Source organism: Streptomyces apocyni, assembly GCF_009739465.1.
GTDB classification, from domain to species: Bacteria; Actinomycetota; Actinomycetes; order Streptomycetales; family Streptomycetaceae; genus Streptomyces; species Streptomyces apocyni.
Genome location: NZ_WHOM01000033.1, coordinates 342,400 through 400,070, shown reverse-complemented (window position 1 = coordinate 400,070; position 57,671 = coordinate 342,400). Strand labels below are relative to the sequence as shown.

Sequence of the window (57,671 nt, the reverse complement as noted above, 5' to 3'; positions counted from 1 at the left end):
GCCTGTGTCGTCACCGGATGTCGGGTAGCGCAGGATGAATCCGTCGGAGGTGGACAGCTCCCGCTGAATCGCCTCGATGGTGCCGACCACCCGCTTGTCGTCCGGGGGCAGGAAGCCCACCTGCGGGATCACCAGCAGGGACGCGTCGAGTTCCTTGGAGCCGTAGGACTGGGTGAAGGTGTTGCGCTCCGGGTCGTAGCCCTTCTCGCATACGTCGCGGTGGATGTCGTCGCGTAGTTCGCGCCATTTCTCCAGCGGTCCGTCGGCGTCGCCCGACTCGAGCAGCCTGATGGTGCGGTCGACGGCGACCCAGGTCATCACCTTGGAGTGCACGAAGTGCCGACGCGGTCCGCGTACCTCCCAGATGCCTTCGTCCGGTTGGTCCCAGTGGGTCTCCAGGAAGCGGATCAGTTTCAGCTGGAGCAGCGAGGCGTAGTCGTTGCGCGACAGGCCGGTCATATGGGCCAGATGCAGCGCCTCGGTGACCTCGCCGTAGACGTCGAGCTGGAGTTGGTGTGCGGCGCCGTTGCCCGCCCGGACCGGTGTCGAGCCCTCGTATCCGGGCAGCCAGTCCAGTTCGGTCTCGCCGAGTTCTCGTTCCCCCGCGATGCCGTACATGATCTGCAGGTTCTCCGGGTCGCCCGCGACCGCCCGCAGCAGCCACTCGCGCCAGGCGCGGGCCTCTTCGCGGTAGCCGGTGCGCAGCAGCGAGGAGAGGGTGATCGCCGCGTCCCGCAGCCAGGTGAAGCGGTAGTCCCAGTTCCGGCAGCCGCCGATGTCCTCCGGCAGCGAGGTGGTCGGCGCGGCCACGATCCCGCCCGTCGGCGCGTAGGTGAGTGCCTTCAGCGTGATCAGCGAGCGGATCACGGCCTCGCGGTAGGGGCCGTGGTACGTGCAGTGCTCGACCCACTCGCGCCAGAAGTCCTCGGTCGCCTCCAGCGCGGCCTCGGGCTCGGGCAGCGCGGGCGGTTCGCGGTGCGAGGGCTGCCAGCTGATGGTGAACGCGAACCGGTCGCCGGGCGCGACGGTGAAGTCGGAGTACGTGGTGAGGTTCTCCCCGTACGTCTCGGCAGGGGTGTCGAGCCACACGGAGTCCGGGCCCGCGACCGCGACCGTACGGCCGTCGACCTTGTGGACCCAGGGCACGATCCGCCCGTAACTGAAGCGCATCCGCAGCGCGGAGCGCATCGGTACCCGACCGCTGACGCCCTCCACGATCCGGATGAGCTGGGGGGCACCGTCGCGCGGCGGCATGAAGTCGGTCACCCGGACCGTGCCGCGCGGAGTGTCCCACTCCGATTCCAGTACGAGGGAGTCGCCGCGATACGTACGGCGGTCGGCGGGGGGCGGCCCGTGTGCGGCGGAGTAGGCAGGGCCCAGTCGCCAGAAGCCGTGTTCCTCGGTGCCGAGCAGTCCGGCGAACACGGCGTGTGAGTCAAAGCGGGGCAGGCACAGCCAGTCGACCGTGCCGTCCCGGCAGACCAAGGCGGCGGTCTGCATATCGCCGATGAGTGCGTAGTCCTCGATGCGCCCGGCCACGTGCATCTCCAGTCGAACGGCCACGTCCGCCCCGCGGGGCGCTTGCGTTGCAGTCAAGGGTCGTTGACGAGCTTGGGTGATCCGGTTTCGGGCGGGGATGGTGCCTGGGCCGGCCTGGCTCGGCAGCGAGTGTCCGAGCAGGATACGACGCACCCTAGTGATCCGCGCGGGGGTCGCGGCAAGAGATGTCCGCCGAACGAGTGAGCGCTGGGTGAGAGGTAGACGAGGGGTGATGCGTCGCGTACAGGCCGTATGCGCGCGGTGAACCGTGCCCTGTTGCGCGCGGTGATCCGTGCCCTGTGCGTACCCTGTGCCTGCCGGGCCCGGAGCCCGCGTTGGCGGCGCGCGGCCTGTGCGGTGGTGGCTGGAAGCGGGTCCCGTCACTCGCTGATACCCTGGTAGCCCGTGGACCGGTGGGTGTCAGACCCCCGAACCGCAGCGACGACGCCACCCCTCGATAGCCGATATCGGGGTCCGGATGTCGGTACGCACCACCACTCGCGACCACGGGAGCCCCCTCTTGGCCATGCCGCCCAAAGCCACGACGACCAAGCACATCTTCGTCACCGGGGGTGTCGCCTCCTCCCTCGGCAAGGGCCTGACCGCCTCCAGTCTGGGTGCGCTGCTCAAGGCGCGGGGCCTGCGGGTCACCATGCAGAAGCTGGACCCGTACCTGAACGTCGACCCCGGCACCATGAACCCGTTCCAGCACGGCGAGGTGTTCGTCACCAACGACGGCGCTGAGACCGACCTGGACATCGGCCACTACGAGCGCTTCCTCGACGTCGACCTGGACGGCTCGGCCAACGTCACCACTGGCCAGGTCTACTCGCAGGTCATCGCCAAGGAGCGGCGCGGCGAGTACCTCGGTGACACCGTGCAGGTCATCCCGCACATCACCAACGAGATCAAGCACCGCATCCGGCGGATGGCCACCGACGACGTCGATGTGGTCATCACCGAGGTCGGCGGCACCGTCGGCGACATCGAGTCGCTGCCGTTCCTGGAGACCGTCCGCCAGGTCCGCCACGAGGTCGGCCGGGACAACGTCTTCGTCGTGCACATCTCGCTGCTGCCCTACATCGGCCCGTCCGGTGAGCTGAAGACCAAGCCCACCCAGCACAGCGTGGCCGCCCTGCGGAACATCGGTATCCAGCCGGACGCCATCGTGCTGCGCGCCGACCGGGACGTACCGCTGTCCATCAAGCGCAAGATCTCGCTGATGTGTGACGTCGACGAGGCCGCCGTGGTCGCCGCGATCGACGCCAAGTCGATCTACGACATCCCCAAGGTGCTGCACACCGAGGGCCTGGACGCCTATGTCGTCCGCAAGCTGGACCTCCCGTTCCGCGATGTGAACTGGACCCAGTGGGACGACCTCCTGGACCGGGTGCACAACCCGAACCACGAGGTCACCATCGCGCTGGTCGGCAAGTACATCGACCTGCCCGACGCCTACCTGTCGGTGACCGAGGCACTGCGTGCGGGCGGTTTCGCGAACAAGGCCAGGGTCAAGGTCAAGTGGGTCACGTCCGACGACTGCAAGACCGCCGCGGGTGCCGCCCGCCAGCTCGGCGACGTCGACGCGATCTGCATCCCCGGCGGCTTCGGCGACCGTGGGGTGAATGGCAAGGTCGGCGCGATCACGTACGCCCGCGAGAACAAGATCCCGCTGCTCGGGCTCTGCCTCGGCCTGCAGTGCATCGTCGTCGAGGCGGCCCGTAACCTCGCGGACATCCCGGAGGCCAACTCCACCGAGTTCGACGCGGCCACCGCGCACCCGGTGATCTCCACCATGGCCGAGCAGCTCGACATCGTCGCGGGCGAGGGCGACATGGGCGGCACCATGCGGCTGGGCATGTACCCGGCGAAGCTGGCGGACGGCTCCATCGTCCGTGAGGTCTACGACGGCAAGGAGTACGTGGAGGAGCGCCACCGCCACCGCTACGAGGTCAACAACGCCTACCGCGCGGAACTGGAGAAGAAGGCGGGCCTGGTCTTCTCCGGCACGTCCCCGGACAACAAGCTGGTCGAGTACGTCGAGTACCCGCGTGAGGTCCACCCCTACCTGGTCGCCACCCAGGCGCACCCGGAGCTGCGCTCCCGGCCGACCCGCCCGCACCCGCTCTTCGCGGGCCTGGTGAAGGCGGCCGTGCAGCGGCAGGAGAGCGCGGGGCAGCAGAGCTAGTCGTACGGGCTGGCCGTAAGAGCTAGTCGTACAAGAGAGATACGGTTGCCGGGGTACGGGCTCTTTGCGGGCTTGTACCCCGGTTTCTGCTTTCGATGGCATGTTTCCAAGGCATGCGCACGCGCGTAGGAGGACGTTCTTCATGACGCTCAGGGACACCGCCGAACAGTGGCAGGTCACGGCCACCGAGACGCCGTTCGTCGGTAACAAGACCAGCGTCCGCGCCGACGACGTGATCATGCCCGATCGCACCGTCGCCCGCCGTGACTACCAGGTCCATCCCGGCTCGGTCGCCGTGCTCGCCCTCGACGAGCAGGGGCGGGTCCTGGTCCTGAAGCAGTATCGGCACCCCGTACGCCACAAGCTCTGGGAGATCCCGGCCGGGCTGCTCGACGTGCCGGGCGAGAACCCGCTGCACGCGGCCCAGCGCGAGCTCTATGAGGAGGCGCACGTCAAGGCCGAGGACTGGCGGGTGCTCACCGACGTCTTCACCACACCCGGCGGCTGTGACGAGGCGGTACGTATCTTCCTGGCCCGCGATCTGTCGGCGGCCGACGGCGAGCGCTTCGACGTCAGCGAGGAGGAGGCCGACATGGAACTCGCGCGGGTGCCCTTGGAGGACCTCGTACGGGGCGTGCTCGCCGGAGACCTGCACAACAACTGCCTCGTCGTGGGCGTGCTCTCACTCGTCGCGGCGGAGCGGGGTGAGGGTCTGGACGCGCTGCGCCCGGCCGACGCGCCCTGGCCCGCCCGCCCCTTCGAGGCCTGAGGGCCTGTCAGGCTCTCCTCACCCTTCTCACCTCTTGCGGTATGACCATCCGTTGATCCGATCGAGGGATCTGTCCGCCATGCTCCACCAGGTCCGTCGCCGAGCGTGAACTACGCTCGGAATCCCCCCGACCGCAGCCGCGGGCGGGCTCGGTGCGCAGGTGGACGGGAGCGTGGCCCGTGACGGATCAGGCGGTGGACACCCACACGGCTTCGCCCGTATCGGAGGGTCCCGCGCCAGGAGCCGGGCCCGGCCCAGGGACCCCCGGGTTCTTCGGCCGGGAGCGGGAGCTGAGGGAGCTGCGCGCCGATATCGCGCGCACCGGCCTCGACACCCTCACCGGCCGAAAGCAGCCACGCGCCCGGGTCCTGCTCATCGCCGGACGGCCGGGCTCGGGACGCACCGCGCTGGCCGAGGAGCTCACCCGGCAGGTCGCCGACGCCTACCCGGACGGGGTGCTGCGCGCCCGGCTCACCGAGCCCGGCGGCGAGCGCGTCCCCACCGAACGCAGCGCCAGGCGACTCCTGGACGCGCTGGACATCCCGGCGACCCCCGGCGCCACCGACGACGACCTCACCGAGGTGCTGCGCGCCGCTCTGTCCGCACGCCGGGTGGTGCTGCTGCTCGATGGCGCCGCCGACGCCGAGCAGGTCGAGCCGCTCCTGCCGGACGCTCCGGACTGCCTGGTCGTCGCCACCGCCGAAGGGCCGCTCACCGGCATCCCCGACGTACGGCCGTGCACACTCGGCGGCCTGGACGCCGGGTCCGCCCGGGAGCTGCTCAGCGGCTTCGCTGGCTCGGTACGTATCACCTGCGACCCCCGGGCCGCCGAGGCGCTGGCCGAGCAGTGCGCGCACCGTCCCGCGTCGCTGGTCCTGGCCGGGGGCTGGCTGGCCGCCAGGCCGAAGGCCTCGGTCGCCGAGCTGGCCAAACAGCTGAACGACCTGCCGGCCGACACGGCCGGAGCCAGAGGCTCCCTGGAGCGGGTCTTCCGCTTCGTGCACGCCGGACTGCCGCGCCCGGCGGCCCGCATACTGCGACTGCTCGCGCTGGCCCCCGCCGGGATCGCCGACCCGCACACCGCCTCCGCGCTGGCCGGCTGCTCGGTATCCGCCGCCCGCACGACCCTGGACGACCTCGCCACGCTCGGACTGCTGCACCCGCTCGACCGGAGCCGTTTCGACGAGCGCCGCCCCGGGTCTCGCGGCGGCGCGGACACCGAGCTGCCGCAGTACGAGGTGCCCAGCTGTCTGCTGCCGAGCCTGCGCGCGCTGCTCGAGACCGAGGACCGGCCCGCCGAACTGCAACTGGCGCGGGCCCGGATGCTGGAGCGGACCGTACGGCTGCTGCAGTCCTGCCGGGCCATCACCGATCCGGACGGCTCACCGGCCCGCAAACGGCTCGCCGGGCTGCCCCGCTCGCTCCGCTTTCCGAACGTCTCGGCGGCCGCTCAGTGGCTCGGAGCCCGGCAGCCCGCGCTGCTCGCGTCCGCCCGGCTCGCGGTGGCCGAGGGCGAGCTGGACACGCTCGCCAGGCGACTGATGGCCGCGCTGGTCCGGGCCCTGGTGGCGCACCAGGGCACCGAGGCCGCCGCCCCCGAGCTGTACGGCATCCACCAGCTCGTCCTGGATGTGGCGCGGCGGCGTGGTCTGCTGCGCGAGCAGGCCGCCGCGCTGCTGAACCTCGCCGACCTGGACGCCGCCACGGGCCGTACCCAGCAGGCGCTGGACCGCTACCGGGCCGCGCTGGAGGCGGCGCGGGCCGCGAACGACCCGTATGCCACCGGCCGGGCGATGGAATCCGTCGGCGGCGCCTACCAGGAGCTGGGGGACTGGCAGCGGGCCGCCGACTGGTTCGGTCGGGCGCTCGGACCACGGCTGGCGCGCGACGAGCGGCTGGACGCGGCCCGGCTGTACGGGCGGATCGCGGCCGCGCACACCTACGCGGGCCGCTACGGCGAGGCGCTGCGTAACTGGCGCTCCGCGGTCGCCGGGTACCGCAAGGCGGGCGATGTCCCGTCCCACGCACGCGCGTTGAGCGAGCTGGCCCGGGTCCAGGAGTACGCGGGCCACCCCGAGGATTCGCTGGCCACCTGCCGGGAGGCGGTGGAGTGGGCGCGGCAGGCCCAGGACGTACGACTGCTGGGTGCGCTACAGCTCAGGCTGGCCGACACCCTGGACCGGCTGGGCGACCCGGCCGCCGCCGGGCTGCACCGCACGGCGGCCGAGCGCATGCTGGGAAGGGAGCTCCCCGAGGACGGAGCAAGATCTTCCGCCTACGAAATCCGTAGCGCATCTTCGAGAGATTGATGCTTTGAAAGGCTAGACAGCTCAAAATCCTTCATTAGACTGGCTCCGCCGCGTACTTCCGTGGTGTCTCCCGTTGCGCCCCCATGTAGCGGGGAAAGTCTGCTGTTGCCCGGAAACATCCCTGAGTCAAGGACCGTGATCGACGATGAAGGTCGGCATCCCCCGCGAGGTCAAGAACAACGAGTTCCGGGTGGCGATCACCCCCGCCGGAGTGCATGAGCTGGTCCGCCACGGCCACCAGGTCGTCATCGAGCGGAACGCAGGCGTCGGCTCGTCGATCACGGACGAGGAGTTCGTCGCCGCGGGCGCCCAGATCCTGCCCACGGCCGACGAGGTGTGGGCCACCGCTGACCTGCTGCTGAAGGTCAAGGAGCCGATCGCCGAGGAGTACCACCGCCTCCGCAAGGACCAGACGCTCTTCACCTACCTGCACCTGGCCGCGTCCCGTGAGTGCACCGACGCGCTCCTGGAGTCCGGTACGACCGCGATCGCGTACGAGACCGTCGAGACCGCGAGCCGCGCGCTGCCGCTGCTCGCCCCGATGTCCGAGGTCGCGGGCCGTCTCGCCCCGCAGGTCGGCGCGTACCACCTGATGCGCTTCAACGGTGGCCGCGGCGTGCTGCCGGGCGGTGTCCCCGGCACGTCGGCGGGCAAGGCCGTCGTCATCGGCGGCGGTGTCTCCGGCTGGAGCGCCACCCAGATCGCCGTCGGCATGGGCTTCCACGTCACCCTGCTCGACCGGGACATCAATAAGCTGCGCGAGGCCGACCGGATCTTCGGCACCAAGGTGCAGACGATCGTCTCCAACGCCTTCGAGCTGGAGAAGGCCGTCACCGAGGCCGACCTCGTCATCGGCGCGGTGCTGATCCCGGGTGCCAAGGCGCCGAAGCTGGTCACCAACGAGCTCGTCGCCAAGATGAAGCCCGGAAGTGTCCTTGTCGACATCGCGATCGACCAGGGTGGCTGCTTTGAGGACTCGCGTCCGACCACCCACGCGGAGCCGACTTTCAAGGTCCACGAGTCGGTGTTCTACTGCGTCGCCAACATGCCCGGCGCGGTGCCCAACACCTCGACCTACGCGCTGACCAACGCGACGCTGCCCTACATCGTCGAGCTCGCCAACCGCGGTTGGGTCGAGGCGCTGCGCCGCGACCCGGCGCTGGCCCTGGGTCTCAACACCCATGACGGCGAGGTCGTTTACGGTCCGGTCGCCGAGGCCCACGGCCTGTCCAGCGTCGAACTGAGCACGCTGCTGGGCTGAATCGGCCGCCACTCGGTCGTTCACGTCAACCTGAGCGTCAATCTCGCACACCCGGCCGGACCTTGCCCGTCAAGGTTCGGCCGGGTGTGTATCAGGTCACTTTGTGAGACTCGATCAACTCGCGCCGAACGTAGCCCTTTAACCGATTCGCACCCCCGTGAAACCCGGTGAGAGGTCCTTGTGCACCCTTGACAGCGGGGTGTTCGGTTGCCGACACATCGGGCCCGGAACGGCGGATTGTGTTGCTGCGGACCGGTGACACGCCATAGAGTCGCCAACCGTCGGCATGGTGCCACGCTGACCTATCGAGAAGTTTCCTGGTCACCAAGGAGGTAAGACGACTTGTGAATGAGTCGACATTTACTCCCGGGGGTGGTCAACCAGGAATGCCTGCGCAGGGATCGGGCCCCGAGGGGCTCGAAGCTGTCGGCTCCGTCGCTGTCCGCACCTTCGCCGACCGTCAGAACACGCAGCGCGCCCAGCGCGCGCAGCCGACGCTTTCAGCCCACCAGAGCATGGATGGCCATCAAGTGAACGCCATGGCCGGCGACCGGAGTGGCGAGAACACCACCCAATTCGCTGACTACGAAGAACTGCCCGAGGGGCACTTCTACGACCCCGACGCCGAGTACGAGCCCGACCCCGAGTACGCGGCCACCCTCGCCCCGGACGCCGCCCGCCAGCGCCGGGAGCGGATCGGCCCGACCGGGCGCCCGCTGCCGTACTTCCCGATCCCCGGGCCGCTGACCGACCACGGTCCCGCGAAGATCATCGCGATGTGCAACCAGAAGGGCGGCGTCGGCAAGACGACGTCCACCATCAACCTGGGTGCCGCGCTCGCCGAGTACGGGCGCCGGGTGCTGCTGGTCGACTTCGACCCGCAGGGCGCGCTCTCGGTCGGCCTCGGGGTCAACCCGATGGAGCTCGACCTCACCGTCTACAACCTGCTCATGGAGCGGGGCATGGCGGCCGACGAGGTGCTCCTGAAGACGGCCGTGCCCAACATGGACCTGCTGCCGAGCAATATCGACCTCTCGGCGGCCGAGGTGCAGTTGGTGAGCGAGGTCGCGCGCGAGTCCACGCTGCAGCGGGCGCTCAAGCCGCTGATGGCCGACTACGACTACATCGTGATCGACTGCCAGCCCTCGCTCGGTCTGCTGACTGTGAACGCGCTGACCGCGGCGCACAAGGTGATAGTGCCGCTGGAGTGCGAGTTCTTCGCGCTGCGTGGGGTGGCGCTGCTCACCGAGACGATCGAGAAGGTGCAGGAGCGGCTCAATCCCGAGCTGGAGCTCGACGGCATCCTGGCCACGATGTACGACTCGCGGACGGTGCACAGCCGTGAGGTGCTGGCCCGGGTCGTCGAGGCCTTCGACGACCACGTCTACCACACGGTGATCGGGCGCACGGTCCGCTTCCCGGAGACCACGGTCGCCGGTGAGCCGATCACGACGTACGCCTCCAACTCCGTCGGTGCCGCCGCCTATCGCCAGCTCGCCAGGGAGGTGCTCGCCCGGTGTCACGCCGAGTGAGTCTGCCGGGGGCCGACGAACTGTTCCGTACCACCGGGGGAATGGCGCTCACCTCGTCGTCCCCGAGGCGACCGGCCAACGGTGAGGCGCGCGTTCCGGCTCCGGCGGGCGAGAGCGACGGGGCGGCCGCGGGCGAGGACGACGGCGAGAGCGCCGAGCACTCCACCGCGGAGGCGGACTCCTCCGACCATCGCAGCCGGGGCGCCGAAGGCGTGGACGCGGAAGGGCGTACCAAGCGCCGTCAGGCGCAGGAGGCGGCCTCCGCGCCGCCGTCATCGCCTTCGGCCAGGACCGCTGACGGGTCCGCCGGGTCCACGCGGCGCCGGGGCAGGGCGCAGGGGCGTCGGCCCAGTGGGCGCGAGCGCCACGACGAGAAGATCACGGTGTACGTGTCGGCCGAGGAACTGATGGACCTCGAGCACGCGCGGCTGGTGCTGCGCGGCGAGCACGGGCTCGCGGTGGACCGCGGGCGGATCGTCCGCGAGGCGGTCGCGGTGGTCCTGGCGGACCTTGAGTCGCGAGGCGAGGCCAGCATTCTCGTACGGCGGCTGCGGGGGCGCTGACGCGGGTCGGCGTGCCGCCGCGGCGGGGTCGGGGCGATAGCCTGCGTCTGCGCCTGTGCCTGCTTTGTGCTGATGCGCAGCCGTACGCCGCTGTTTGTCGCCCCTCTGGATCGTGATGCCGCCGCCCGAAGACCCCACCCAGCCTCGCCGTGGACACCGCCGCTCACTGGGGCGGGGGCCAGGCGCGGTGGTGGCCGCGGAGCAGGAGACCTCCCCCACCCCGCCCCTCCCCGAAACCGGGGGCGAGCCCCCGGACCCCCGACGGTCGGCGCCTGAGCCGGGCGCGGCGTCGGCGTCGCGCAACGCGACGGACGACCCTCCCGCCGAGGGCGAGCTGGCTGCGCCGGACACCCAGGCCGCGCCGGGCGAGCGGCCTGCGACCGGCCCGGAAGGCGGGACGTCTGCCGAGGGTGGGACGCCTGCCGACGGTGGGACGTCTGCCGACGGCGGTGTGCCGCGTGGCGGTCGGATGCTGGCGGCCGGGGGCGAGCTGGCTGCGCCGGACACCCAGGCCGCGCCGGGCGAGCGGCCTGCGACCGGCTCGCCAGGCGGGACGTCTACCGAGGGTGGGACGTCTGGCGGTGGCGGCGTGTCGTGCGGTGGTCGGATGGCTGCCGGGGAGGCGACGCCTACGGGTGGTGAGGGGGATGGCGGGCGGTTTACCGTGCGGCTGGCCAATTTCGAGGGGCCCTTTGACCTGCTGCTGCAGTTGATCGCCAAGCACAAGATGGACGTCACCGAGGTGGCGCTCTCGCAGGTCACGGACGAGTTCATGGGGTACATCCGGGCCATGGGCCCGGACTGGGACCTCGACCAGACCACCGAGTTCCTGGTCGTCGCGGCCACGCTGCTCGACCTCAAGGCCGCCCGGCTGCTGCCCTCGGCCGAGGTCGAGGACGAGGCCGACCTCGCCCTGCTCGAAGCGCGCGACCTGCTCTTCGCCCGGCTGCTGCAGTACCGGGCGTACAAGGAGATCGCCGACATCTTCAGCGGGCGGCTCGATGACGAGGCCCGGCGCTACCCCCGTACCGTCGGGCTCGAACCGCACCACGCCGCGCTGCTGCCCGAGGTGGTCATCAGCATCGGCGCCGAGGGGTTCGCCAAACTGGCGGTCAAGGCGATGCAGCCGAGGCCCAGGCCCCAGGTGTACGTCGACCACATCCACGCCCCGCTCGTCTCCGTACAGGAACAGGCCGAGGTCGTCGTCGCGCGGCTGCGTGAGCGCGGCGAGCTGCGCTTTCAGGAGCTCGTCGCGGACGCCGCCGACACGCTGACGGTCGTGGCCCGCTTCCTGGCGCTGCTCGAGCTGTACCGCGAGAAGGCCGTCGCCCTGGACCAGGACGAGGCGCTGGCCGACCTGCTGGTGCGCTGGACCGGGGGCGAGGGAGCCGAGCCGGTGGTCACGGACGAGTTCGACCGGGCGTCCGAGGTCGAGGACGGCCCAGGCGCCGCGGACGGTCCGCGTGAGACGAAGGAGAAGGCGTGAGTGCCAAGGAAGGCGTGAGTGCGAAGGAAGGCCGGCCTCCGGCCGGGCTGGCGGCCGTGGCGGACCTGGACCTCAAGCCCGCACTGGAGGCCGTCCTGATGGTCGTCGACGAACCGGCCACCGAGGAGCACCTCGCCAAGGTGCTGGAGCGCCCGCGCCGCCAGGTCGCCGACGCGCTGCGCGAACTGGCCGACGCGTACACGGCCCAGCGACGCGGCTTCGAGCTGCGCCTGGTGGCCGGTGGCTGGCGCTTCTACACCCGCCCCGAGTACGCCGCGGCCGTCGAGGGCTTCGTCCTGGACGGCCAGCAGGCCCGGCTCACCCAGGCGGCCCTGGAGACGCTCGCCGTGGTCGCGTACCGCCAGCCGGTGAGCCGCTCAAGGGTCTCCGCGGTGCGCGGAGTGAACTGCGATGGTGTGATGCGGACGCTGCTTCAGCGGGGTCTGGTGCAGGAGGCGGGCGCGGAACCCGAAACAGGTGCGATCCTGTACGGGACGACGAACTACTTTCTGGAGCGGATGGGCCTGCGCGGCCTGGACGAGCTCCCGGAGCTCGCGCCCTTCCTCCCCGAGGCGGACGCGATCGAGGCCGATACGCAGGAAGGCGTTCCGTCGTTCGATCCGGACGCCCCGGAGCCAGACGACGTAGACGACAAGACGGAACTTTGATGCGAAGCAGCAGCGGCAGGAACAGCAGCGGAAACAACGGCGGGAGCCGTGGTGGCAACAGCGGCGGCCGCGGCAGCAGCGGCGGCCGCGGCGATTACCGGGGTTCCGGTAGCAGCCGCGACGGCCAGCCGAAACGACCCAGCAAGCCTCGTCCCGAGGAGCGCCGCTACGACGTGAGCCCGGCCGACGGCGGCCCCGGGCCGAGGAAGGGCCGCGGCGAGGCCGCGCGGGGTGGCGCCAAGGGCGGTCCTCGTACGTCCCAGGGCAGCGGCGCGCGAGGCGCCCGCCGCGGCGCGCCCGCCACGTCACGCGAGTACGACGCGCGGCAGGAGGAGCGCAACCGCGAGCGTTACGCGGGCAAGCCGGAGGTCAAGACCCCCAAGGCCTTCCCGGGCGCCGAGCAGGAAGGCGAGCGGCTGCAGAAGGTGCTGGCCCGGGCCGGGTACGGCTCGCGGCGTGCCTGTGAGGAACTGGTCGAGCAGGCCCGCGTCGAGGTCAACGGCGAGATCGTGCTCGAGCAGGGGCTGCGGGTGAAGCCCGAGAGCGACGAGATCAAGGTCGACGGGCTCACGGTCGCCACCCAGTCGTACCAGTTCTTCGCGCTGAACAAGCCCGCCGGTGTGGTCTCCACCATGGAGGACCCGGACGGCCGCCAGTGCCTGGGTGACTACGTCACCAACCGGGAGACCCGGCTCTTCCACGTGGGACGGCTCGACACCGAGACCGAGGGCATCATCCTGCTCACCAACCACGGCGAGCTGGCGCACCGCCTGACCCACCCCAAGTACGGCGTGAAGAAGATCTACCTCGCCGCCATCCAGGGCCCCATCCCGCGCGACCTGGGCAAGCAGCTCAAGGACGGCATCCAGCTGGAGGACGGGTACGCCCGTGCCGACCACTTCCGGGTCGTCGAGCAGCTCGGCAAGAACTACATGGTCGAGGTGACCCTCCACGAGGGCCGCAAGCACATCGTGCGCCGGATGCTCGCCGAGGCGGGCTTCCCGGTCGAGAAGCTGGTGCGCACCCACTTCGGCCCGATCGGGCTCGGCGACCAGAAGTCCGGGTGGCTGCGCCGTCTGAGCAACACCGAGGTCGGCATGCTGATGCGCGAGGTCGAGCTCTGACGGGTGGCAGCCGCTGACACCGTGGCGCGCTGCTCACATCGTGGTGGCGCTCTGCCCCCCACCCCTTTATAGTCTCAGTGACGATAAGGGGGTGGGTGTCGTGGCACAGATGCCCGGCAAGGCCACGGGTTCGCTGATCGGACTCGCCATCGGAGACGCGCTCGGCTTCCCGACCGAGTTCAACGACGTACCGTCGATCCTCGCCAAGTGCGGGCCCTGGCGGGAGATGCGCCTGCCCGAGCCCGCGTTCGTCACGGACGACACACAGATGACGCTCGCGCTCGGCCGCGGGCTGCGCACCGCCATGGACCGCGGACTGCTCGGCCCCAAGCGCCTGGAGCGACCGGTCCGCGAGGAGTTCGTCGACTGGTACCACTCGCCCGACAACAACCGGGCACCCGGCCGCACCTGCCTGGTCGCCTGCCGGAAGCTGGACAGCGAACGGCCGTGGCAGGCCGCGAGCCAGATCCACTCCAAGGGCTGCGGCGCCAACATGCGGGTCACGCCGATCGGGCTCGCGCCGGGGCTCAGCGAGGAGCAGCGGGCCGGTGCCGCGCAGCTGCAGTCCGGGCTCACCCACGGGCACCCGACGGCGCTCGCGGCGAGCGACCTGACCGCGAGGGCGGTGTTCCTGCTCGCCGAGGGCGCGGACCCGACAGCCCTGGTCGGGCTGCTGCGCTCGTACGCCATCGAGAACCGCACCCGCTACCACCAGCGCTGGCTGGGCGACCTGTGGACCCACGCCCAGGACCCGAGCGCGGAGCATTTCATCGCCCGCGGCTGGGACGAATGCCTGGCCATCCTGGAACGCCTCGCCACCTCGGTGCGCGAGGCGAACCCGGAGACCGACCCGTGCCTGGCCACCGGGGAGGGCTGGATCGCCGAAGAGGCCCTCGCCACCGCGCTGCTCTGCTTCCTCCACTTCCCCGACGAGCCCGTCACCGCGCTCCGCAGGGCCGCCTGCACCTCGGGCGACTCCGATTCGATCGCCTGCCTCACGGGCGCGCTCGCGGGCGCGCACCTGGGTGCGGGGGCGTGGCCCGCGGCGTGGGCCGAGCGGATCGAGTACCGGGACGAGCTGGTGGCGCTCGGTGCGAGCTGGGACGTCTGACGGATGGACGGATACGACGGCACGTCGCTGCGCGCGGCCGGGCTGCCGGAGACGGACCTCCGCCCGGCTATCGCGGAGCAGGACGACCCCGTGCTGTTCGCGACGGTTTCCGGGGCTCACCTGTACGGCTTCCCGTCCCAGGACTCGGACGTCGACCTGCGCGGGGTGCATCTGCTGCCGACCGCTGCACTGGTCGGTCTGCGGGAGCCGGACGAGACCAGGTCACGGATATGGCAGCGCGACGGCATCGAACTGGATCTCGTCACCCACGACCTGCGCAAGTTCGTCCGGCTGCTGCTGCGCCGCAACGGCTACGTGCTGGAGCAACTGCTGTCCCCCCTGGTGGTGCGCACCTCCGAGGCGCACGCGGAGCTGGCGTCGCTGGTGCCCGGCGTGCTGACGCACCACCACGCGCACCACTATCGGGGGTTCGCGCACACCCAGTGGCGGCTCTTCGAGAAGACCAGTGAGCTGAAGCCGCTGCTCTACACCTTCCGGGTGCTGCTCACCGGCATCCATCTGATGCGGTCTGGTCAGGTTCAGGCCCACCTGCCGAGCCTGCTGTCACAGGTGGCCGCGCCGGGCTATCTGCCGGATCTGATCGCTGCCAAGGCCGCGGAGGAGCATGGTGTGGCGGACGTGGACGACACGCGCGTGCGGGGCGACGTGGAGGCGCTGCACGCGGTGCTGGACGCGGCACAGGACGGCTCGGGGCTGCCGGACGCGCCAGGAGCCCACGACGCGTTGCACGACTTCGTCGTACGCACGCGCCTCGCGTAGGCCCCTCAGCGGGCCGAGGCGCGGCGGGTGCGGGTCAGGAAGTCCTCGACGCGGGCCCGGTCCGGCTCCGGCGGCAGTGGGCTGCGCGCCGCCGCCTCATCGGCCTCCGCGGCGAGCCGCGTCATCCGGGACTGGACCTCAGCCCAGGGGACTTCGCCGCGCCGAACCGCGAGCAGGAAGTCACGGGCGTCACCGACGTCGATGACCAGCTCGCCCGTGCGCAGCAGGTCGCGGCAGGTCATCAGCAGCCGGAGCAGGTGCATCGCGTGCTTCCAGCGCGGCGCTCCGCGGCGGCGTACGTCCGTCGCGAGCTTCTCGTGCTGCCCCAGCGCGTAGCGGGAGAACGTCTGGTGCGCCTGGCGGGACAGGAACGCGCCGCGCAGGGCGAGCAGTTCGCGACCGGTGTCGTCCAGACGCTCGACGAGCGGGGAGTGCAGACACTCCAGGATGTTCGGATTGGCGCGCAGCGCGAGCGTGCAGAAGCGTTCCAGCTCCCAGGAGAACTGCTCCTCCAGAGGGCCCTCCACATGCGTCGGGGGCTTCTCGAAGCGCCAGTAGAGCGGCGTCGGGGCGACGAACACCCCGCGCCGGTCGGTGTCGCTGGCCTCGGTGGCCAGGCCGAAGGCGCGGGAGCCCATCACGCACGAGTACACCGTGTGGTCGCGGACGAGCTGCTCGGGACGCATGGCCGCGAGACTACGTGAGCGGGAGCGGCCCGCGTCTCGCCAGGCGGGCGTCGTGCGCTGGTGGGTCACAAAGCTGACTAGGCTGATCGGGACAGGGACGTTCATGACGTACGGACAGGCGAGGAGCAGCGCGGTGGCGGTTCGAGCGGTTCGCGGGGCTGTCCAGCTTCGGCAGGACACGGCTGAGGAGATGGGGCAGCAGGTCGGTGGGCTGCTCACCGCGATCATGGAGCGCAATGGCCTCAGCGCGGATGAGCTGATCAGTATCTGGTTCACGGCCACGCCCGATCTGCACAGCGACTTCCCGGCCGCCGCCGCCCGGGGGCTCGGCATCGTCGACGTTCCGCTGATCTGCGCGCAGGAGCTCGATATCGCCGGTGCCATGCCCCGGGTCGTACGTATCCTCGCGCACATCGAGTCCGACAAGCCCAAGGCCGACATCGCGCATGTGTACCTCGGTGCCGCGGCCGCTCTCCGCAAGGACATCGCCCAGTGAGAACCGCCCTGGTCATGGGGACCGGCCTGATCGGCACCTCCGCCGCACTGACCCTCGCCAGCCGCGGGGTCACCGTCTACCTCACCGACCACGACCCGGAGCAGGCCCGCACCGCCGCCGCGCTCGGCGCGGGTACCGACGCCGCCCCCGAAGGCCGGGTCGACCTCGCGGTGATCGCCGTACCGCCCGCGCATGTGGCGGCGACCCTGGCCGACGCGATGCGGCGCGGGGTGGCCCGCGGCTACCTGGACGTCGCCAGCGTCAAGGGCGGTCCGCGCCGTGAGCTCGAGGCACTCGGTCTTGACCTGAGCGCGTACATCGGGACCCACCCCATGTCCGGCCGGGAGCGCTCGGGGCCGCTCGCCGCGACCGCTGACCTCTTCGAGGGCCGTCCCTGGGTGCTCACGCCCACCCGCGACACCGACACCGAGGTGCTGAACCTGGCGCTCGAGCTGGTCGCGCTCTGCCGCGCGGTGCCGGTCGTGATGGACGCCGACGCCCACGACCGCGCCGTCGCTCTCGTCTCGCATATGCCGCACCTGGTCTCCAGCATGGTCGCGGCCCGCCTGGAGCATGCCGAGGACACCGCCGTACGGCTCTGTGGCCAGGGCATCCGCGACGTCACCCGGATCGCGGCCTCCGACCCCCGGATGTGGATCGACATCCTGTCCGCCAACCCGGGCCCGGTCGCCGACCTGCTCGCCGAGCTCTCCGCCGACCTGGACGAGACCGTACGGGCTCTGCGCGGGCTGCAGTCCGCGGACGAGGACAAGCGGCTGGGCGGCGCGACCGGCATCGAGGATGTACTGCGCCGCGGCAACGCGGGCCAGGTGCGGGTACCCGGCAAGCACGGCTCGGCCCCGACCACATACGAAATCGTGGCCGTCCTCATCAATGACCAGCCGGGACAGCTGGCCCGGATCTTCGCCGACGCCGGAATGGCGGGCGTCAACATCGAGGACGTACGCATCGAGCACGCGACCGGGCAGCAGGCGGGTCTCGTGCAGCTCATGGTCGAGCCGAGGGCGGCGCCGGTGCTGAGCGCGGCGCTGCGCGAGCGGGGCTGGTCGATCCGGCAGTGAGGGCGGGTTTCCCGTGGCGGTTTCCCGTGGTGTTGACCGCGGGTTCGGTCCGGCAGTAAAAGGCGGGCGGGCGAGCCAGTAACCTTGTCCAGGGTCCGTTCACCGCAGCGGCCTCTTCTCCCGCTTGTGTGATCAGGAAGGTGTACCCCGCCCGTGGAAACCGCAGGAACCGCCGCCAGCACCGCCCCGGCAGTGATTGTCGCCATCGACGGCCCCTCCGGCACGGGCAAGTCCAGCACCTCCAAGGCCGTCGCCGCCCAGCTCGGCCTCAGCTACCTGGACACCGGCGCCCAGTACCGGGCGATCACCTGGTGGATGGTGCACCACGGCATCGACATCACCGACCCGTCCGCCATCGCCGCGGTCGCCGCCAAGGCGGAGATCGTCTCCGGCACCGACCCGGCCGCCCCGACCATCACGGTCGACGGCGTCGACGTCGCGGGTCCGATCCGTACGCAGGAGGTCACCTCCAAGGTCAGCGCGGTCAGCGCGGTCCCCGAGGTGCGGACCCGGATCACCGAGCTGCAGCGCTCCATCGCCGCCGGCGCCGAGCGCGGCATCGTCGTGGAAGGCCGGGACATCGGTACGACGGTGCTGCCCGACGCGGACCTCAAGATCTTCCTCACGGCGTCCCCCGAGGCGCGCGCCGCCCGCCGCAGCGGTGAGCTCAAGGGCGCCGACATCCACGCCACCAGGGAAGCGCTGATCAAGCGGGACGCGGCCGACTCGGGCCGGAAGACCTCGCCGCTGGCCAAGGCCGGTGACGCGGTCGAGGTGGACACCACCGACCTCACGCTCCAGCAGGTCATCGAGTGCGTCGTCACCCTCGTCGAGGAGAAGCGAGCCGCTACCGAGGAGAAGCGGGCCGCGAAGTGACCGCATCGTCCGTGCCATCCGGATCGTCCGTGCCGTCTGGCAGAGGCGCTGAGGTCGGTCGCCGGATCGGCGTCGGTCTGATGTACGGGCTGTGGAAGCCGCGCGTGCTCGGCGCCTGGCGGGTGCCCGCGAGTGGCCCGGCGATCCTGGCCGTGAACCACTCGCACATGGTCGACGGACCGATGGTGATGGGTACCGCACCCCGACCCACCCACTTCCTGATCAAGAAGGAAGCGTTCGTCGGCCCGCTCGACCCGTTTCTGCGCGGCATCGGCCAGCTGAAGGTGGACCGCTCGGTCGCCGACCGCAGGGCCATCACCCAGGCGCTGGACGTGCTGGCCGACGGGGGAGTGCTGGGGATCTTCCCCGAGGGCACCCGTGGCGAGGGTGACTTCGCGTCGCTGCGCGCGGGCCTCGCGTACTTCGCCGTACGCAGCGGGGCGCCAGTCGTCCCGGTGGCGGTGCTGGGAAGCACCGAGTGCCGCGGACGGTTGATACCAGGGCTGCCGCCGCTGCGCAGCCGGGTCGACGTCGTCTTCGGAGACGGCTTCGAAGCCGGAGACGGCAGCGGGCGGCGGACGCGTAAGGCGCTGGACGAGGCGACCGTGCGCATCCAGGAGCGGCTGACCGCCCACCTGGAAAACGCCAGGCGCCTCACCGGGCGCTGAGCGAGACTTGAGTAGTGGGCCGCGACACCAGCGGTCCATCGATGACTGATGACAGAGGTACGGACTTCATGAACGACCACATCCACGCCGATGACTCGGCGGGCGCCGGCGACCACGAGCACGGAGCGCTCGGCGACGCCGAGTACGCGGAGTTCATGGAGCTCGCCGCGCTGGAGGGCTTCGACGCCGACGACGTCGAGGGCGCGATCGACGAGGCCGGTCATGGACCGCTGCCCGTGCTCGCTGTCGTCGGCCGCCCCAATGTCGGCAAGTCGACCCTGGTGAACCGCATCATCGGCCGCCGCGAGGCCGTCGTCGAGGACAAGCCCGGTGTCACCCGGGACCGCGTCACCTACGAGGCCGAGTGGGCGGGCCGCCGCTTCAAGCTCGTCGACACCGGCGGCTGGGAGCAGGACGTCCTCGGCATCGACGCCTCCGTCGCCGCCCAGGCCGAGTACGCGATCGAGGCCGCCGACGCGGTCGTCTTCGTGGTCGACTCCACGGTCGGCGCCACCGACACCGACGAGGCGGTCGTCCGGCTGCTCCGCAAGGCGGGCAAGCCCGTCGTGCTCTGCGCCAACAAGGTCGACGGCCCCAGCGGCGAGGCGGACGCCACCGCGCTGTGGTCGCTGGGCCTTGGCGAGCCGCACCCGGTCTCCTCGCTGCACGGCCGTGGTACGGGCGACATGCTTGACGCCGTCCTGGAGGCGCTGCCCGAGGCCCCCCTGCAGACCTTCGGCGCCGCCGGGCTCGGCGGCCCGCGCCGGATCGCCCTCATCGGCCGTCCGAACGTCGGCAAGTCGTCGCTGCTCAACAAGGTGGCGGACGAAGACCGCGTCGTCGTCAACGAACTGGCCGGTACCACCCGCGACCCGGTCGACGAGCTGATCGAACTCGGCGGGGTCACCTGGAAGTTCGTGGACACCGCGGGCATCCGCAAGCGGGTCCACCTCCAGCAGGGCGCCGACTACTACGCTTCGCTGCGCACCGCGGCCGCGGTCGAGAAGGCCGAGGTGGCGGTCATCCTGATCGACGCCAGTGAATCCATCAGCATTCAGGACCAGCGCATCGTCACGATGGCCGTCGAGGCTGGGCGGGCGATCGTCCTCGCGTACAACAAGTGGGACACCCTCGACGAGGAGCGCCGCTACTACCTGGAGCGGGAGATCGAGTCGGAGCTCGCGCAGGTCGCCTGGGCGCCTCGGGTCAATGTCTCGGCGCGCACCGGGCGGCACATGGAGAAGCTGGTCCCGGCGATCGAGACGGCGCTGGCGGGCTGGGAGACCCGGGTGCCGACCGGGCGGCTGAACGCCTTCCTCGGCGAGCTGGTCGCCGGCCACCCGCACCCGGTGCGTGGCGGCAAGCAGCCCCGCATCCTCTTCGGTACCCAGGCGGGCACCAAGCCGCCGCGCTTCGTGCTCTTCTCCTCGGGCTTCATCGAGCACGGCTACCGGCGCTTCGTGGAGCGGCGGCTGCGTGAGGAGTTCGGCTTCGAGGGCACGCCGATCCATATCTCCGTGCGGGTGCGCGAGAAGCGCGGCCGCAAGAAGTAGCCGCAAGAAGTAGCCGCAAGAAACAGGCGTCCCTACGCGTGTACGCCTGTACGCGCGTACGTGTGGGCCCCGGCGCTCTCCTCAGGGAGGGCGCCGGGGCCTTTCGCGCGGGGCGCGGGGGGCGGGAGCGGGCCGGGTCAGCGGCCCCTGCGGGGAGCGGGCGGCAGGGCCGCCGGGAGCCTGCCCCCGGTGTGCGGCTGTCGCCCGTCGACGTACCAGGAGCCGCTCTGGCCGCTGTGGGCTCCGTACCCGCCGCCGTATCCGGTGGACCCGCTGTGGCTGTCGTAGCCGTGGCTCTGGCCGCTGTCGCCGTACGGCAGGCTGCCGAAGCCCGTGAATCCCAGATTGTCCTCGCCGGACCGGTCGCCTGGCAGCGCCTTGAAGGACCGGCGCCACTCCGCGAACAGTTCGTCGTAGATGGGGGTGGCTGAGCGGCCCCCCGAGGCGTTCCGGGCGGGGCGCATGGGAGGGATCTGGTGGCGGGAGGGCTCGTAAGGCTGCACGTTATGTGCCAACGACCTTGAGGGCTGTCGGATGCGGGGGATCGAGTACGGGCTCTCAGGTACCCGCCAGCGGCATCGAGCCGCCCACCAGGACACCGTCGGCCGCCGCCTTCTCCAGGGCCTCGCGCAGCAGGTCCTCGCGCTGCTGACGGCCGATCGAGCCAGCCGGTGCGGCGAACACCAGGACGCTGCTCAGCTTGTTGGCCGCGGCCCGCCAGCCGTCGGTGACCGGCAGCGGCTGGTGGGCCTGCCACCAGGCGACCGTGCCGCCGCCAGCGCTGGGCTGGAGCACGGCGTGCAGCTGGCCCATGGCGAGCAGTACGGACCAGCCGGGCAGCTTGGCGGGTACCTCCTGCACGCCGGTGACCGGCATGAAGCCCTGCTCGATCAGGAGCGGCAGGAAGTCGTCTCCCGGACCGGTCGTGCCGGGCCTGGCGATGGGGCCGGTGGGTTCGACGACGAGCGCGGGGTGCAGTTCGCCGTCGATCAGCAGGAGACCGCTGGTGATGCCGAGGACGGCCTGCTCCGCCGCCGGTGCGGCGGGGGGCTGGGCGCTGTCGGCCTCGCCCGTGATGGACCGTACGGCGCCCTGCAGGTGTTCCTCGGCGACCTGCACCACCTGGGAGGGCAGACAGGTGGCGTGGGCGAAGGCGAGGACCGCGGTTTCCTCGCCGACGAACAGCACGGTGCTGGTGTGCTCCTGCCCGGAGTCGCCCGGGGTGCGGCAGGAGGTGCAGTCGTAGCTGCCCGGGGAGTTGTCACCGGCGAGCAGCCGGTCGGCTTCGTCGTCGCCGATCTCGGCGCGTACGTCATCACTGACGTCGAGCATGCGCGGCACGGGGGGCTCCTCGGAGTGTGGGTGCGTCATGTGGCCGGGAGGGTCCCCGGCCCTTGTGGAGCACAACGGGTGACCCGTGGCGCAGGTCACGCCGAGAGGTGAACGGAATCGAACCATCCTGAGCGGAGGGTGAGGCGAGGGGCGGAATTCCTCACTCCATGACAACCCCTGGGGTATGCACCGAAGTTGAGGGGGAGAGGTGAGTCACAGATCGGCGAGCTCACGGGTCGACAAATCAGAAAATCAGCCGATGAAGGGGGTGTCCGGAATTCGACGATACTCCTGGTAACCGGCAACTGGCCTGGAGTGACAAGGAGTTGGTTGATACCGGGGCGGCGGGGTCCCTAGATTCCACCGCCGTGTGCAGCGAGCACCGCTCGGGTACGTCCGCCGGTCGCACCAGCCAGCTCCACGCGGTGCCCCTTCGGCGGACGGGGCGGCACGGACACGCCACGCAGGACGTGTGGCGGCCGGGCCAGCCCTGGGGGAGCCCGGGTTCTTCGAGAGGGAACCACATGTCCGCACGTCCCACGCGCAGTCGAGAGACAGCAGTACTCGCCGGGGCGGCCTTGCTCGCCCCGCTGGCATGGTTCGCCGGGGCCGGACAGGCCGCAGCGGCGGACAGCGGAGTATGGGACCGCATCGCCCAGTGCGAAAGCGGCGGAAACTGGCAGATCAACACCGGCAACGGCTACTACGGCGGACTACAGTTCGCCGCCTCCACCTGGCGTGCGTACGGCGGAACGGCGTACGCGCCGACCGCCGACCGGGCCAGCAAGGCGCAGCAGATCGCTGTCGCCACCAAGGTCCAGCGCGCACAGGGGTGGGGCGCGTGGCCGACCTGCTCGGCACGCGCCGGAGCGTCCGGCAGCGCGCCGGGGGCGGCCAAGGCGCCCCGGACGACGTCCCAGGCGCCCCAGGTCCCGAAGGCGGCCAAGGACTCGAAGGGCGCCAAGGTCACCGGGACGCCTCAGCGCGCACCGGCCCGCGCCGACCGCGAGGCGTCCCGTGACACGTACACCGTGCGGCCGGGAGACACCCTGAGTGCCATCGCCACTCGCTACGGGACCAGCTGGCAGCGGGTCTACGCCCTCAACGCGTCCGTCATCGGCGGTGATCCGCATCTCATCCTGCCGGGACAGCGGCTGACCATCTGACCAGATGGCTATCTGACCATCTGGTACGAGCTGGCCCCACCCGGTCATCCGATAGTCCGACCGGGTGGGGCTCGCCCCGTCCCGGGCGCGGGACGCCGCCGCACGCCGTCACCGCCCATAGCGTGACGCGATGTCACACACTCGCGTTTGGTTCGTGGGCCTACTCGCCGCCCTGTTGTCCCTCACCCCTGCGGGGGTGTCCGGCGCCACCCAGTCGGACCCCACCTCGCCCCGTGCCCTGCTCGCCGAGGTGCTCGACGAGTGCCCCTCGCAGGAGTCGCCCTGGAGCTGCCTCGCCGAGTGCGAGAGCAGCGGAGACTGGCAGATCAACACCGGTAACGGCTACTACGGCGGACTGCAGTTCTGGCAGCCGACCTGGGAAGAACACGGCGGGCTCACGTACGCCGCGCGCGCGGACCTCGCCACCCGCGAGCAGCAGATCAAGGTCGCGGAGAGGGTGCTGCTCACCCAGGGGTGGGAGGCCTGGCCCCAGTGCTCCAAGCGCTATGGCTTCGTCACCGGCATCCACAAGGTCAGGCCGGGTGAGACGCTTTCCTCGATCGCCGCCAAGTACGAGGTCAAGGGCGGTTGGCCCGCGCTCTACCAGGCCAATCAGAAGACGGTCGGTTCGAATCCGGACCGGCTGACGATCGGCACCAGGCTGGTCATTCCGTAGGCCGGGGAGGCCGGGAAGGCGGGGCGGGCTGGGAAGGAGGCCCGGGAGGCTGCGAAGCCCGCGCGTGCTGCCGCGCCTCACCGCTGAACACCAGGGTGCCGCGGCGCAGCTCGTGCACGATGACCGGGCGGCCGCTCCCCGTGTCCGGGCCAAGGCCGGGCGGCAGCCGCTGCTCGGCGATCAGTACGGCCGCGTCCAGCGCGGCGATGAGCTCGTATGTACGGGCGGCCACGGGCGGAGACATCCCCTGGGTCGGCTCGTCGACGAGCACCACGCGCGCGTCGGCGAGCAGCGCGCGGCACAGGGCGAGCATCCGCTGTTCGCCGCCCGAGAGGGTGCCCGCGTGCCGGGGCAGCAGCGGGCGCAGCTCCGGATAGGCCGCCAGGGCCGCGGTGAAGTCGCCGCGGCCCGCGGCGATCTCCAGGTTCTCGGCGACCGTCAGCGAGCCGAACACGGCCTGCCGGTCGGGGACGTAGGTGAGGCCGCGGCGGGCGCGCTCGTGGACGGGGAGCCGGGTCACGTCGGCGCCGCGCCACACCACGGCCCCGGCGGAGAGCGGGACCGTACCGGCGAGGGCGCGCAGCGCGGTCGTCCGCCCCGAGCCGTTGCGGCCCAGCAGAACGGTCACGCCCGGGTAGGGGGCCGCGAGGGAGACGCCGTGCAGCGCCTCCAGGGGGCCGTAGCGCACGCGCGCGTGGCGCAGTTCGATCTCAGGGTTCACGATGCGGCCGCCGTCCGGGCGTGTCGGGGGCGCTGTCCCGGGCCGTCAGGTCCCGTACGCGGTGGGCGGGGCCGGAGCCGACGATCCGCCCGGCGGCCATCACCCGTACCGTGTCGGCGAGGTGGGCCACCAGGTCGAGGTCGTGCTCGACGATCAGCAGGGCCATACCGTCGGCGGCGAGCGCCCTGAGCAGCCGCGCGAGGGCGGCTACCTCGGCGGTGTCCAGGCCCGCGGCTGGTTCGTCGAGCAGCAGGACCTGTGGGCCACCGGCCAGTGCGCGGCCCAGCTCGACGCGGCGCAGGGCGCCCGTCGGCAGGTCGGCGGCGGGCAGGTGCCGTACGGCGTCGAGTCCGAGCAGGGTGAGGGTCCTCGGCACGGCTCGGGCGTCCCGCAGACGCCCCTGCTCGGCCCCGACCGCGACGTTCTCCTCGACGGTCAGCGACGGAAACACGGCGAGCTGCTGAAAGGTCCGGGCCACGCCCAGGCGGGTACGCGCGTGGGCGGGCCGGTACGTGATGTCCCGTCCGCCGAACTCCACCCGCCCCGCGTCGGGCCTGACCGTTCCGGCCAGGCAGTGGAACAGGGTGCTCTTCCCGGCGCCGTTCGGCCCCACGACCGCGGTGATCCGGCCCGGCGTCACGTCCAGGTCGACTCCGTCCAGGGCGGTGAACTCGCCGAAGCTGACCCGCACTCCACGGGCCACGAGCGACGGCCCCGCCGACCGGGACGCCCCGTCGGCGTCCGGCTTCCGCGGGGCCCCGGCGCGTACCGGCCGTCCTCGGTCCGGTGGCGCGGTGGCGCGTGGACGCTCGGGCTGGGCCCCGGCGGACTCGACGAGGCGCCCCACGGCACGCGGGGACGCCCCCGGCTCGACTCCCGCGTCGACTCCGGTTCCGGCTCCCGTGTCTGCTCCCGCTCCGGCTCTCGCGTCGACTCCGGTTCCGGCTCCCGCTCCCATGCCCGCTACCGCCAGCCGCGCCCGTACCCCGGCCCCCAGCGGAGTCAGCCGGGCCGTCCGATACGTACGCGGGCGCAGGTACGCCAGCGCGGAGCGCAGCGCGTCGTACGGGCCACCGGGGAAGCGGCCGATCAGAACCGCCAGGACGCCGATCACCGCGGCCGCGACGCCGCCCCGGGTACCCGCGTCCAGGCCGACCAGCAGCGCGGCGGCGGCCAGCGCGCCGATCAGCGAGTCCGAGCCCAGCACCACGATCGCGGCGAACCAGAGCAGCCCGCGCACCGGATCGAACGCCGCCGGATCGAAGGCGCGCAGCCCCATACCGAGCATCCCGCCCCCCAGCGCGGCCAGCGCGGCGCCCACCACGAAGGCGCACAGCTTCAAGGCCGGAACTGGCACGCCCGCCGCCGACGCCCCCGACTCGTGGTCCCGCATCGCGGCCAGCGCCCGGCCCACCCGCCCCCGGCGCAGTGCGGTCACCACCAGCAACGCCCCAGTGAGCAGGCCCAGTTCGAGCACGTAGTACGCCCGGTCACCGGCGAAGCCCGGGGGGCGGTCCAGGCGGAGCCCCGCCGTCACGTACGGCTGGGCGAAGACGAAGCGGCTCACCGCGACCCCGACCGCGAAAGTCGCCAGCGCCAGCGCGAGACCGTGCCGACTGATCGCGGGCCACCCGGTGAGCAGCCCCAGCGGCGCCACCAGCAGCACGGCGACCCCCAGCGCGACCAGAAGCGGCAGTGCGGGCAGCCCCGGGAACCGGCCCGCCGCGAGCAGCGCGGTGAACAGTGCCCCCAGACCCGCGTACGCCGCCTGGCCGAGCGAGATCTGGCCGCCCCTGCCGGTCACCACGACCAGCGACAGCAGGATCACCGCGAGCGCCGGGACTTGCACGGACGTAGAGAGGTCGGACCCCGCGAACCCCAGCGGGAGCAGGAAGAGCACACCGGCCACTATCCAGGCGCCCGGCGGCGTGCGGACCCGGGCGGACGCCGTGCGCGGCAACGCGTCCCGGCTGCCCACCCCGGGCAGCACCAGCGCGGCGATCAGCAGCGCCACCACGAACAGATTGGCGCCCACCGCCTGGAGCAGCGGCTCGCCCCACCCCGAAGGGTGCAGCCGGGTCAGTTGGCTCTGCACCACGCCGATCCCCAGCGCGATCGCCACCGCGATCGGCAGGCTGCGCATCCCGGCCGCCACCGCGACCGCCAGGACCTCCATGACCAGCAGCGGAAGGCCGTACGGGTCGAGGCGTACGAACGGCGCGAGCAGGACGCCGGTCAGGCCCGCCGTAAAGGAGCCGAACGCCCAGCCCGCCGCCGCCACCCGGTCCGCGTCGATCCCGCCCAGCACGGCGAGCCGCCGGTTGTCGACCACGGCCCGCAGCTCGCTGCCCAGCCGCGTCCACCGGGTCACCACCCACACCCCGAGCCCCACCGCGAGCACGGCCGCCAGCTGACCCCAGGGCTCCGCCCCCAGCAGCTCGGGGGCGTCCGCCCGCGCGCCCTGCCCCCACAGCAGCACGGCCCCGCCGACCAGCAGGATGAAGACGCCGATCGAGGCGACCAGGGTCTGCGCCGGATCACCGCCGAGTACGGACAGCGGGCGGAACACCGCGCGCTCCAGGACCAGCCCGATCCCCGGGGCGACCACCAGGAGGGTGACCGACGCCGCGAGCCACAGCGGCCAGCCCCACTCGACCGTGAGCTGGCGCAGCAGATAGGCGCACACCATCGCGACCGCGCCGTGCGCGAAGTTGAGTACGCCGGTCGCCCGGTAGGTGACGATCAGCCCGATGCCGGTGAGCGCGGCCGCAGCGCCGACCGAGAGACCCGCCAGGGTGAGGTCGTACGTGAGTGACCCCATCCGTCAGGACTCCGAGGCCGATGCCCCGGCCCCCGGTCCGTCCTTCGTCGCGGTCCCGGACGCGTGCCTCGGTCCGTCCCCCGGTCCGGCGTCCGGTTCGCACACGGGGCAAGGGCTGAGCACGCCGCCCGCCAGCGCCGCCGCGCCCGCCGCCACCACCTCCGCCTCGGGCTTTCCGGCGACCAACGGGCAGTCCGCGCGGTGCCACAGGGTGCCCCCGGGGATCGTACGCAGCTCCTCGCTGGTGGCCAGGGGCTCCGCTGCCAGCTCCCGGGACGGCGTGGCATCCCCGGCTCCGGCTCCGGCCGTGACCAGCAGCCGGTAGAGCTCCTCGACCCGCGCCGCCGCCAGCTGGTGGCGACCTCCGACGAGGAGCACCGCCCCGGCGATGAGCAAGGCGGCCCCCGGCACCGTGCAGGAGGCCAGATAGGGCACCTGGCGCTCGGCGAAGCGCTCACCCGACACCCCGTACCAGCCGATCACGCAGAGCACGGCTCCGGTGGCGGCCGCCGCCCAGCCCGCCAGGAGCAGGGGGTGCACAGTACGCAGTCGAGCCGTCCGCATCCGGGATCTCCCTGGGGATATGGGTGCGCTGGGGATTTGGGTACGCGTCTGTTCATGTCAGCCGATCGCTTGCACTATGCCCTGTGCGAGCTGACCCTGAAAGCACCGGGCGATCCGGGCCCGGTCCGATACCCGGTGGTGAGCCAGATGGTTCTCGGGAGTAGCCCCAGGCGGGGCAGGTCAGGGATTGTGGCGTGGGCGGCAGCCGCGGTCTTGCTGGTGGGAGGGGCCGCCACGGCGTGCGGGGACGACGACGACTCAGGTACGGAGAGCCCTCCGCCGGTGCCTCCGGTGGACATCTCGCCCACCGCGCCAAGGGTCCCGTCGCCGCCCGGCGCGGACGCCCCGGCCGATCCGGCGGCGGCCGAGAAGGAGGTCAAGGAGAACTGGGAGAAGTTCTTCGACCCGGACGTGACGCTTCGGGACAAGGAGGACGTGCTGGAGAACGGCTCCGAGATGCGCGCGGTGCTCACCGCCTTCAGTGGTGACGAGCGCGGCCAGCAGGTGACCGCGACGGTCACGGAGGTGGACTTCACCTCGGACAAGGAGGCCGATGTGAAGTACTCGCTGGAGCTGTCCGGGGCCACCGTGCTGCCCGACGCCTCGGGGGTCGCCGTGAACCAGGACGACACCTGGAAGGTCTCGGCCAAGACGCTGTGTGCGCTGGTGCAGCTGAGCGACAATGCGTCGCCGGCTCCTGGCTGCTGAGGCCATCGCCGCGGGCCTGCTCGTCCTGCTGAGCACGGCCTGCGGCAGCCGCCTCCCGGAGAGCGACTTCGGCGGACGACGCGGTACGGGTACCGCGTCACCGGCGCGTACGGAGCCGATCCGCGTCGGCATCATCGCCTCCGCCACCAGCCCGGTCGGTGGCGGAGCCTTCACCGGGCCACGGGACGGCGCCCAGGCCTACTTCGACCGGCTCAACGCGCGCGGCGGCATCGACGGCCGGCAGGTCGAGGTGCGCACCTGTGACGACGGCGGCAGCGGCGTGGGTAACAACGAATGTGTGCGCGAGCTGGTCGAGGAGCAGCAGGTGGTCGCCCTGGTCGGCACCACCGTCCTGGACTACGCGGGCGCCCCCCGGGTCTCCGCCGCGGGGGTGCCGGACATCGGCGGCCAGCCGATCGGGCCCGCGTACGACACGTATCCGCATCTGTACTCGATCTACGGCAGCCGGGCGCCACGCGAGGGCGACAAGCCGGGCTGGGACGGCAAGCTGTACGGCGGCACCGAGGTCTACCGCTACTTCAAGCGGGAGCACGGGGCCGGGACGGCCGCGGTCGTCTCGTACAACCAGTCGGCGTCGGCCGCGTACGCGCGGCTGGTGACGCGTGGGCTGCGGGCCGAGGGGTACCGGGTGGTCACCCACCAGGTGGACTTCACGCTGCCCAACTTCCGCGCGGTGGCGGCCGACTTGAAACAGCGGGGCGCCGACCTCGTCTTCGACGCGATGGACACGCACGGCAACGTCCAGCTGTGCCGGGCCATGGACGCCGTGGGCGCGAACGTCACCGCCAAGGTGACCAACGCGCAGAACTGGACGTCCACGGTCGCCGACGACTACAAGGACGCTCCGCGCTGCCGCAACGCCCTGTGGGTGACCGGGTCGAGCCGCAACCACGACGACGCGGGGCATCCCGCGGTACGCGAGTTCCGCGAGGCGACCGAGGGCGCCGACGAGCGCTCCCAGTGGCAGCTGGAGGGCTGGGCGGCCGCGATGTGGTTCACGGACGCCGCTCGCTCCTGCGACGGGGAGGTCACCCGGGCGTGCGTGGACCGGTTCATGGAGCGCGGTGAGCCGTACAGCGCGCGCGGGCTGCTGCTGCCGGTGGTCTTCGAGCGGCTGCCCGAGCCGCCGAAGACCGTGCGGAACTGTCTGTCGGTGGCCCGCTGGCAGGACGGTCAGGGCTGGGTGACCCAGGGCGGCGAGATGAACGACAACTGCTTCGACGTACCGCAGCTGTCCTACGAACCCTGATGCGTGCGGCGGCCGCCGGGTTCCATAAATCGCCTATCGATAACACAACCGTTCCAAAACAAGTTGATGTTGATCCTGCACCCATGGCCAACCTTCCTCGCGGAACACGGGTCTCACTATGCATAAGGCGGATGAGTGGCATGATCCGCGAGAAAGCGTGGGATACGGGGACGCATGCATATCTCTTTCCTCATACACAACGCGTACGGAATCGGGGGGACGATCCGGACCACCTGCAACCTCGCCAGCACACTGGCCGAGCAGCACGACGTGGAGGTCGTCTCGGTGTTCCGGCACCGCGACGAGCCAGTGTTCGACTTCGCCCCGAACGTCCGACTGCGCCACCTGGTCGACATTCGAAAGGGTGAACGTGGCTACGAGGGTGACCGACCCGAGTACCACAGCCCGGCCCAGGTCTTTCCGTACGCGGAAGGCCGCTACCAGCAGTACAACGCCCTCACCGACGAGCGCATCGCCGACCACCTCGCGTCCGTCGACGCGGACGTGGTCATCGGCACCCGCCCCGGCCTCAACGTGCACCTGGCCCGTCAGACCAAGCGCGGCCCGCTGCGGGTCGGCCAGGAGCACCTCACCCTCGACAGCCACTCCAAGGCGCTCCGCAACCAGCTGCGCGGCGTCTACCCCCGGCTGGATGCGCTCACCACGACCACCGAGGCCGACGCCCGTGCCTACCGCGGCACGATGCGACTGCCCGGGGTGCGCGTGCAGGCCGTGCCCAACTCCGTGCCCCGGCCCGATGTCTCGCCCGCCGACGGCACCGGCAAGTGGGTCGTCGCGGCGGGCAGGCTGGCCCCGGTCAAGCGGTACGACCTGCTCATCAGGGCCTTCGACCGGGTCCGCGGCGAGCGGCCTGACTGGCGGCTGCGGATCTACGGCAGCGGCAAGCAGAAGGACCGGCTGCGCGCCCTGATCGATGAGCTGGGCCTGTACAACCATGTGTTCCTGATGGGGCCCGCCCACCCCATCGACCCGGAGTGGGCCAAGGGCTCGATCGCCGCGGTCACCTCCAGCCTGGAGTCCTTCGGCATGACGATCGTCGAGGCGATGCGCTGTGGCCTGCCCGTGGTCTCCACCGACTGCCCGCACGGCCCCGGCGAGATCATCGACAACGGCGTCGACGGACGGCTGGTGCCCGTCGGGGACGTGGACGCCATCGCCGACGGACTCCTCGAGCTGATCAACAACGACGCGCTGCGCGAGCGGATGGGGCAGGCGGCGCTCCAGGACTCCGAGCGCTTCGACCCGGCCCGGATCGCCGAGCGCTACGAGTCGCTCTTCCATGACCTGCGCGGCCGTACCACCGCCATCGGCAGGGTGCGCGGCTCCCTGCACCGCACCCGCGGCACGCTGCTCGGCAGCGGTTACAACGCGCGGGCCGCACTGCACAGGGGACGTAGGACATGAACGCAACGCTTCGCACGCCCACAGCGGACTCCGCGCGGGACGCCCACCTGTCGCTTAGCACCGACTGTGTCGCCGACTCCGCTGGCGGCCTCACCTTCGACCTGGCCGACCCGGGAGCGAGAGGCGACGCCCATCTGCTGCTGCGGCTGCGCGCGAGTGACGTCGACGGCGAGCCCGACGAGGTGCGTCTGCCACTGACCCCCGCGGGCCACGGACGGCTGCGGGCCGTGCTGCCCAGCAGCGTGGACCTGCCCGAGGGACGGTGGGACGCGTACGCGGAGTACGGCGCGAGCGAGCCGCGGCGGCTGGTCCCCGGCCTCAACGACCTGCGCTCCCTCGTCGACCGGGTGCCGAGCGGCGCCCGCGGCCATGTCGCGGTCCGCATCCCGTACGCCACCAAGTACGGCAACCTCACCGTGCGGGCCTGGCACCGGGCACCGCACGCGGAGGGGGGCGAACTGTACATCGGTGACACGGAGCTGACCGTGCACGGCAGGCTCTTCGGCACCACGCCCACCTCCGACGCGTACGCCGAGGCGCACAGCCGCCGTCAGCCCGCGCTGACCCACCGGGCCGACGTGACCAGCCAGGGCGCCGACTTCACCTGCACGCTGGACCACCAGGCACTGGCCGCACAGCCGGGCTCCTGGGACCTGTGGCTGTATCCGTCCGGCGCGGCGGGGCCCAGGGTGCGGATTGCCCGGCTCCTGGACGACGTGGCCGACAAGAAGCCGATCTTCACCTACCCCCTGACGCGCCTGGACACCGAGGCCGGTCCAGTCGACGTCGGGCCGTACTACACGACCGACAACGATCTGTCGGTACGGGTCGTGACGGTGGCCTGAGGCGGTCTGACGGTGGCCTGACGGCGGCCGGGGGACGCCCACGCGTCACCCCCTTGCGGACCGTGGCTGTCCGCAAGGGCTGGCAGACTCAGCCGCATGTTGGAGACATCGGCACGACTGCTGCGCCTGCTCTCACTGCTGCAGGCCCACCGCGAATGGTCGGGCGCCGACCTGGCCGACCGGCTCGGCGTCACCCCGCGTACGGTGCGCCGGGACGTCGACCGGCTGCGTGAGCTCGGCTACCCGGTGCACGCGAGCCCCGGCACCGGCGGGGGCTACCAGCTCGGGGTGGGCGCCGAGATGCCCCCGCTGCTGCTGGACGACGACGAGGCCGTCGCCGTCGCCGTCGGGCTGCGCACGGCCGCGGGGCAGGGCATCGAGGGCATCGGCGAGACCTCGGTACGCGCCCTGGCCAAGCTGGAGCAGGTGCTGCCGAACCGGCTGCGCCGACGGGTCGGCGCGCTCAACGCCTTCACCGTGCCGCTCCTGCGCGGTCCCGCCGTCTCCACCGTCGAGCCCGAGATCCTCACCGAACTGGCGCACGCCTGTCGCGACAACGAACGACTCCGCTTCGAGTACCGCGACCACGGCGGCTCGGCCACCCGCCGTGTGGTCGAGCCACACCGTCTCGTCTGCACCGAACGCCGCTGGTACCTCGTCGCCTGGGACCTGGACCGCGCCGGCTGGCGTACCTTCCGCGTGGACCGGATCACCCCCAGACCCCCGCACGGGCCGCGCTTCGCCCCGCGCCCCGCACCCGCCGATGACCTTGCGGCGTATGTGTCGAAGGGCGTGTCCACCACCGTGTACGCGACCCAGGCGGTGGTCCGGCTGCTGGTGCCGCTGGCCGAGGCGGCGCAGCGGATCTCACCGTCGGTGGGCACCCTGGAGGCCGAGGGCGCGGACACCTGTCTGCTGCGCACCGGGGCGGCCAGCCTGGAGGTGATGGTGATTCATGTGACGCTGCTGGGCCTGGAGTTCGAGGTCATCGAACCCGCTGAACTCACCGACCACCTCAGGTCCGCTCGGGACTTGATGTCCCGGGCTTTGGAGCGTTCGCGGCGAACTCAGGGTGATGCAGATCGAACGCGGGAGACTCCGAGCGAATCCGGGGCAGCGTGACGAAGTTGTGCCGCGGTGGCGGAGACGAGGTCGCCCACTCCAGGGACCGGCCGAACCCCCAGGGATCGTCGACGTCGACCCGTACGCCGTACTTGGACGTCTTCCAGACGTTGTAGAGGAACGGCAGCGTCGACAGACCGAGCAGGAACGCGCCGATCGACGAGATGGTGTTGAGCACGGTGAACCCGTCGGCGTCCAGGTAGTCCGCGTACCGCCGGGGCATGCCCTCCGCGCCCAGCCAGTGCTGCACCAGGAACGTCGTGTGGAAGCCGACGAAGAGCGTCCAGAACTGGATCTTGCCGAGCCGCTCGTCCAGCAGCTTCCCGGTGAACTTGGGCCACCAGAAGAAGAACCCGGCGAACATCGCGAAGACCACCGTGCCGAAGACCACGTAATGGAAGTGCGCCACCACGAAGTACGAGTCCGTGACATGGAAGTCCATCGGCGGCGAGGCCAGGATCACCCCGGTCAGCCCGCCGAACAGGAACGACACCAGAAAGCCGATGGACCACAGCATCGGTGTCTCGAACGACAGCGAGCCCTTCAGCATCGTGCCCGTCCAGTTGAAGAACTTCACCCCGGTCGGGACCGCGATCAGGAAGGACATGAAGGAGAAGAACGGCAGCAGCACCGCTCCGGTGGCGAACATGTGGTGGGCCCAGACCACGATGGAGAGCCCGGTGATGGCCATCGTGGCGCCGACGAGCATCACATAGCCGAAGATCGGCTTACGGGAGAACACCGGCAGGATCTCGCTGATGATGCCGAAGAACGGCAGCGCGATGATGTAGACCTCGGGATGGCCGAAGAACCAGAAGAGGTGCTGCCACAGCAGCGCCCCGCCGGTCTCCGACGCGAAGATCTGCGAACCGAACCGCCGGTCCGACTCCAGCGCCAGCAACGCGGCGGCCAGCACCGGGAACGCGACGATGACCAGGATCGACGTGAAGAGCACGTTCCAGGTGAAGATCGGCATCCGGAACATCGTCATCCCGGGGGCCCGCATCCCGATGATGGTGGTCAGGAAGTTGACCGAGCCGAGGATCGTGCCGAACCCGGAGAGCGCCAGGCCCATGATCCACAGGTCGGCGCCGATCCCCGGTGTGCGTTCCAGGCTGTTCAGCGGCGAGTAGGCGAACCAGCCGAAGTCGGCCGGTCCGCTCGGCAGCAGCAGCGAACCGAGCACCATCAGCCCGCCGAACAGGAACAGCCAGTACGAGAGCATGTTCAGCCGGGGGAACGCCACATCAGGTGAGCCGATCTGCAGCGGCATGATCGCGTTGGCGAAGCCCGCGAAGGTCGGGGTCGCGAAGAGCAGCAGCATGATCGTGCCGTGCAGCGTGAACATCTGGTTGAACTCGGTGTTGCTCAGGATCTGCAGCCCGGGGCGGGCGAGTTCGGCCCGCATCAGCAGCGCCATCAGCCCGGCGGCGAGGAAGAAGCCGAACGACGTGACCAGGTAGAGGTACCCGATCTGCTTGTGGTCGGTGGTGGTCAGCCAGGCGACGATCACCGACCGGGGCCGGGGCGGTCGCGCTGAGTCCTCCGGCCGTGCTGCCGGCCTCGCGGTCTCCGTCCCCATTACTGCTCCCTCGCTAGCCACGGCTTCGGTCACGAGCGCACCCGCCATGATGCTCGGCGGGTACCCGGCTCCGACAGGGGGCGCTCGGCCGTGTTCGAGCCGGGACGCTTTTGGCAGGTTACGCAGTCGAAAAGCCGGAGCCGGTTATTTTGCGGCGGGAATTCGAAATCGTACGTGCGCGTGACCGGTTGGTTCGCGCGTATGGCCGGGTGCGGGATAAACCTGTGTAGTGATCTTGTGACACAAGCGTGACCGCGTGAAGATAGAGGGGGTGAGGTGACGCTCGGTATCCGCTTCCCGTGACCCTTTCGCCACCGGGACCCGGCCGCCTACGGTGGCCGTATGGCACCCCTACCGACTCCTTCCGCGCAGCCTCAGGACGCCCCCGACTCCTACGTCGGACTCGACGCCGATCGCGCCGAACGCCGGGCCCGCGAACGCGGCTGGACCACCGTCAGATCGGTGCCGCCCGGCGCGTTCATCACCATGGAGTACCTCGAGGGGCGGCTGAACTTCGAGGTCAGCGACGACGTCGTCACCCGCTGCTGGGCAGGCTGAGAGACCGCCTTCGGCGGGCGAGTCCGTACGGGGCTGGGTGGTGCGTACCGCGCCCCGCGGTCTCTGGTGTCAGCGCGTCCTGCTGTCAGTTCGGTCTCTGGCGTCAGCGCGGTCTCTGGTGTCAGCCGCCCGTCACGGGGCTAGCCGAGGTGGGACGCCCCACCCGGTCCGGGTGCGGCGGCCGACGGCTGCCGGTCGGGGCGCCGGGAGCGCGCTCCGCGTGCGACGCGTGCGCGCGTGAGGTGGACAGGTGCCCGGGAGAGCGTGTGACGCTGTGGGCGGCCGCGCCCACCGGCGTACGCGTCGCGGGCGCCTCGTCGGCGTCCGGGCGGCGCGCTGGTGCGGCGATGGTGACCGGGGCGGGCACGGCGGCGGGGCGGCGACCGTACGCGCGCACTCTGTCGCGCACGCTCTCGCGGACCCGGAAGATCCACGCCTCGGCACGCGCGATCAGCGGCTCGAACCAGGGCAGCGCCAGCAGGATCAGCACACCAGCGGCCCAGCCGAGCAGCACATCGGTCAGCCAGTGCGTGCCCAGGTAGACCGTGGTCAGCCCGACGCCGAGAGCAACGACCGCCGAGACGGCAGACAGATAGCGGCGGGTGCGGTGGGTCGCCGCCAGATAGGCGAGGATGCCCCAGGTGACCACGGCGTTGGCGGTGTGGCCCGAAGGAAATATATCGCCGGTCAGCCACATCTCGTTGGCGCCGATGGTGTTGGCGTAGTGCGGACCGAGGCGGCCCATGCCCAGCTTCGCGGCCCCCACCGTGACGTTGAGCAGCAGCAGCGCGACGGCGAGAACCAGCAACGGGCGGAGCGTGTGCTGGCGCCAGGAGCGCCACAGCAGCCAGGCGGCGACCATCACCGCGGTCGGCCCGCGCTGGCCGAGCACCACGAAGTAGTCGAGCCAGGCGTGCAGTTCCGGCCACTGCTGGTAAGGGCGGAAGAACATGACCTGCCAGTCGAGCCGCACCAGCCACGAGGTGTTGATCACGGCGACGACGATCAGCACGTAGAAGACCAGCGTCGAGCCCAGAAGCACCATCCGGTGCGGACTCATCCGCGGGATGTCGAGGCCCTCCGGCCGTTCCGGTTCACGGTCGAGACGGGCGAACACCCGGTCCAGACGGGTGGGGTTTCGTTCGGTACGCACTCGATCGACGTTACAGCGGGTTAGCGGCGGGCCTGGTCGAAGCACCGGCTTCGTGATGACGATGTGATGTGGGATTCATCTCAAGGCGCCTTTGCTTTCCCGGTTTTCACTCCGCGAACTGACCGTGGCGTGCGTTTACTCCGATCGTATGCGGATGTCGTTCCAGCGCCCTCTGAATTCGTTCACCTTTACTCGGTGTGGAATTCTCCGTTCAGTCACGAGGGGACGGATTCGGTCACGGGGGGCCCGAGCCGTGCAGCCAGAACGCGCCGTAGACCGCCGACGCCACTGCCACGGCCCCCAGCAGTACGACCACCCTGGAGGTACGGAACCGGGCCAGCGCCACCGCGATCGGCAGCAGCAGCGGAAAGGCGGGCAGCAACAGCCGTGGCTTCGAGCCGAAGTACCCCGAGGCGCACAGCGCGAGGGCGACGACGATCCCGCAGTACACCAGGAGCGCGAGCGGCTGGCCCTGCCGCACGCACCGCACGTACAGCCAGATGACCAGCGCGACCCCCAGGATCAGTCCCAGTCCGGCCAGTGCGTCCGGAAACGTCGTCAGCTTGGCGCCGATGAACCGCGCGAAGGCCCAGCCCCCGTCGAAGCCGTTGCCCCACTGCCCCTGGACGTCGAGATAGCCGAAGAGGCCGCCGCCGGTCCGCTGCCCGACCCAGAGGACGTAGCCCGCGGCGCCCAGCGGGGCGATCAGCACCCCGAGCACCATCCGCCAGTCAGCCTCCCGGTCCCGGGCGACCCGGACCGCGGCCGTCACCCACACCGCGGCCACCACCGCGGCCCCCACCGGCCGGGTCAGCCCCGCCGCACAGGCCAGCGCCCCGGCCCACACCCAGCGGCCGGTCAGCACCGCGTACAGCGACCACGCGGCGAGCGCCGTGAACAGCGACTCGCTGTACGCCATGGACTGCACGATGCCGACCGGCAGCACCGCCCACAGCACCACGGCCAGCACGCCCGCGCGGCGCCCGTACAACCGGTCCGCGACCGCGAAGATCCCGGCGGCCGCGCCGATCGAGGCCAGCCAGCTGACCAGCAGCCCGGCATCGGCGTACGACAGCGGGCTCACCGCCGATCCCAGCCGCTCCAGCCACGGCAGCAGCGGGAAGAACGCCAGATTGGAGTGGACCCCGCCGTCGGGCAGCCGTACTTCCCAGCCGTAGCCGAAGTCCGCGACCCGCGTGTACCAGAGCGAGTCCCAGCGCGCCGACAGGAGCTGGTGCGGGCTCTTCCCGGTGGCCGCACCCCACGCCGCGAGCACGGCGAGCCCCAGGGCGCGCACCCCGGCGTACGCGAGCAGTGCGGGCGCGGCCCGGCGCAGCGCGCCCCCGAGCGGCGTGGAGCGTTGATCAAGATCGGTCACGGGCTCGATTATGGGCGTCGGACGGGGGCGCACCCCCCGTGAGGACGGGCAGAACGCCCCTTCCGTGGCGTATGCCACACTTCGCCGCTTCGTTACGTGAGAGGTGCGCCACTCACCCCTGCCGTTCACTCGCGTACGCTGACGCTCGCTCGTGTTCTCGGAGGTCTGGCCAGGGCCGATACTCCTGGAAGCCGGGCCAGGGCCGCCGCCACGCCGGCCGGAATCCGAGTAACCCGCTGGGAGGAAGCCATATGTCCGGGACGCCCACGGCCGCTTCGGTACCGGCTGCTGGTGTTTCCCGTACCTCTCCCCTCTCCCGTCCTCTCTCCCGCCGCGCGGGGGAGTCCGGCGGTGCCAACCGCTGGGTCGTGCTCGTGGTCCTGTGCGCCAGCCTGCTGCTGGTGGCCATCGACTCCACCGTGCTGCATGTCGCCGTCCCGGCCGTCACCGAGGACCTCAAGCCCGGTGGCATCCAGCTGCTCTGGATCGTCGACGTCTATCCCCTGGTCTGCGCCTCACTGCTGATCCTCTTCGGCACCCTGGGCGACCGCGTCGGCCGCCGCCGGGTGCTGCTGATCGGATACGCGCTCTTCGGTGTCGCCTCGACCATGGCGGCGCTCGCCGACACCCCCACGGTGCTGATCGCCGCCCGTGCGCTGCTGGGCGTCGGCGGCGCGATGATCATGCCCGCCACGCTGTCGATCCTCCGCCAGGTCTTCCCCGACCGCCGCGAGCGCGCCGTCGCCATCGGGCTGTGGACCGCGGTCGCCGCCGTGGGGGCCGCTGGTGGGCCGCTGCTCGGCGGTCTGCTGCTGGAGCATTTCTGGTGGGGTTCGGTCTTCCTGATCAACATCCCGCTGATGCTCGCCAGCATCCCGATCGGCCGCTGGCTGCTGCCCGAGTCGACCGGGGACCATAACGGCCCCTGGGACGTGGTGGGCGCGCTGATGGCAGCCGCCGGGCTGTTCGGCGTGGTGCTCGGGGTGAAGCGCGCGGGTGGCGGCGAAGGCGTCGTCAGCTTCCTGACGCTGGTCCCGCTGGTGCTCGGGGTACTGCTGCTGACCGGGTTCGTCCGCAGGCAGCGGCGGCGCAGGCATCCGCTGGTCGACCTGTCGATGTTCTCCAGGCCCGCGTTCGGCACCTCCGTCGGCTGCATCGTGCTGGCCATGCTGGCGCTGGTCGGCCTGATGCTGATCGCCGCTCAGTATCTTCAGCTCGTGCTGGGCCTGTCTCCTTTGGAGACCGGGCTGCGGATGGTGCCGCTCACGCTGGCCGCGATGGCCGGGGGGCTCGCGGGTTCCGCGCTCCTGCGGCGCCTCGGCCCGCGCGCGATGGTCGCCTCCGGGTTCTGTCTGACCGCGTTCGCCGTCCTCGTGCTCACCCTGCTGGGCCACCAGGACAATCCGGCGCTGATGCTGGCGGGCTTCGTACTCCTCGGTTTCGGCCTGCAGACCACGCTGTTCGGCGCGTACGAGTCGATGCTCAGCGAGGCCCCGCAGGGACAGGCCGGTGGGGCCGCGGCGATCGGCGAGACCTCCTACCAATTGGGCGCCGGGATCGGGATAGCCCTGCTCGGCAGTGTGATGAACGCCGTGTACGCGCCGGGGCTCTCCTCGGTGTCCGGTGTCCCGGATCGGGCGAGCGACGCCGCCAGTAACTCGCTGGGGGAGGCGTACGAAGTGGCGGCCGGGCTCGGTGGCGGCGCCGGGGAGGTACTGCGGATCGCGGCCCGTGACGCGTTCGTGCACGGGATGCGGGTCAGCCTGCTGGTCAGCGCCGGACTGCTGCTGCTCGGCGCCCTCGCGGCGCTGCGACTGCCGCGCGGCATGGAGTGCGCGGCGCCCGCGGGCGGCGGCGGCCATGCGGTGATCCCGGCGCAGGCGCAGGCGCCGGAGCCGAGCCTGGCCGCGACGTCGGAACCGACATTGGCCCGGGCGCCGGAACCGACCCCGGCGCAGGCGCTGGACCAGGTGCTGGAGCAGGGGTTCAGGCAGGCGGCGGCTGTTCCGTTGCTCCGGGACCACCGGGACCGCCGGGACCAGCTGGAGCGTCGGGACCCCCTGGAGCGTCGGGAGCAGGCCGGAGTCGCGGCCGATTCCTGAGCTGAGCCGTGCTGGACGGGCGGCACGCGCGGGACGCGCCTCGCGGTCGGCGCCCGGAGGGCTCTGGACGTACGCGACACTGAGCCCGTAACGTCGCCGCCACGCACGTCGCGACTACCACTGCTAGTTTTCCCGCCGCCCCGGAGGCCAGCATGTCCGCCCACCGCCCGCCCGCGTTCGACCCGCGCGACCCGCTCGGCATCGACGACCTGCTCGATTCCGACGAGCTCGCGATCCGTGACACGGTGCGCACCTGGGCCGCCGACCGCGTACTGCCGCACATCGCCGACTGGTACGAGCGCGGCGAACTCCCCGGCATCCGCGACCTGGCCCGCGAGCTGGGCGCCATCGGAGCCCTCGGAATGTCCCTGACCGGCTACGGCTGCGCTGGTGCGAGCGCCGTCCAGTACGGCCTGGCCTGCCTGGAGCTGGAGGCCGCGGACTCCGGCATCCGCTCCCTGGTCTCCGTGCAGGGCTCGCTCGCCATGTACGCCATCCACCGCTTCGGCTCCGAGGAGCAGAAGGAGCGGTGGCTGCCGGGCATGGCCGCCGGAGAGCTGATCGGCTGCTTCGGCCTCACCGAGCCCGACGTCGGCTCCGACCCCGCGTCGATGCGTACGTACGCCAAGAAGGACGGCACCGACTGGGTGCTGACCGGCCGCAAGATGTGGATCACCAACGGCTCGGTGGCCTCGGTCGCTGTGGTCTGGGCGCAGACGGAGGACGGCATCAGGGGCTTCGTCGTTCCGACGGACGCCCCCGGCTTCTCCGCACCCGAGATCAGGCACAAGTGGTCCCTGCGCGCCTCGGTCACCAGCGAGCTCGTACTCGACGAGGTGCGGCTGCCCGCCGACGCTGTACTGCCCGAGGTCACCGGTCTGCGCGGACCGCTCGGCTGCCTCAGCCATGCCCGCTACGGCATCGTGTGGGGCGCGATGGGCGCGGCCCGCTCGTCCTTCGAGGCCGCGGTCGACTACTCCACCACGCGCGAACAGTTCGGCAGGCCCATCGGCGGCTTCCAGCTCACCCAGGCCAAGCTGGCCGATATGGCGCTGGAGCTGCACAAGGGCATTCTGCTGGCGCACCACCTCGGCCGCCGGATGGACGCGGGGCGGCTGCGGCCCGAACAGATCAGTTTCGGCAAGCTCAACAACGTCCGCGAGGCGATCGAGATCTGCCGGACGTCCCGTACGATCCTGGGCGCCAACGGGATCTCGCTGGAGTACCCCGTGATGCGCCACGCGACGAACCTCGAGTCGGTGCTCACCTACGAGGGCACCGTCGAGATGCACCAGCTGGTGCTGGGCAAGGCGCTCACCGGCCTCGACGCGTTCCGCTGAGCGGGCGCGGCGTAGGCGTACGGCGAGCGGTGAACGCCTTGCTCAGCTCTGGTTGAAGAAGCCGTCGCTCGGGCGGCTCTCGCTCTCGCCGTTCACGATCAGCGTGTCGGCGGGGGTGAGCAGGAAGACGCGGTTGGCTACGCGCTCGATCGAGCCGCGCAGCCCGAAGGTCAGCCCGGCCGCGAAGTCCACCACGCGCTTGGCGTCGGCGGCGTCCATGGCCGTGAGGTTCATGATGACCGGGGTACCGGCCCGGAACAGCTCGCCGATGCCGCGCGCGTCCCGGAAGCCGTCCGGAGTGACGGTGCCGATCCTGCGGCCCTTCTCCTCGGCGGATTCCGAGGCCACCCGCACGCGTGGGTCGGTCACCCAGGCGTTGCCGGGCTCGGGCCCGGTGGCCGGGTCAGCCGCATCATCTTCGTATCCGTCGTAGTAACGCTCGTCATCGTTGTCGTCGACGAGGCCAAGCCAGGCACTCGCCTTGCGCACCGATCCCATGGACGCCTCCTCTCGCAGCGGTTCCTGCTGTCCGCCCCCCTATGGTCGTCCATGATGCGGACGTAGCGCCAAGTGGATAGTCGCCGCGCACGGGTTTCGTGACGTTACTGGTGCACAAGGCATCCCCGTTCTTCAAGGGCCCTGTGGCGTACGGCTGCTGACAGTGAGTGAAATATGATTTGTTTGGCATACGGGTGACGTAGGGCGTGTCTTGATGTGTCGATGTGGCCGATATCATGCGCAGGCGCGCACACAGCGGCATTCACGGGGGAGTCATCGTGTTCGGAATCGTCAGGCCCTGCGGCCACCGACTTGGCGAGGGCCTGAAGACCCAGTGGATGGCTCATCTGTGCGGGCTCTGCCTCGCGCTGCGCGGTGATCACGGCCAGTTCGCGCGCGTCGTCACGAACTACGACGGGTTGCTGATCTCGGTCCTGACGGAGGCTCAGGCCGAACGCGCCACGGACTGGCGACGCACCGCCGGGCCCTGCCCGCTGCGGGGCATGCGCGGCGCGTCCGTCGCCCAGGGCGAGGGCGCGCGGCTCGCGGCCGCGGTCTCGCTGGTCCTCGCGTCGGCGAAGATACGCGACCACGTCACCGACCGGGACGGGCTGTTGGCGCGCCGCCCAGTGGCGGCGGCGGCACGCAAAGTCGCCAGGAACTGGGACCGTGCCGGGGCACGCGGCGCGGCCGACGTGGGCTTCGACACGGCGGTACTGCTGGACGCGGTGGACCGGCAGAGCGGCATCGAGACGCTGGCCGGAATCGGCACCTCGCTGCTCACCGTCACCGAGCCGACCGAGACCGCGACCGCCGCGGCCTTCGCGCACACCGCGGTCCTCGCCGGGCGCCCGGCCAACGCGGAGCCGCTCGCGGAGGCCGGGCGGCTCTTCGGGCGGCTCGCGCATCTGCTGGACGCGGTCGAGGACCAGGAAGCGGATGCCGCGTCGGGCGCCTGGAACCCGCTGACCGCGACGGGGACCTCGCGGGCCGAGGCGCGACGGCTGGCCGACGACGCGCTGCACGGCATCCGGCTGGCGCTGCGGGAGGCCGAGTTCACGGACGGCAGGCTGGCGCATGTGCTGCTGGCGCACGAGCTACGCCAGTCCGTGGACCGTGCCTTCGGCACGACGACATGCGCGCACCAGCCGGGTCCTGGCGGTCCGCCGCCTCCGGGTAACCCGTACGCGCCGAACGGTCCGTACGCGCCGGGCCCTGGTAACCCGTACGCGCCAGGCCCCGGAAGTCCGTACGCGCCAGGCCCCGGTGGTCCGTACGGCCCGCCACCGGGCCCGCCCGAGCCGCCCCGCCGTGGCCGGGGCCTGCTCGCGGGGTGCCTGGTGTGGGCGGGGCTCGCCTGTACGTGCCAGCTGTGCTGCGGCACCTACGAGGACCCCTGGTCCGGCACGCGCCGGGAGGGGCTCTGTAGCCACTGCGGTGACTGCTGCGAGTGCTGTGACTGCTGTAGCAACTGCGGTGACAGCTGCTGTACCTGCGGTGACTGCTGCGGGTGCGACTGCTAGGGCGGGCTCTAACGGGCCCTAACCCACTGGCGTCGAGTGGTGGGAGGGGCCGTAGGTACGTACGGCCGAAACGCGCCCTTGTGCCGGGGCGTGAGTCGCCGAATACTCCCGAACAGCGCTTGTCAGGGGCACAACTCATTCGACATGTCGAACGAGGTCGAACTGACCGAACAACGCGCGCTCCTGACCGCGCCTCACGGGACCGCCACTCGGCGGGCCCCCGATTCCCCTCGGGAGGAACGACAAGTGAGGATCAAGCGCACCACCCCCCGCAGCGGCGTGGGCAGACGGACCCGGCTCCTCGCCGTGACCGTCGGCCTGGTGACCGCAGGTGCCCTGGCCATCCCCGCTGCGCAGGCAGGCGAGGCGAGACCGGACCAGTTCAGCGCGACCCAGCTCACGCAGGCCAGCGACGCGGTGCTCAGAGCCGACGTGGCCGGTACCGCCTGGGACATCGACCCGAAGACCAACCGTCTGGTCGTGACAGCGGACAGCACGGTCTCCCAAGCCGAACTCAACAAGATCAAGCGCGCTGCCGGCCCCCACGCCGGAGCCCTCAAGATCGAGCGCACTCCAGGCAAGTTCAGCAAACTGATATCCGGCGGCGACGCGATTTACGCGAGTAGCTGGCGCTGTTCCCTGGGCTTCAACGTCCGCAGCAGCAGCGGCGCGTACTACTTCCTGACCGCCGGTCACTGCACGGACGGCGCGGGAACCTGGTACGCCAACTCCGGCCGCAGCACCGTGCTCGGCTCCACGGCCGGGTCCAGCTTCCCGGTCAACGACTACGGCATCGTCCGGTACACCAACAACTCGATCAGCAAACCCGGCACCGTCGGAGGTCAGGACATCACCCGGGCCGCCAACCCGACCGTCGGCCAGTACGTCACCCGCCGCGGCTCGACCACCGGCACGCACAGCGGCCGGGTCACGGGCCTCAACGCCACGGTCAACTATGGTGGCGGAGACGTCGTCTACGGCATGATCCGCACCAGCGTGTGCGCCGAGCCGGGCGACTCCGGTGGCCCGCTCTACTCCGGCACCACGGCCCTCGGACTCACCTCCGGTGGTAGCGGAAACTGCCGGACCGGCGGGACGACCTTCTTCCAGCCCGTCACCGAGGCCCTGAGCAGGTACGGGGTCAGCGTCTACTGATCAGAGAGCGGAGTATCCCCGCTAGCGCACCGCGGCTAGCCAGTGGCAGTTGAGCCCCCGTCCGAACTTCCGGGCGGGGGCTCGCCCTTGCTGAACGGGACGCCGAACTCGACGCTGAACTCGACGATGGACCATCGAGAACAGGACAGGACTAGTCCTCACGCGCTGCCGATGGTCCGCTCGCACGGGGTGTTTGCTCCAGGAACCGACATGGTGTGACCGTGGGTACCCAAGGTGCGCGGGGCGCACGGCCGTTGCCGTGTGCGCGTCCTGAAGTCGACCTTGTGTGCTACCTCGCAGTACCGGAAGAGTGTGCTCCACCCATCGGCGTGGACAAGGTCATCGGAGGATGGCCAGGCCCGCGCGAGTACACCTTCCGGGCCCGGCAACCCCACGAAGCCGGTCTCGGTCTCCCCCCACAGGAGGACCACACTTGAAGCACCGACATATACCCAAGCGGCGGGTGGCCATGGCAGGTGCGGGTGTCGCCGCACTGGTGGCCGCGGGCGTGACGTTCCAGACTGCGAACGCGAGCCAGAGCCCCTCGGTCCACGGGGCCGCCGAGGTCTCCGGAGCCTCCGGGGCCTCCGGGGTCAAGACCCTCTCGGCATCCGCGGCCGGAAAGCTGGCCGCCACCCTGGACCGGGAACTGGGCACCGACGCGGCGGGTACGTACTACCAGGCCACGTCCAAGACCCTCGTGGTGAACGTGCTGGACGAGGCGGCGGCGAAGGAGGTCCGGGAGGCCGGGGGCAAGGCCAGAGTCGTAGCGAACTCCCTGGCGGACCTGAAGGGCGCCCGTACGACGCTCACCGACAGGGCGACCATCCCCGGCACCTCCTGGGCCACCGACCCCACCACCAACAAGGTCGTGGTGACGGCGGACAGCACCGTCAAGGGCGCGGACTGGTCCCGGCTCAGCAAGGTCGTCGAAGACCTCGGTGCCAAGGCCGAACTAAACAGGACCGAGGGCCAGTTCGAGAAGTTCGCCGCGGGCGGCGACGCCATCCTCAGCGGCGGCGGGCGCTGTTCCCTCGGCTTCAACGTCGTCAAGGACGGTGAGCCGCACTTCCTGACGGCGGGCCACTGCGGCGGAGTGGGCAGCGCGTGGACCGACCAGCAGGGCGGCGCGCTCGGTTCGATGGTCGCATCGGAGTTCCCCGGAAGCGACTTCGCGCTCGTCAAGCTCAACAACGGTGTCGGCAGCCCGAGTGTCGTCAACCTGTACAACGGCAACGGCCAGGTCATCACCCAGGCCGGGGCGGCGACCGTCGGGCAGCAGGTGACGCGCAGCGGCTCCACGACCCAGGTGCGCGGCGGGCAGGTCACGGCGCTGGACGCCACCGTGAACTACGGCAACGGCCAGATCGTCACCGGGCTCATCCAGACCACGGTCTGCGCCGAGCCGGGCGACAGCGGCGGCTCCCTCTTCGCGGGCAGCACCGCGCTGGGGCTGACCTCCGGCGGCAGCGGCGACTGCTCGTCGGGCGGCACGACCTTCTTCCAGCCGGTACCTGAGGCGCTCCAGGCGCTGGGGGCCGAGATCGGCTGACGCTCTGTTCGTGTCACGCACAAGACCCGGCCCGCCGTGCTGGTGGGCCGGGTCTTAGGCGTACGCGCCTACTCTCAGGCGTCTGGCCGCAGCAGCCCGCGCAGCGCCAGAGCGAAGACCACGCGGCCCGCCCGCGCGGTCAGCGGATCGAGGAAACGCGGGAGCCGTGCGAAGGACAGCTCTTCACGCCAGATGACATACGCCGCTCGCCCGCGCGGGTGCACTTCGATCTCGGCCCAGCCCGTGACCGACGTCCCCTGCTTCACCAGGCGGAAGCGACCGGCCGGTGTGGTCGTTCCGGGTGGTTCCCAGACGGTCACCTCCATCGGGTCGTCGAACGCCAGCCGTCCGATCCCAGTGCGGGCCACGAAACGGGTGCCCCGCCGATTCGGTGGGTCAGTCTGTACGACCGTCCTGGTCAGCGGGACACGGGCGGCGTGCAGCGGCCAGTCGGTCAGCCGCTGCCAGGTCTCTTCGACGGACAGCGGTGACACGCGTACCACACGGAAGACGGACACCTGGCGAGCCTAAATCAGGTGCCAGGTGTCCGTCTCTTCCCGCGGTGTGGGGCCCGGCGGGGTTCGGGGAGCGCCGCGTCAGCGGCTGCTGCGGCCGGTGGCGGTGGCGCGGCGGCGGACCGTCGCGAAGAGGATCGCGGCGCCGACGGCGAGGGTGGCGGCGCCACCGACGGCGAGGTACGAGGTGCTGCTGTCGCTACCGGTCTCCGCGAGGTTCACGCCGGTGGTGGCGGGCTGCTCGGAGGTCTGTTCGGAGGTGCCGTTGGCCTGGGGCTGGTTGCCCTCGTCGGCGGACGCGGCGTCCTTGGAGTCCTGCGTTTCCCGCGCTTGCGGTGAGCTGTCCGCGTCCTTGGCATCCTTGGCATCCTTGGCATCCTTGGACGCGGTGCCTTCGTCGCTGTTGCGGTCGCTGTGATCGCCGTGGTCGCCGCCCTCGTCACCGCCGTGCCCGTCGTGGTCCACGGTGGACTTGTCGCTGCCCGCGTCGATCTGGTCCTGGTTCGGGGCGGAGGCGGTCGGGGCCGGGGCGGTCGCCTCGCCGCCGCTGTCCTTGCCGAAGACGACGTCGGAGCAGGTGTAGAAGGCCTCAGGCGAGTCCGAGCGCTGCCAGATGCTGTAGATCAGATGGCGGCCGGACTTGTCGGGGATGGCGCCGTCGAAGACGTAGTCACCGTTGTCCATTGTGGGGTTGGTGACCTTCGCGAAGGGCTTCTCCTCCAGATCCGACCACTTCAGCGGCTTGGTGGGGTCGTAGCCGTCCTTGGTGATGTACAGCTCGAACGAGCCCTTGTGCGGGGCTGTGCCCTTGTAGCGGAAAGAGTGCTGGCCCGAAGTGAGCTTGCTGGACGGCCAGTCGGCGCGTGGCAGGTCAAGCCCCTGGTACTTGTCGCGGCCCGCGCTGCACAGCTTGCCGTCCGGGATGAGCGCGCGGTGCCTGCCCGCGGCGTCACCGATGTTGACCTCGTTCCAGTCGTAGAAGGCCTGCGTCCCGCTCGCGGCGACCGCTGCCTTGCAGGCGGCCGACCGCGGGGACTCCGGGCCCTCCGCGTAACACGCCGACACACGGCTCACCGGGTCCGTCATGGAACCGTGCGCGGCGGCTGGGGCCGTGCCGAGCGCGGCGAGGGCGAGTGGCGCTATGCCGACGCTGGCGATGGCGGCGACCTTGCGGCGAGCGGTCATGGTGACGATCTCCTCTGACGGTTCCACGTGGGGGGCCACGAGGCGAGTGCGAACCGGCGGTGCCGCCCCCCGAAACCAGCGGCGCCGGTGGTTCGAACTCGCCCCGGCGATCAGAAAGCTAGCCCGTGGGAACCGTGAAATCGCCTGCTGAGGTGGGGTGAGGGCGATCCTTATGGTCGAGTTAAGGATGGGCTCAGCGGTGATTAAGAGCGGGTCTGGAATGTCCGCTGTCGCCCGCACAGGCGCTCAGGCCGTGTGCGGCGCTGGAGTGGGCGAGGGCCGGGTCACTTGCCGGAGGAGTTCGGCTTGCTCGCGGCGGATACGCCCAGTACGGCGGCAGGGCGCCGCTGTCCCGCGCGGGCCAACCCGGAGGGTGGCCTCACGGTGCGGGTGCGGTGTCTGGCGCCCGGGCCGCCAGGTGGGTGAGCCCGGGCTGGCTCAGCCGTCCGGCCACCAGGTACTGCGGATGTCCTGGCGGATTTCGGGGCGCGGGCGCGGCGTTTCCTCGGCGCGGTCCCGCTGCCGACGGCTCACGGTCTTGTTGACGGGCTTCTGTACGGTCTGGCGGCGCATGACGGCCTCCTAGTGCAGTCGTCCCGGTCTGTTCCTCCGTAGAGGTAGACCCAGACAAGGAGCCTTACCCATCGCCAGCCCCCTTGTCAGTGGCGTTGGTCACGGATTGATGTGGCGCTCGTCACATGAGTGTCCCCTGAGGTCGCCTCTCTGAAGCCTCGCGAGCACGGCCTGTTGTCAGTGGTGGCTGCGACGATCAGCGCATGACCAACGACTGGACCGTACGCGAGTGGGACGCCGAGGCCGCCACCTTCGACGAGGAGCCCGATCACGGGCTGCGGGACCCCGTGGCGCGGGAGGCCTGGGCCGCCAGGCTCAGCGACTGGCTGCCCCGCGAGCCGTCCGACGTGCTCGATCTCGGGTGCGGTACGGGGAGCCTGTCGCTGCTCGCCGCCGAGCGGGGACACCGGGTCACCGGGGTCGACCTCTCACCGGAGATGGCCGCGCGGGCCCGGGCCAAGCTGGCCGGGACCGGCGCCGAGGTCCTGGTGGGCGACGCGGGGCGCCCGCCCGTCTCGGGGCGGCGGTTTGACGTCGTGCTGGCCCGGCATGTGCTGTGGCTGCTGCCCGACCCGGAGGCGGCGCTGCGCCACTGGGTCTCGCTGCTGCGCCCGGGCGGGCGGCTGGTGCTGGTCGAGGGAGTGTGGGGGACCGTCAGCCCGGTCGGCATCCCGGCCGCCCGGCTGACCGGCGCCCTGGGCCCCCTGGCCGACCGCGTCCACTCCGAGCGGCTCTCCGGGGACGCGCGGCTGTGGGGGCGCGCGGTCGACGACGAGCGGTACGTGATCGTGGCGACCCGCGCCGGAAAGCGGCGGCACGCCGAAGTCGTCGACGTGCACCTGCTGGTGCGCCGAGGCGATGAGGTGCTGCTGGCCCGGCGTACCAACACCGGTTACGCGGACGGCCTGTTGCACGCGCCGTCGGGCCACCTCGAGGATGGCGAGGACGTTCGGGAGGCGATGATCCGGGAGGCGTACGAGGAGGTCGGCCTGCGGCTCCGCCTGGACGATCTCCGTGTCGCGCTGGTCATGCAGCACCGCTCGCCGAGCGGCGACTCCCGCATCGGCTGGTTCTTCGAGGCCGGGTACGGCGTGGGCGGCGAGCCGGTCAACGCCGAGCCGGACAAGTGTTCCGAACTCAGCTGGCACCCCCTGGACGCGCTGCCGGACGACCTGGTGGCGTACTGCCGAGCGGGGCTCGACGCTTATCGGGCGGGGGAGCGGTTTGTCCTCCACCTGCACGAGGCGGGGGACTCCATCGCGTACGAACGTGAGGGTGCGAGCCGCGCTACGTCCCTCCTGCCGTCCGACGACCCCGCCCTACCAGGCGCCTAGGGTCTGTCCGCCGCCAGCGAGCTCAGCCAGCCCTGGCTCGCGAGGAGTTCCAGTTCGTCCAGGGCCCGGCGGGCGCGGTCGGCTGTCCGCGGGTCGCGCTCGGGCAGGCCGCTCGCGGCGAACTCGTCCTCGTCCAGGCGCAGTACCGTCTTGCCGTCCGCCGAGCACCACAGGTCCAGATCCAGGTCCTCGACCGTCAGCTCGGTGCCGGTGCCGGTGCCGGTGCCGGAGTCGGACAGTACGGCCGGGCGGGTCACGTCGCAGTACCAGCCCTTCAGGGTGCCGTCGGCCGTGCGGACCTCCTTGACCGCGTACCACCGGTCGCGCCAGTAGTGCTCGGTGAAGACGTCGCCCGGCTCGAAGCGGACGAAGCCGAAGTCCCTGGTGCCATCGGCGGCCCAGGGGGCGCGGACCGTGAGGCGCGTGCCGTCGTCGCTCACGACGGCCGCCGGATAGCGGATCTTCGTGCGACCCGCCTTGGTGAGGACGATCTCAACCGAGCTCGCGGACATAACGCACCTCCGTAGCGCCGACCTCGTAGCTGAACCACCTGTTGATGGCCAACATGGGCCCGTTGCCCGTGTCGTTGCCGGTGAAGGCCTCGGTGCGACCCGCGGCGCGGGCGCGGTGCAGCGAGGCGGCCTTGGCCAGCTTGGCCAGGCCGAGACCGCGGTGGTCGCGGGCCGTACCCGTCATCACCGACCCGTAGCGGGCGCCGCCGTCCCCGCGGGCCAGGGTGAACGCCACGGGTCGGCCGTCCCATACCGCCACCGTGGTCAGCGCGCGGTCAAACAGCGGATGCCGCCAGGTGTGGGTCAGCCAGTGCGCGTAGTCCACGAACTCCACACCGATGTCGCTCGGCTCGTCCGCCATGGTCTCCGCGTCCAGGTCGAACAGCGGACGTGGATCGTCCGCGAAGTCCTCGCCCGTGCGCAACTCGACCCCGGCGGGCACCTCGGGCAGCGGTGGCAGCGGGCCGTTCACCAGGTCGAGGCGGAGGAAGTGGGCCGACCGGCTGGAGCGGTACCCGCGCTTCTCGGCGAAGGCCCGATGCGCCGGTGCGTCCAGGACCCAGGAGTAGACGGTGGTGGCGCCCAGCGCCGCAAGCCGCTCCTCGGCGGTGCGCAGGATCAGCGAACCCGCGCCACGCCCCTGCCGCTCGGGGTCGACATAGACGTTGGCGAAGGCCTGCCCTGGCTCCGGGCTGTCGTAGGCGAGGCCCGTCTGCGCGGTGCCGATGATCTCCCCGTCCGCCTCGGCGACGAGCATCTGGAAGTGGGCCTCAGGATGCGCCTGGGCGAGGTCGAAGGCGACGGAGTCGGCGGTGGCCAGCATGAAGGGAAGGGCCGCCCGACGGACGCGGGCGAACGCCTCGGCGTCGTGGGAGTCTCCGGTGCGGAGTGCGCGAACGATCAATGCCATGGAGCGGCACGCTACGCGTGGGGCGCGCCCCCTGCCTCCCGTTTTTCCGTCCGTACGGGATACTCGGCCCGTGACCTTGAGGCTTGACATCGACCCGGGCGCCGCGACCGCGCCGTACGAGCAACTACGCACGCAGATCTCCGAGCTGGCCCGCTCGGGGACCTTGCCGGTGGGCTACAAGCTGCCGACGGTGCGCGGCCTCGCCGAGCAGTTGGGGCTGGCCGCGAACACCGTGGCCAAGGCGTACCGCGCGCTGGAGACGGACGGCGTGATCGAGACGCGGGGCCGCCAGGGGACGTTCGTGGCGGCCGCGGGGGACGCGGCGGCCCGCAAGGCCGCCGCCGCGGCCGCCGAGTACGCCACGCACGCCCGGCGGCTTGGCCTGGACCGGGCGGCGGCGCTGGCGGCGGTGGAGGAGGCGCTGCGGGCGGCGTACTCGTAGGCGAACGGACCCATGGATACGGGGCAGGCGGGGGCGGCGGCGCCCGTCACAAATACAGGCCCCCGTCCGCGTCCGCGCCCCGCTGCTCCGGGACCGACGTCGGGGCCGTGCCACGGCGCAGCGCGTACAACTCGGCGAGGGTCGCGCCGTCACGGCCGAGGCCCTCGTCCGTGCGGCCGAGCCAGTTCACGGACTCCGCGCGCGTCAGCGGGCCGACCTCGATCCGGGCCAGGCAGCGCCCAGGACGCACCACGGCCGGGTGCAGCCGCTCCAGATCCTCGTTCGTGGTCACGCCGACCAGCACGTTGCGCCCCTGCCCGAGCAGCCCGTCCGTGAGGTTCAGCAGCCGCGAGAGCGCCTGCCCCGCCGTGTGCTTGGCCTCGCCACGGATCAGTTCGTCGCAGTCCTCGAGCAGCAGCAGTCGCCAGCGGCCCTTGGCCGTACCGTCGTCCTCGCCGATCGCGATGTCCATCAGATAGCCCACATCCGAGAACAGCCGCTCCGGGTCCAGTACGCAGTCCACCTGGCACCAGTCGCGCCAGGAGCGGGCCAGCGTCCGCAGCGCCGAGGTCTTCCCGGTGCCCGGCGGGCCGTGCAGCAGCAGGAGCCGCCCCGCGATGTCCTCGGGCGTCGTCTTCATCAGCCCGTCCATCGCGTCCGCCACCGGCGCCGTGTAGTTGGACCGCACCTCGTCCCAGGTGCCCGCCGAGATCTGCCGCGTCGTACGGTGCGGGCCACGGCGGGGTGAGACGTACCAGAAGCCCATCGTGACGTTCTCCGGCTGTGGTTCGGGCTCGTCCGCCGCACCGTCCGTGGCCTGCCCGACGACCTTCTCGGCCAGCTCGGCCGTGACCGCGGTGACCGTGACGTCGGCGCCCCTGTTCCAGCGGGAGATCAGCAGTGTCCAGCCGTCGCCCTCGGCGAGCGTCGCGCTGCGGTCGCCGTCGCGGGCCGCGCGCAGCACGGTCGCGCGTGGCGGCAGCAGCGTGGCGCGCGGCTTGACGCGGTCCAGCGAGGCGCTGTGCGCGTACGGCTGCTCGCCGGTCGCGAAGCGGCCGAGGAACAGCGCGTCGACGACGTCCGACGGCGAGTCGCTGTCGTCGATGTTGAGACGGATCGGCAGAGCGTGCAGCGGATCGACCGGGGTGGCTGACATGCGGCCATGATCCGGCACCGGGCCACCTCGCGCACCGGATTTCCCCAGGCCCGCCGCGGCCTCGTTACCGACCTGTGGCGGCGAACCCCGCCGCTGGGACAACTCCCCCGGATACCATGGCTTCTGATGGGACGTCATGGGTGGGACACGGGGGTACGGCGGTGGCGGCTCGCCGCGCTGTTCGGTGTGGGGCTGGCCGTACTGGCCCTGGTCGTGACCCTCAGCTCCCCGCGTGACAGCGGCGGTTCGACGGCAGGGACCACCACCGACGGTGACAAGGTCCACGGCACGCCCGTGACACCTCCCGGGAAGCCAAGCCCCGAACTCGGCTGGGGCTTCACCCACACCGCCAACAGCGCGGACGAGGGCGAGGCCGCCGCCGTCCAGCGAGCCGAGAAGCTGCTGGCCAAGCAGCCGCTTCCGCAGATCCAGCACATCATGGGCTGGGGCGCCGACAACCCCGAACCCGTCCCAGGGCACTACGACTTCGCCGCGATAGACCGCCGGATGGACTTCGTCCGCGCCACCGGCGGCACCCCGGTGATCACCTTGTGCTGCGCACCGGACTGGATGAAAGGCGGCGAGCCGGGCGTCGACAACACCGACTGGGACCAGGTCGAGAAGGCCCCCGTACGCGCCCACTACAAGGACTTCGCGCGACTCGCCGCCACCGTCGCCAAGCGCTATCCCGACGTACGTCACTTTGTCGTCTGGAACGAGTTCAAGGGCTTCTGGGACGCGGACAAGGGCCGCTGGGACCACGAGGGTTACACCGAGCTCTACAACCTGGTCCACGACGCGCTGAAGAAGGTCGACAAGGACATCATGGTCGGCGGTCCCTATCTGGTCATGGACAGCCTCGACCCACGCCAGCGGCAGAACGCCTCCACCGAGCTCAAGGGCCCCTGGGGGAGCGCCGACCAGAGGGTCCTGGACGCCTTCCGCTACTGGAACGAGCACAAGAAGGGAGCCGACTTCGTGGTCGTGGACGGCTCCAGCTACACCGTCGACGACGAGCTGCTTCCTGACGCGTTCCGGGCCACCGAGAAGCTCACGGCTGTCGGCCGCTGGGTGCGCGAGCAGACCGGCGACCTGCCGCTGTGGTGGGCCGAGTACTACGTCGAGCCGGGCGACGCCCAGGACGCGCGCGCGGGCTGGGAGGAATCGCACCGGGTCGCCGTCCACGCCTCAGGACTGATCGCCATGGCCAAGGGCGGGGCGTCCACCGGCTTCTACTGGAACCCGCAGAACAAGGGCGCCTCCTGCGCGGGCTGCCTGTGGCGGTCCACCGAACTGAGCGACGGCGGCAGCGGTCTGCCGATGCTGGAGCTCATCTCCCGCTTTCACCGGGAGTTCCCGCCGGGCACGTCCTACGAGACGGTGGACATCGCGGCCGAGGACGACGCGTCGGACGTCCGGGTCATCGCGGACGACCAGGTCGCCTTGGTGGTGAACACCCTCGACCGTCCGATCATCGCGCGCATCGACGGTGAGAGCGTCGACCTGCGCGGCCACGAGGTGAAGTGGCTCAAGCGCTGAAGAGGCACCAGCGCCTACACCGTCGTCACGAACCGCCGCCTACACCAGCGTCACGAACCGCTGCACCAGCGAAGCCACCAGCACCGCCAGCAGCGGCAGCGCGAACCAGAACGTCCCTTGCAGCCACCGCAGTCGCCGCGCACTCGGCCGCACTGACACCCGTACCACCTCGCGCGCCGTCAGCAGCGCGATCAGCGCCACCGCCGCGAAGGCCCCCACCACCGACCACGGCGTCCAGGTCACCCTGGGGCCAGGGGGCCCCGGAGCGGGCTGCTCCACCGGCCCCCTCGGCTGCGTCTTCAGCGCGTAGAGGGAGGCGTCGTCGTGCGCGAACACCTTCGTCAGCTCCGGCCGGGCGTCGAGACTGCGGAGCACCCGGGTCTCCCAGTTCCGTGGATAGCCCGCGTCCATGTACAGGTAGGTCGACTGCCCCCGGTTGACCATCAGGTACGAGTTGGGGCCCGCGTCCTTGAGGGCCTTCACCAGGCCGGAGACCAGCACCGGGTCGGGCGGCGCCAGCGTGGGCACGTACCGCACTCGCTCCATGTCCCTGCTGCCCCAGGGCATCGCGGGCGTCACATTGACCTCGGTGTTATCGCTCATCCACAGCAGCCGCGCGGTCGGCCGGTCATGCTCGTACACGTACTCCATGGCCGCGACCTCACCGCCGCGTACCCGCTCGAAGGGCTCGTTGCCCCAACGGGCGATCAGGAAGCCGCCGACCAGGATCAGCCCCGCGAGGAGCGCGGCCAGTGGAGCCAGGCTCACCCGGTCCCGGTCGCGCTCCTGTGCCGTGACGCCGGTGCGCGGGAACAGCGCGAGGCCCGCGAGCAGGGCTGCCCCCGGCAGGGCGAACATAAAGACGCGCAGGGCCATTTCGCCGCCGTACGACTGCATGCCGAAGCCCAGGAACGGCACGAACGTGAGGACGAGCAGCGAGCGCTCGGCGTACCGGTGGGCGCGGCGCCGCAGCCAGCCCCAGCAGGCCAGCGCCAGCACCGAACCAGCCAGCGCCACGCGCGCGTAGAGCACCAGCTGATGGGTGGAGCTGCCGCCCTCGATCCGGCCCGCGACCGACGAGGTGACATTGCCGCCCACGCCGCCGACCCCGCCGAACAGTTCGTCGAAATGCCCCGACCAGTACGGCTCGGCGAAGAAGCCCACCCACACGGCCACCAGCACCCCGAACAGGATCGGCAGCCCGCGCAGCTCCGAGCGGCCCACCAGAACCAGCACGGCGAGCACCCCGAGCATCACGAACGGCGTGAGCTGGTGCGCCGGGACGGTCGCGGCGAACAGCGCCAGCAGCACGAGCAGCAGTACGGTGCGCTGGCCGCGGGTGCTGGGCAGCACCTCCGCCTCGCCGGGCCGCCGTTTGGCCCACAGCATGCGGGGAGCCCGGAACCACGCCAGCAGGATCGCCACGAAGACCAGGTACAGCAGGAAGGTGAAGCCCTGCGGCGAGAAGTAGTCCTGTCCCACCCAGCCGCTCAGCACGAAGATCCAGACGCCGGTCCACCGCGCGCGCCAGCCCGCTCGCATCGAGCGCGTCAGCAGGAACATCGGCGGCAGATACAGCAGTTGGATGGCCAGCGGCCACCAGCGGATCACTCCACTCAGGTCCGAGACCCCGCAGGCCTCGGCGACGAAGACCGCAGCGGCGAAGAAGCCCGGCCAGCTGAAGCGCGCGTCCAGGTCGGGCGCGGCCGTCCCGGTCCGGTCGATGTACTCCAGGAAGCCCAGGTGCTGCCAGGCCGTGGCGAACCGTGGCTCGGCCTCGATCACCGCGGGCAGCGCGTGCAGGGACACCAGCGTCGCCAGCAGTACGAGGGTGAGCAGCACCCGGTGCGGCCGCTCGTGCCACAGCAGCGAGGCGAACGCGACGACCAGCAGGGCCGCGCCGAGCAGGGTCGCGGGCGGCAGTACGGAGATGAGACCGAGCCCGCCCATGGCCTCCAGGTCGGCCTCGCTCATGCCGAGGACGGGCACCCAGAACAGCGCCAGGGCGGCGGCGAGCAGCGCCCCGATGCCGTAGGTCCGCCGCCAGCTGTGGGGTGTGGGTGTGGGCTTCGGGCTGGGCGGGGGCGTGGCTGGGCTCGGCGCGTGGGCGAGGTCCGCGCTCCGCTCACCGGACGGCTCCGGCTCCGGGGTGGAGCCGGGCCTGGGCGCGGGCGGCGCTAGCGGGGCGTTGAGGGCCCAGGTGGGCCGGTGTTCCTCCGCGTCTCCTGCGACCGGTGGCCCGGTGTCCTTGAGGTGGGCGCCGCGCGCTCCCGGCTGGACGTCTCCGAAGAAGAGCCCTCGGATCTGGACGGTCCCGCTGTCCGGGGCGGGTCCACTGTCCTGGGCGGGCGCGCCGTCCCTGTCCCTGTCCCTGTCCTCGTCTTCGTCAGCGTCCCGCGTCGCGGGCGCGTCCGCTCCGGTCTCGCCCGGGCCCGCGCGGAGATCGGGGCGGCGCTCCTGATGGTCGATGTCGGCCCGTACCCCGAGCTCCAGGGTCGACGCGTCGAACACCCGCCGCAGCGCCCAGGTCGGGCGCTGCCCGGTGTCCTTGGTCAGCCGGACCGTACCGCTGTCGGACTCCGCCGTACCCAGGTCGGCGAGGTCGCCGTCGGGCGCGACCGATGCCGGGCGCCCCGCCCCCGGCGGCACCGACCTGACGATGCGGTACAGCTTGAACCCGGCGATCGTAGCGATCAGCGCGAGGCTGGAGACCTCCGCGATGCCCGCGCCGATCAGCCCCATCCTGGGGAGCAGCAGCAGCGTCAGCCCGAGCACCAGCACACACAGCGCGCCCTGCAGGTACGCGAGCCCGGACGTACGGCTCTGGGCGCGCAGCACCGCGAAGTACGTCTCGATGACGACCCGCAGCAACGCGCCGACCGCGAACACCCGCAGTAGCCCGGTCGCCGCATCCGCGTACCCCTGGCCGAACGCCCCCAGAATGTACGGAGCGCCGAAGAACAGCGCCCCGCACACCGGCAGCATGATCCGTGCCATCCGGCGCAGTGCGGCCCGGCAGTTCGCCGCCAGCCGCGCCGGATCGTGCGCGCCCTCCACGGTGAGCGAGGCACCCATGTTGATGGCGAGCAGATTGACCGTTCCAGCGATCGTGGCGGTGATGTAGAAGTACGCGTTGTCGACCGAGGTCACCTGCGCGGCGACGATCACCGGCAGCAGGTAGACCACGGCGAGCGAGAAGAGCGCCCCCGTGTAGTCACCGGCCAGGAAGCGGCCGAGCTCGCGCGCGGTCGGCGGCGTTGACTTACCCTCGGTCGCCTTCACATGACGTGGCACCAGGCGCCGGAAGACCAGCCAGCCCAGCG

50 protein-coding genes (2 of these 50 only partly in view) are annotated in these 57,671 nt (G+C 71.2%); 32 read left to right on the top strand and 18 right to left on the bottom strand.

Features of this window, described 5'->3' with window-relative positions; genetic code table 11:
• On the bottom strand, positions 1–1,539 hold the 5' portion of the coding sequence (locus GCN81_RS02420) for a glycoside hydrolase family 15 protein (RefSeq protein WP_197287436.1). The gene continues 264 nt to the left of window position 1, outside the view; 1,539 of the gene's 1,803 nt are visible here — the first part of the coding sequence; it begins with the start codon at positions 1,537–1,539; the stop codon falls past the left edge of the window.
• Between the two features lie 526 nt (positions 1,540–2,065).
• On the opposite strand from GCN81_RS02420, the gene GCN81_RS02415 reads away from it, so the two are divergent.
• The 11 genes from GCN81_RS02415 (at position 2,066) to GCN81_RS02365 (ending at position 15,330) form a co-directional block, all read left to right on the top strand.
• Entirely contained in the window at positions 2,066–3,727 is a 1,662-nt protein-coding gene (locus GCN81_RS02415; protein ID WP_156721716.1) for a CTP synthase, read from the top strand.
• Between the two features lie 142 nt (positions 3,728–3,869).
• A complete protein-coding gene (locus tag GCN81_RS02410; protein ID WP_156721715.1) occupies positions 3,870–4,496 on the top strand; it encodes an NUDIX domain-containing protein in 627 nt (208 codons plus the stop codon).
• Positions 4,497–4,675: 179 nt separating this feature from the next.
• Complete coding sequence (locus GCN81_RS02405; protein ID WP_407697928.1) at positions 4,676–6,805, top strand: tetratricopeptide repeat protein; 2,130 nt, start codon at positions 4,676–4,678, stop codon at positions 6,803–6,805.
• Positions 6,806–6,950: 145 nt separating this feature from the next.
• Positions 6,951–8,066: an alanine dehydrogenase gene (gene ald / locus GCN81_RS02400; protein WP_156721714.1), complete on the top strand. Its 1,116-nt coding sequence runs from the start codon at positions 6,951–6,953 to the stop codon at positions 8,064–8,066.
• A gap of 386 nt (positions 8,067–8,452) precedes the next feature.
• A complete protein-coding gene (locus GCN81_RS02395; RefSeq protein WP_156721713.1) occupies positions 8,453–9,598 on the top strand; it encodes a ParA family protein in 1,146 nt (381 codons plus the stop codon).
• On the top strand, positions 9,583–10,161 hold the full coding sequence (locus GCN81_RS02390; RefSeq protein WP_156721712.1) for a hypothetical protein: 579 nt from the start codon (positions 9,583–9,585) through the stop codon (positions 10,159–10,161). Before GCN81_RS02395 ends, GCN81_RS02390 begins: the two co-directional genes overlap by 16 nt.
• Before the next feature lie 115 nt (positions 10,162–10,276).
• On the top strand, positions 10,277–11,647 hold the full coding sequence (locus GCN81_RS02385) for a segregation/condensation protein A (protein ID WP_156721711.1): 1,371 nt from the start codon (positions 10,277–10,279) through the stop codon (positions 11,645–11,647).
• 98 nt (positions 11,648–11,745) lie between these two features.
• Complete coding sequence (scpB, locus tag GCN81_RS02380) at positions 11,746–12,315, top strand: SMC-Scp complex subunit ScpB (protein ID WP_231626317.1); 570 nt, start codon at positions 11,746–11,748, stop codon at positions 12,313–12,315.
• Positions 12,315–13,439 carry a pseudouridine synthase gene (locus GCN81_RS02375; protein ID WP_156721710.1) on the top strand — a complete coding sequence of 375 codons (1,125 nt, stop codon included), beginning with the start codon at positions 12,315–12,317 and terminating at the stop codon, positions 13,437–13,439. Before scpB ends, GCN81_RS02375 begins: the two co-directional genes overlap by 1 nt.
• 109 nt (positions 13,440–13,548) lie before the next feature.
• Positions 13,549–14,550, top strand: a complete 1,002-nt coding sequence (locus GCN81_RS02370; RefSeq protein ID WP_156721760.1) for an ADP-ribosylglycohydrolase family protein — start codon at positions 13,549–13,551, stop codon at positions 14,548–14,550.
• A 3-nt stretch (positions 14,551–14,553) separates the two neighbouring features.
• Positions 14,554–15,330, top strand: a complete 777-nt coding sequence (locus tag GCN81_RS02365) for a nucleotidyltransferase domain-containing protein (RefSeq protein ID WP_156721709.1) — start codon at positions 14,554–14,556, stop codon at positions 15,328–15,330.
• A 5-nt stretch (positions 15,331–15,335) separates the two neighbouring features.
• Here the strand turns inward: GCN81_RS02365 and GCN81_RS02360 are convergent, their stop codons facing one another.
• Positions 15,336–16,016: a nucleotidyltransferase domain-containing protein gene (locus GCN81_RS02360; protein WP_156721708.1), complete on the bottom strand. Its 681-nt coding sequence runs from the start codon at positions 16,014–16,016 to the stop codon at positions 15,336–15,338.
• A gap of 133 nt (positions 16,017–16,149) precedes the next feature.
• On the opposite strand from GCN81_RS02360, the gene aroH reads away from it, so the two are divergent.
• The 5 genes from aroH (at position 16,150) to der (ending at position 20,691) form a co-directional block, all read left to right on the top strand.
• Positions 16,150–16,512 (top strand): chorismate mutase, encoded by a 363-nt coding sequence (gene aroH / locus GCN81_RS02355; protein ID WP_156721707.1) that lies wholly within the window; start codon positions 16,150–16,152, stop codon positions 16,510–16,512.
• A complete protein-coding gene (locus GCN81_RS02350) occupies positions 16,509–17,594 on the top strand; it encodes a prephenate dehydrogenase (protein WP_156721706.1) in 1,086 nt (361 codons plus the stop codon). The genes aroH and GCN81_RS02350 overlap by 4 nt, the downstream gene beginning before the upstream one ends.
• Positions 17,595–17,747: 153 nt before the next feature.
• On the top strand, positions 17,748–18,470 hold the full coding sequence (gene cmk, locus GCN81_RS02345) for a (d)CMP kinase (protein WP_156721705.1): 723 nt from the start codon (positions 17,748–17,750) through the stop codon (positions 18,468–18,470).
• Complete coding sequence (locus GCN81_RS02340) at positions 18,407–19,138, top strand: lysophospholipid acyltransferase family protein (protein ID WP_407697927.1); 732 nt, start codon at positions 18,407–18,409, stop codon at positions 19,136–19,138. The genes cmk and GCN81_RS02340 overlap by 64 nt, the downstream gene beginning before the upstream one ends.
• A gap of 68 nt (positions 19,139–19,206) precedes the next feature.
• A complete protein-coding gene (gene der, locus GCN81_RS02335; protein WP_407697930.1) occupies positions 19,207–20,691 on the top strand; it encodes a ribosome biogenesis GTPase Der in 1,485 nt (494 codons plus the stop codon).
• Between the two features lie 137 nt (positions 20,692–20,828).
• Here der and GCN81_RS02330 read toward each other — a convergent pair whose 3' ends face one another.
• Together GCN81_RS02330 and GCN81_RS02325 are read right to left on the bottom strand one after the other, a co-directional pair.
• Positions 20,829–21,155: a hypothetical protein gene (locus GCN81_RS02330; protein WP_156721703.1), complete on the bottom strand. Its 327-nt coding sequence runs from the start codon at positions 21,153–21,155 to the stop codon at positions 20,829–20,831.
• Positions 21,156–21,249: 94 nt separating this feature from the next.
• Entirely contained in the window at positions 21,250–22,032 is a 783-nt protein-coding gene (locus GCN81_RS02325; protein ID WP_156721702.1) for a hypothetical protein, read from the bottom strand.
• Positions 22,033–22,547: 515 nt separating this feature from the next.
• Here GCN81_RS02325 and GCN81_RS02320 point away from each other — a divergent pair.
• Together GCN81_RS02320 and GCN81_RS02315 are read left to right on the top strand one after the other, a co-directional pair.
• The gene (locus GCN81_RS02320; RefSeq protein ID WP_156721701.1) at positions 22,548–23,189 is read left to right on the top strand and encodes a LysM peptidoglycan-binding domain-containing protein; all 642 of its coding nucleotides are present in this window, start codon (positions 22,548–22,550) and stop codon (positions 23,187–23,189) included.
• A gap of 130 nt (positions 23,190–23,319) precedes the next feature.
• Positions 23,320–23,865: a LysM peptidoglycan-binding domain-containing protein gene (locus GCN81_RS02315; RefSeq protein WP_156721700.1), complete on the top strand. Its 546-nt coding sequence runs from the start codon at positions 23,320–23,322 to the stop codon at positions 23,863–23,865.
• Here the strand turns inward: GCN81_RS02315 and GCN81_RS02310 are convergent.
• The 3 genes from GCN81_RS02310 to GCN81_RS02300 are packed head-to-tail and all read right to left on the bottom strand — an operon-like array spanning position 23,855 to position 27,971.
• Complete coding sequence (locus tag GCN81_RS02310; protein WP_231626304.1) at positions 23,855–24,586, bottom strand: ATP-binding cassette domain-containing protein; 732 nt, start codon at positions 24,584–24,586, stop codon at positions 23,855–23,857. The two genes, GCN81_RS02315 and GCN81_RS02310, sit on opposite strands and share 11 nt — an antisense overlap.
• Entirely contained in the window at positions 24,576–27,407 is a 2,832-nt protein-coding gene (locus GCN81_RS02305) for an ABC transporter permease subunit (protein ID WP_156721699.1), read from the bottom strand. Before GCN81_RS02305 ends, GCN81_RS02310 begins: the two co-directional genes overlap by 11 nt.
• Before the next feature lie 3 nt (positions 27,408–27,410).
• Positions 27,411–27,971: a hypothetical protein gene (locus tag GCN81_RS02300; protein WP_156721698.1), complete on the bottom strand. Its 561-nt coding sequence runs from the start codon at positions 27,969–27,971 to the stop codon at positions 27,411–27,413.
• 291 nt (positions 27,972–28,262) lie between these two features.
• Here GCN81_RS02300 and GCN81_RS02295 point away from each other — a divergent pair, with 291 nt between their 5' ends.
• The 5 genes from GCN81_RS02295 to GCN81_RS02275 all read left to right on the top strand — a co-directional run bounded on the left by GCN81_RS02295 (position 28,263) and on the right by GCN81_RS02275 (position 33,341).
• On the top strand, positions 28,263–28,679 hold the full coding sequence (locus GCN81_RS02295) for a hypothetical protein (RefSeq protein ID WP_325065086.1): 417 nt from the start codon (positions 28,263–28,265) through the stop codon (positions 28,677–28,679).
• Positions 28,654–29,949 (top strand): ABC transporter substrate-binding protein, encoded by a 1,296-nt coding sequence (locus tag GCN81_RS02290; protein WP_156721697.1) that lies wholly within the window; start codon positions 28,654–28,656, stop codon positions 29,947–29,949. Before GCN81_RS02295 ends, GCN81_RS02290 begins: the two co-directional genes overlap by 26 nt.
• Before the next feature lie 174 nt (positions 29,950–30,123).
• Positions 30,124–31,374 carry a glycosyltransferase family 4 protein gene (locus GCN81_RS02285; RefSeq protein ID WP_156721696.1) on the top strand — a complete coding sequence of 417 codons (1,251 nt, stop codon included), beginning with the start codon at positions 30,124–30,126 and terminating at the stop codon, positions 31,372–31,374.
• Positions 31,371–32,219: a hypothetical protein gene (locus GCN81_RS02280; RefSeq protein ID WP_231626303.1), complete on the top strand. Its 849-nt coding sequence runs from the start codon at positions 31,371–31,373 to the stop codon at positions 32,217–32,219. Before GCN81_RS02285 ends, GCN81_RS02280 begins: the two co-directional genes overlap by 4 nt.
• A 96-nt stretch (positions 32,220–32,315) precedes the next feature.
• Positions 32,316–33,341 (top strand): helix-turn-helix transcriptional regulator, encoded by a 1,026-nt coding sequence (locus GCN81_RS02275; RefSeq protein WP_156721695.1) that lies wholly within the window; start codon positions 32,316–32,318, stop codon positions 33,339–33,341.
• Here GCN81_RS02275 and ctaD read toward each other — a convergent pair.
• On the bottom strand, positions 33,235–34,923 hold the full coding sequence (gene ctaD / locus GCN81_RS02270) for an aa3-type cytochrome oxidase subunit I (protein WP_156721694.1): 1,689 nt from the start codon (positions 34,921–34,923) through the stop codon (positions 33,235–33,237). The genes GCN81_RS02275 and ctaD overlap by 107 nt on opposite strands.
• Before the next feature lie 342 nt (positions 34,924–35,265).
• Between ctaD and GCN81_RS02265 the strand changes: the two genes are divergently transcribed.
• The gene (locus tag GCN81_RS02265) at positions 35,266–35,481 is read left to right on the top strand and encodes an I78 family peptidase inhibitor (RefSeq protein ID WP_156721693.1); all 216 of its coding nucleotides are present in this window, start codon (positions 35,266–35,268) and stop codon (positions 35,479–35,481) included.
• Between the two features lie 121 nt (positions 35,482–35,602).
• Here the strand turns inward: GCN81_RS02265 and GCN81_RS02260 are convergent, their stop codons facing one another.
• Positions 35,603–36,634, bottom strand: coding sequence for a phosphatase PAP2 family protein (locus GCN81_RS02260; RefSeq protein ID WP_156721692.1), 1,032 nt, complete (start codon positions 36,632–36,634; stop codon positions 35,603–35,605).
• 235 nt (positions 36,635–36,869) lie between these two features.
• Complete coding sequence (locus GCN81_RS02255; protein ID WP_156721691.1) at positions 36,870–38,012, bottom strand: glycosyltransferase family protein; 1,143 nt, start codon at positions 38,010–38,012, stop codon at positions 36,870–36,872.
• Positions 38,013–38,263: 251 nt separating this feature from the next.
• Between GCN81_RS02255 and GCN81_RS02250 the strand changes: the two genes are divergently transcribed.
• Together GCN81_RS02250 and GCN81_RS02245 are read left to right on the top strand one after the other, a co-directional pair.
• Complete coding sequence (locus GCN81_RS02250; protein WP_156721690.1) at positions 38,264–40,114, top strand: MFS transporter; 1,851 nt, start codon at positions 38,264–38,266, stop codon at positions 40,112–40,114.
• A gap of 152 nt (positions 40,115–40,266) precedes the next feature.
• Positions 40,267–41,454: an acyl-CoA dehydrogenase family protein gene (locus GCN81_RS02245; RefSeq protein ID WP_156721689.1), complete on the top strand. Its 1,188-nt coding sequence runs from the start codon at positions 40,267–40,269 to the stop codon at positions 41,452–41,454.
• Positions 41,455–41,496: 42 nt separating this feature from the next.
• On the opposite strand, the gene GCN81_RS02240 is transcribed toward GCN81_RS02245, so the two are convergent.
• Positions 41,497–41,952, bottom strand: a complete 456-nt coding sequence (locus tag GCN81_RS02240) for a cell division protein SepF (protein ID WP_156721688.1) — start codon at positions 41,950–41,952, stop codon at positions 41,497–41,499.
• Between the two features lie 278 nt (positions 41,953–42,230).
• Between GCN81_RS02240 and GCN81_RS02235 the strand changes: the two genes are divergently transcribed.
• From GCN81_RS02235 to GCN81_RS02225, 3 genes are all read left to right on the top strand, one after another.
• Entirely contained in the window at positions 42,231–43,475 is a 1,245-nt protein-coding gene (locus tag GCN81_RS02235; protein ID WP_197287435.1) for a DUF5685 family protein, read from the top strand.
• A 246-nt stretch (positions 43,476–43,721) separates the two neighbouring features.
• Positions 43,722–44,630: a S1 family peptidase gene (locus GCN81_RS02230; protein ID WP_156721687.1), complete on the top strand. Its 909-nt coding sequence runs from the start codon at positions 43,722–43,724 to the stop codon at positions 44,628–44,630.
• A 433-nt stretch (positions 44,631–45,063) separates the two neighbouring features.
• Positions 45,064–46,182, top strand: coding sequence for a S1 family peptidase (locus GCN81_RS02225; RefSeq protein ID WP_156721686.1), 1,119 nt, complete (start codon positions 45,064–45,066; stop codon positions 46,180–46,182).
• 74 nt (positions 46,183–46,256) lie between these two features.
• On the opposite strand, the gene GCN81_RS02220 is transcribed toward GCN81_RS02225, so the two are convergent.
• The 3 genes from GCN81_RS02220 to GCN81_RS32665 all read right to left on the bottom strand — a co-directional run bounded on the left by GCN81_RS02220 (position 46,257) and on the right by GCN81_RS32665 (position 48,455).
• Entirely contained in the window at positions 46,257–46,700 is a 444-nt protein-coding gene (locus GCN81_RS02220; RefSeq protein ID WP_156721685.1) for an SRPBCC family protein, read from the bottom strand.
• A gap of 78 nt (positions 46,701–46,778) precedes the next feature.
• Positions 46,779–47,882, bottom strand: a complete 1,104-nt coding sequence (locus GCN81_RS02215) for a lytic polysaccharide monooxygenase (RefSeq protein WP_156721684.1) — start codon at positions 47,880–47,882, stop codon at positions 46,779–46,781.
• A 438-nt stretch (positions 47,883–48,320) separates the two neighbouring features.
• A complete protein-coding gene (locus tag GCN81_RS32665) occupies positions 48,321–48,455 on the bottom strand; it encodes a hypothetical protein (RefSeq protein ID WP_267904547.1) in 135 nt (44 codons plus the stop codon).
• A gap of 203 nt (positions 48,456–48,658) precedes the next feature.
• Here GCN81_RS32665 and GCN81_RS02210 point away from each other — a divergent pair, with 203 nt between their 5' ends.
• Positions 48,659–49,789: a methyltransferase domain-containing protein gene (locus GCN81_RS02210; RefSeq protein WP_156721683.1), complete on the top strand. Its 1,131-nt coding sequence runs from the start codon at positions 48,659–48,661 to the stop codon at positions 49,787–49,789.
• Here the strand turns inward: GCN81_RS02210 and GCN81_RS02205 are convergent.
• The gene (locus tag GCN81_RS02205; protein ID WP_156721682.1) at positions 49,786–50,301 is read right to left on the bottom strand and encodes a DUF402 domain-containing protein; all 516 of its coding nucleotides are present in this window, start codon (positions 50,299–50,301) and stop codon (positions 49,786–49,788) included. The genes GCN81_RS02210 and GCN81_RS02205 overlap by 4 nt on opposite strands.
• Positions 50,282–51,211, bottom strand: a complete 930-nt coding sequence (locus GCN81_RS02200) for a GNAT family N-acetyltransferase (RefSeq protein ID WP_156721681.1) — start codon at positions 51,209–51,211, stop codon at positions 50,282–50,284. The genes GCN81_RS02205 and GCN81_RS02200 overlap by 20 nt, the downstream gene beginning before the upstream one ends.
• 70 nt (positions 51,212–51,281) lie before the next feature.
• Between GCN81_RS02200 and GCN81_RS02195 the strand changes: the two genes are divergently transcribed.
• Positions 51,282–51,653, top strand: a complete 372-nt coding sequence (locus GCN81_RS02195; RefSeq protein WP_156721680.1) for a GntR family transcriptional regulator — start codon at positions 51,282–51,284, stop codon at positions 51,651–51,653.
• A 46-nt stretch (positions 51,654–51,699) separates the two neighbouring features.
• Here the strand turns inward: GCN81_RS02195 and GCN81_RS02190 are convergent, their stop codons facing one another.
• On the bottom strand, positions 51,700–52,809 hold the full coding sequence (locus GCN81_RS02190; RefSeq protein ID WP_231626302.1) for a DUF5925 domain-containing protein: 1,110 nt from the start codon (positions 52,807–52,809) through the stop codon (positions 51,700–51,702).
• 126 nt (positions 52,810–52,935) lie between these two features.
• On the opposite strand from GCN81_RS02190, the gene GCN81_RS02185 reads away from it, so the two are divergent.
• Positions 52,936–54,348, top strand: coding sequence for a GH39 family glycosyl hydrolase (locus tag GCN81_RS02185; protein WP_156721678.1), 1,413 nt, complete (start codon positions 52,936–52,938; stop codon positions 54,346–54,348).
• Between the two features lie 39 nt (positions 54,349–54,387).
• Here the strand turns inward: GCN81_RS02185 and GCN81_RS02180 are convergent, their stop codons facing one another.
• On the bottom strand, positions 54,388–57,671 hold the 3' portion of the coding sequence (locus GCN81_RS02180) for a lipopolysaccharide biosynthesis protein (RefSeq protein ID WP_231626301.1). The gene runs 685 nt beyond the window's last position; only the last 3,284 of its 3,969 coding nucleotides appear in the window; the start codon falls outside the window, past its right edge — the gene reads right to left on this strand; the stop codon is at positions 54,388–54,390.

Bases quoted from the DNA above. Each gene is read 5' to 3' on its own strand.
- GCN81_RS02415 (WP_156721716.1), top strand. From the start codon at position 2,066: ATGCCGCCCAAAGCCACGACGACCAAGCACATCTTCGTCACCGGGGGT.
- GCN81_RS02250 (WP_156721690.1), top strand. From the start codon at position 38,264: ATGTCCGGGACGCCCACGGCCGCTTCGGTACCGGCTGCTGGTGTTTCC.
- GCN81_RS02410 (WP_156721715.1), top strand. From the start codon at position 3,870: ATGACGCTCAGGGACACCGCCGAACAGTGGCAGGTCACGGCCACCGAG.
- GCN81_RS02365 (WP_156721709.1), top strand. From the start codon at position 14,554: ATGGACGGATACGACGGCACGTCGCTGCGCGCGGCCGGGCTGCCGGAG.
- GCN81_RS02200 (WP_156721681.1), bottom strand. From the start codon at position 51,211: ATGGCATTGATCGTTCGCGCACTCCGCACCGGAGACTCCCACGACGCC.
- GCN81_RS02385 (WP_156721711.1), top strand. From the start codon at position 10,277: ATGCCGCCGCCCGAAGACCCCACCCAGCCTCGCCGTGGACACCGCCGC.
- GCN81_RS02395 (WP_156721713.1), top strand. From the start codon at position 8,453: ATGCCTGCGCAGGGATCGGGCCCCGAGGGGCTCGAAGCTGTCGGCTCC.
- GCN81_RS02275 (WP_156721695.1), top strand. From the start codon at position 32,316: ATGTTGGAGACATCGGCACGACTGCTGCGCCTGCTCTCACTGCTGCAG.
- der (WP_407697930.1), top strand. From the start codon at position 19,207: ATGAACGACCACATCCACGCCGATGACTCGGCGGGCGCCGGCGACCAC.
- GCN81_RS32665 (WP_267904547.1), bottom strand. From the start codon at position 48,455: ATGCGCCGCCAGACCGTACAGAAGCCCGTCAACAAGACCGTGAGCCGT.
- scpB (WP_231626317.1), top strand. From the start codon at position 11,746: ATGGTCGTCGACGAACCGGCCACCGAGGAGCACCTCGCCAAGGTGCTG.
- GCN81_RS02375 (WP_156721710.1), top strand. From the start codon at position 12,315: ATGCGAAGCAGCAGCGGCAGGAACAGCAGCGGAAACAACGGCGGGAGC.
- GCN81_RS02280 (WP_231626303.1), top strand. From the start codon at position 31,371: ATGAACGCAACGCTTCGCACGCCCACAGCGGACTCCGCGCGGGACGCC.
- GCN81_RS02215 (WP_156721684.1), bottom strand. From the start codon at position 47,882: ATGACCGCTCGCCGCAAGGTCGCCGCCATCGCCAGCGTCGGCATAGCG.
- GCN81_RS02360 (WP_156721708.1), bottom strand. From the start codon at position 16,016: ATGCGTCCCGAGCAGCTCGTCCGCGACCACACGGTGTACTCGTGCGTG.
- GCN81_RS02240 (WP_156721688.1), bottom strand. From the start codon at position 41,952: ATGGGATCGGTGCGCAAGGCGAGTGCCTGGCTTGGCCTCGTCGACGAC.
- GCN81_RS02285 (WP_156721696.1), top strand. From the start codon at position 30,124: ATGCATATCTCTTTCCTCATACACAACGCGTACGGAATCGGGGGGACG.
- ald (WP_156721714.1), top strand. From the start codon at position 6,951: ATGAAGGTCGGCATCCCCCGCGAGGTCAAGAACAACGAGTTCCGGGTG.
- GCN81_RS02370 (WP_156721760.1), top strand. From the start codon at position 13,549: ATGCCCGGCAAGGCCACGGGTTCGCTGATCGGACTCGCCATCGGAGAC.
- GCN81_RS02185 (WP_156721678.1), top strand. From the start codon at position 52,936: ATGGGACGTCATGGGTGGGACACGGGGGTACGGCGGTGGCGGCTCGCC.
- GCN81_RS02315 (WP_156721700.1), top strand. From the start codon at position 23,320: ATGTCACACACTCGCGTTTGGTTCGTGGGCCTACTCGCCGCCCTGTTG.
- GCN81_RS02190 (WP_231626302.1), bottom strand. From the start codon at position 52,809: ATGTCAGCCACCCCGGTCGATCCGCTGCACGCTCTGCCGATCCGTCTC.
- GCN81_RS02245 (WP_156721689.1), top strand. From the start codon at position 40,267: ATGTCCGCCCACCGCCCGCCCGCGTTCGACCCGCGCGACCCGCTCGGC.
- GCN81_RS02205 (WP_156721682.1), bottom strand. From the start codon at position 50,301: ATGTCCGCGAGCTCGGTTGAGATCGTCCTCACCAAGGCGGGTCGCACG.
- GCN81_RS02300 (WP_156721698.1), bottom strand. From the start codon at position 27,971: ATGCGGACGGCTCGACTGCGTACTGTGCACCCCCTGCTCCTGGCGGGC.
- GCN81_RS02265 (WP_156721693.1), top strand. From the start codon at position 35,266: ATGGCACCCCTACCGACTCCTTCCGCGCAGCCTCAGGACGCCCCCGAC.
- GCN81_RS02210 (WP_156721683.1), top strand. From the start codon at position 48,659: ATGACCAACGACTGGACCGTACGCGAGTGGGACGCCGAGGCCGCCACC.
- GCN81_RS02305 (WP_156721699.1), bottom strand. From the start codon at position 27,407: ATGGGGTCACTCACGTACGACCTCACCCTGGCGGGTCTCTCGGTCGGC.
- GCN81_RS02290 (WP_156721697.1), top strand. From the start codon at position 28,654: ATGCGTCGCCGGCTCCTGGCTGCTGAGGCCATCGCCGCGGGCCTGCTC.
- ctaD (WP_156721694.1), bottom strand. From the start codon at position 34,923: ATGGGGACGGAGACCGCGAGGCCGGCAGCACGGCCGGAGGACTCAGCG.
- GCN81_RS02320 (WP_156721701.1), top strand. From the start codon at position 22,548: ATGTCCGCACGTCCCACGCGCAGTCGAGAGACAGCAGTACTCGCCGGG.
- GCN81_RS02330 (WP_156721703.1), bottom strand. From the start codon at position 21,155: ATGCGCCCCGCCCGGAACGCCTCGGGGGGCCGCTCAGCCACCCCCATC.